Source organism: Micromonospora sp. NPDC000442 (assembly GCF_042898635.1).
In the GTDB taxonomy this organism is placed as follows: Bacteria; Actinomycetota; Actinomycetes; order Mycobacteriales; family Micromonosporaceae; genus Micromonospora.
The window spans coordinates 1-56,969 of sequence record NZ_JBIAYZ010000028.1; the positions used below are offsets into that span (position 1 = coordinate 1).

General features: G+C 69.5%; 38 protein-coding genes and 1 pseudogene. 19 read left to right on the forward strand and 20 right to left on the reverse strand.

Going from position 1 to position 56,969, the window contains the following annotated elements; all coding sequences use genetic code 11:
- Nucleotides 1-128: 128 nt before the first annotated feature.
- Nucleotides 129-500, reverse strand: coding sequence for a hypothetical protein (locus ACFY2A_RS28050; protein ID WP_387175997.1), 372 nt, complete (start codon nt 498-500; stop codon nt 129-131).
- A gap of 76 nt (nt 501-576) precedes the next feature.
- Here ACFY2A_RS28050 and ACFY2A_RS28055 point away from each other — a divergent pair, with 76 nt between their 5' ends.
- Nucleotides 577-5,865 (forward strand): HEAT repeat domain-containing protein, encoded by a 5,289-nt coding sequence (locus ACFY2A_RS28055; protein WP_387175999.1) that lies wholly within the window; start codon nt 577-579, stop codon nt 5,863-5,865.
- Between the two features lie 205 nt (nt 5,866-6,070).
- Here ACFY2A_RS28055 and ACFY2A_RS28060 read toward each other — a convergent pair whose 3' ends face one another.
- A complete protein-coding gene (locus ACFY2A_RS28060; protein WP_363919355.1) occupies nt 6,071-6,604 on the reverse strand; it encodes a phosphopantetheine-binding protein in 534 nt (177 codons plus the stop codon).
- Between the two features lie 255 nt (nt 6,605-6,859).
- Between ACFY2A_RS28060 and ACFY2A_RS28065 the strand changes: the two genes are divergently transcribed.
- Nucleotides 6,860-7,168, forward strand: a complete 309-nt coding sequence (locus ACFY2A_RS28065) for a phosphopantetheine-binding protein (RefSeq protein ID WP_387176002.1) — start codon at nt 6,860-6,862, stop codon at nt 7,166-7,168.
- Nucleotides 7,169-7,614: 446 nt separating this feature from the next.
- Nucleotides 7,615-10,593 (forward strand): BTAD domain-containing putative transcriptional regulator, encoded by a 2,979-nt coding sequence (locus ACFY2A_RS28070; protein WP_387176004.1) that lies wholly within the window; start codon nt 7,615-7,617, stop codon nt 10,591-10,593.
- A gap of 6 nt (nt 10,594-10,599) precedes the next feature.
- On the opposite strand, the gene ACFY2A_RS28075 is transcribed toward ACFY2A_RS28070, so the two are convergent.
- Nucleotides 10,600-12,051: an AMP-binding protein gene (locus tag ACFY2A_RS28075; RefSeq protein ID WP_387176006.1), complete on the reverse strand. Its 1,452-nt coding sequence runs from the start codon at nt 12,049-12,051 to the stop codon at nt 10,600-10,602.
- Nucleotides 12,052-12,408: 357 nt separating this feature from the next.
- Between ACFY2A_RS28075 and ACFY2A_RS28080 the strand changes: the two genes are divergently transcribed.
- From ACFY2A_RS28080 to ACFY2A_RS28090, 3 genes are all read left to right on the forward strand, one after another.
- A complete protein-coding gene (locus ACFY2A_RS28080; RefSeq protein WP_387176009.1) occupies nt 12,409-14,187 on the forward strand; it encodes a condensation domain-containing protein in 1,779 nt (592 codons plus the stop codon).
- 53 nt (nt 14,188-14,240) lie between these two features.
- Nucleotides 14,241-15,212, forward strand: coding sequence for a TauD/TfdA family dioxygenase (locus ACFY2A_RS28085; RefSeq protein ID WP_387176064.1), 972 nt, complete (start codon nt 14,241-14,243; stop codon nt 15,210-15,212).
- A 364-nt stretch (nt 15,213-15,576) separates the two neighbouring features.
- Nucleotides 15,577-16,344 carry a thioesterase II family protein gene (locus ACFY2A_RS28090; RefSeq protein WP_387176011.1) on the forward strand — a complete coding sequence of 256 codons (768 nt, stop codon included), beginning with the start codon at nt 15,577-15,579 and terminating at the stop codon, nt 16,342-16,344.
- Nucleotides 16,345-16,485: 141 nt separating this feature from the next.
- On the opposite strand, the gene ACFY2A_RS28095 is transcribed toward ACFY2A_RS28090, so the two are convergent.
- Both ACFY2A_RS28095 and ACFY2A_RS28100 read right to left on the reverse strand, forming a co-directional pair.
- The gene (locus ACFY2A_RS28095; RefSeq protein ID WP_387176013.1) at nt 16,486-17,100 is read right to left on the reverse strand and encodes a LuxR C-terminal-related transcriptional regulator; all 615 of its coding nucleotides are present in this window, start codon (nt 17,098-17,100) and stop codon (nt 16,486-16,488) included.
- 20 nt (nt 17,101-17,120) lie between these two features.
- Entirely contained in the window at nt 17,121-17,723 is a 603-nt protein-coding gene (locus ACFY2A_RS28100; RefSeq protein WP_363919369.1) for a LuxR C-terminal-related transcriptional regulator, read from the reverse strand.
- A gap of 559 nt (nt 17,724-18,282) precedes the next feature.
- On the opposite strand from ACFY2A_RS28100, the gene ACFY2A_RS28105 reads away from it, so the two are divergent.
- The 7 genes from ACFY2A_RS28105 to ACFY2A_RS28135 are packed head-to-tail and all read left to right on the forward strand — an operon-like array spanning nt 18,283 to nt 24,273.
- A complete protein-coding gene (locus tag ACFY2A_RS28105) occupies nt 18,283-19,269 on the forward strand; it encodes a class I SAM-dependent methyltransferase (RefSeq protein ID WP_387176015.1) in 987 nt (328 codons plus the stop codon).
- Nucleotides 19,266-20,081, forward strand: coding sequence for a 2-keto-4-pentenoate hydratase (locus ACFY2A_RS28110; RefSeq protein WP_387176017.1), 816 nt, complete (start codon nt 19,266-19,268; stop codon nt 20,079-20,081). Before ACFY2A_RS28105 ends, ACFY2A_RS28110 begins: the two co-directional genes overlap by 4 nt.
- A gap of 31 nt (nt 20,082-20,112) precedes the next feature.
- Nucleotides 20,113-21,009 (forward strand): acetaldehyde dehydrogenase (acetylating), encoded by an 897-nt coding sequence (locus ACFY2A_RS28115; RefSeq protein WP_387176019.1) that lies wholly within the window; start codon nt 20,113-20,115, stop codon nt 21,007-21,009.
- Complete coding sequence (gene dmpG, locus ACFY2A_RS28120; RefSeq protein ID WP_387176021.1) at nt 21,006-22,070, forward strand: 4-hydroxy-2-oxovalerate aldolase; 1,065 nt, start codon at nt 21,006-21,008, stop codon at nt 22,068-22,070. Before ACFY2A_RS28115 ends, dmpG begins: the two co-directional genes overlap by 4 nt.
- Complete coding sequence (locus tag ACFY2A_RS28125) at nt 22,063-22,290, forward strand: acyl carrier protein (RefSeq protein WP_363919379.1); 228 nt, start codon at nt 22,063-22,065, stop codon at nt 22,288-22,290. Before dmpG ends, ACFY2A_RS28125 begins: the two co-directional genes overlap by 8 nt.
- Nucleotides 22,283-23,344, forward strand: coding sequence for a histidinol-phosphate transaminase (locus ACFY2A_RS28130; RefSeq protein ID WP_387176023.1), 1,062 nt, complete (start codon nt 22,283-22,285; stop codon nt 23,342-23,344). The genes ACFY2A_RS28125 and ACFY2A_RS28130 overlap by 8 nt, the downstream gene beginning before the upstream one ends.
- Nucleotides 23,344-24,273, forward strand: coding sequence for an LnmK family bifunctional acyltransferase/decarboxylase (locus ACFY2A_RS28135; protein WP_387176025.1), 930 nt, complete (start codon nt 23,344-23,346; stop codon nt 24,271-24,273). The genes ACFY2A_RS28130 and ACFY2A_RS28135 overlap by 1 nt, the downstream gene beginning before the upstream one ends.
- 564 nt (nt 24,274-24,837) lie before the next feature.
- Here ACFY2A_RS28135 and ACFY2A_RS28140 read toward each other — a convergent pair.
- The 8 genes and pseudogenes from ACFY2A_RS28140 to ACFY2A_RS28175 all read right to left on the reverse strand — a co-directional run bounded on the left by ACFY2A_RS28140 (nt 24,838) and on the right by ACFY2A_RS28175 (nt 45,227).
- Nucleotides 24,838-26,124 (reverse strand): MFS transporter, encoded by a 1,287-nt coding sequence (locus tag ACFY2A_RS28140; RefSeq protein WP_387176028.1) that lies wholly within the window; start codon nt 26,122-26,124, stop codon nt 24,838-24,840.
- A 5-nt stretch (nt 26,125-26,129) separates the two neighbouring features.
- On the reverse strand, nt 26,130-33,287 hold the full coding sequence (locus ACFY2A_RS28145; protein WP_387176030.1) for an amino acid adenylation domain-containing protein: 7,158 nt from the start codon (nt 33,285-33,287) through the stop codon (nt 26,130-26,132).
- Nucleotides 33,284-39,748, reverse strand: a complete 6,465-nt coding sequence (locus ACFY2A_RS28150) for an amino acid adenylation domain-containing protein (protein ID WP_387176032.1) — start codon at nt 39,746-39,748, stop codon at nt 33,284-33,286. The genes ACFY2A_RS28145 and ACFY2A_RS28150 overlap by 4 nt, the downstream gene beginning before the upstream one ends.
- Nucleotides 39,745-40,755, reverse strand: a complete 1,011-nt coding sequence (gene sbnB / locus ACFY2A_RS28155) for a 2,3-diaminopropionate biosynthesis protein SbnB (RefSeq protein ID WP_387176034.1) — start codon at nt 40,753-40,755, stop codon at nt 39,745-39,747. Before sbnB ends, ACFY2A_RS28150 begins: the two co-directional genes overlap by 4 nt.
- On the reverse strand, nt 40,749-41,759 hold the full coding sequence (gene sbnA, locus ACFY2A_RS28160; protein WP_363919393.1) for a 2,3-diaminopropionate biosynthesis protein SbnA: 1,011 nt from the start codon (nt 41,757-41,759) through the stop codon (nt 40,749-40,751). Before sbnA ends, sbnB begins: the two co-directional genes overlap by 7 nt.
- 113 nt (nt 41,760-41,872) lie before the next feature.
- Nucleotides 41,873-42,814: pseudogene (locus tag ACFY2A_RS28165) on the reverse strand (threonine/serine dehydratase); the annotation flags it as partial.
- Nucleotides 42,811-44,283 (reverse strand): amino acid adenylation domain-containing protein, encoded by a 1,473-nt coding sequence (locus ACFY2A_RS28170; RefSeq protein ID WP_387176036.1) that lies wholly within the window; start codon nt 44,281-44,283, stop codon nt 42,811-42,813. The gene ACFY2A_RS28170 and the pseudogene ACFY2A_RS28165, both read right to left, overlap by 4 nt.
- Nucleotides 44,280-45,227 (reverse strand): ornithine carbamoyltransferase, encoded by a 948-nt coding sequence (locus ACFY2A_RS28175; RefSeq protein WP_387176038.1) that lies wholly within the window; start codon nt 45,225-45,227, stop codon nt 44,280-44,282. Before ACFY2A_RS28175 ends, ACFY2A_RS28170 begins: the two co-directional genes overlap by 4 nt.
- 178 nt (nt 45,228-45,405) lie before the next feature.
- Between ACFY2A_RS28175 and ACFY2A_RS28180 the strand changes: the two genes are divergently transcribed.
- The 3 genes from ACFY2A_RS28180 to ACFY2A_RS28190 all read left to right on the forward strand — a co-directional run bounded on the left by ACFY2A_RS28180 (nt 45,406) and on the right by ACFY2A_RS28190 (nt 48,102).
- On the forward strand, nt 45,406-45,603 hold the full coding sequence (locus ACFY2A_RS28180; protein ID WP_387176041.1) for an MbtH family protein: 198 nt from the start codon (nt 45,406-45,408) through the stop codon (nt 45,601-45,603).
- 180 nt (nt 45,604-45,783) lie between these two features.
- Complete coding sequence (gene ectB, locus ACFY2A_RS28185) at nt 45,784-47,037, forward strand: diaminobutyrate--2-oxoglutarate transaminase (protein ID WP_387176066.1); 1,254 nt, start codon at nt 45,784-45,786, stop codon at nt 47,035-47,037.
- Between the two features lie 369 nt (nt 47,038-47,406).
- Nucleotides 47,407-48,102: a proteasome protein gene (locus tag ACFY2A_RS28190; protein WP_387176043.1), complete on the forward strand. Its 696-nt coding sequence runs from the start codon at nt 47,407-47,409 to the stop codon at nt 48,100-48,102.
- Between the two features lie 118 nt (nt 48,103-48,220).
- Here ACFY2A_RS28190 and ACFY2A_RS28195 read toward each other — a convergent pair whose 3' ends face one another.
- Nucleotides 48,221-49,039, reverse strand: a complete 819-nt coding sequence (locus ACFY2A_RS28195; RefSeq protein ID WP_387176045.1) for an MOSC domain-containing protein — start codon at nt 49,037-49,039, stop codon at nt 48,221-48,223.
- Nucleotides 49,040-49,954: 915 nt separating this feature from the next.
- On the opposite strand from ACFY2A_RS28195, the gene ACFY2A_RS28200 reads away from it, so the two are divergent.
- The 3 genes from ACFY2A_RS28200 to ACFY2A_RS28210 all read left to right on the forward strand — a co-directional run bounded on the left by ACFY2A_RS28200 (nt 49,955) and on the right by ACFY2A_RS28210 (nt 53,014).
- On the forward strand, nt 49,955-50,554 hold the full coding sequence (locus ACFY2A_RS28200) for a nitroreductase/quinone reductase family protein (protein WP_387176047.1): 600 nt from the start codon (nt 49,955-49,957) through the stop codon (nt 50,552-50,554).
- Nucleotides 50,555-50,807: 253 nt separating this feature from the next.
- Nucleotides 50,808-52,019 carry a hypothetical protein gene (locus tag ACFY2A_RS28205; protein ID WP_387176049.1) on the forward strand — a complete coding sequence of 404 codons (1,212 nt, stop codon included), beginning with the start codon at nt 50,808-50,810 and terminating at the stop codon, nt 52,017-52,019.
- 251 nt (nt 52,020-52,270) lie between these two features.
- A complete protein-coding gene (locus tag ACFY2A_RS28210) occupies nt 52,271-53,014 on the forward strand; it encodes an MBL fold metallo-hydrolase (protein ID WP_387176051.1) in 744 nt (247 codons plus the stop codon).
- Nucleotides 53,015-53,201: 187 nt separating this feature from the next.
- On the opposite strand, the gene ACFY2A_RS28215 is transcribed toward ACFY2A_RS28210, so the two are convergent.
- From ACFY2A_RS28215 to ACFY2A_RS28240, 6 genes are all read right to left on the reverse strand, one after another.
- Nucleotides 53,202-53,663: an SRPBCC family protein gene (locus ACFY2A_RS28215; protein ID WP_387176053.1), complete on the reverse strand. Its 462-nt coding sequence runs from the start codon at nt 53,661-53,663 to the stop codon at nt 53,202-53,204.
- A 127-nt stretch (nt 53,664-53,790) separates the two neighbouring features.
- Nucleotides 53,791-54,048 carry a hypothetical protein gene (locus ACFY2A_RS28220; protein WP_387176055.1) on the reverse strand — a complete coding sequence of 86 codons (258 nt, stop codon included), beginning with the start codon at nt 54,046-54,048 and terminating at the stop codon, nt 53,791-53,793.
- 198 nt (nt 54,049-54,246) lie between these two features.
- Entirely contained in the window at nt 54,247-54,543 is a 297-nt protein-coding gene (locus tag ACFY2A_RS28225) for a UPF0158 family protein (protein ID WP_387176057.1), read from the reverse strand.
- Between the two features lie 151 nt (nt 54,544-54,694).
- Nucleotides 54,695-55,282: a GIY-YIG nuclease family protein gene (locus tag ACFY2A_RS28230; RefSeq protein WP_387176059.1), complete on the reverse strand. Its 588-nt coding sequence runs from the start codon at nt 55,280-55,282 to the stop codon at nt 54,695-54,697.
- A gap of 190 nt (nt 55,283-55,472) precedes the next feature.
- Nucleotides 55,473-56,057 carry a sulfotransferase family protein gene (locus ACFY2A_RS28235; protein WP_387176061.1) on the reverse strand — a complete coding sequence of 195 codons (585 nt, stop codon included), beginning with the start codon at nt 56,055-56,057 and terminating at the stop codon, nt 55,473-55,475.
- Between the two features lie 310 nt (nt 56,058-56,367).
- Nucleotides 56,368-56,703: a hypothetical protein gene (locus ACFY2A_RS28240; protein WP_363919419.1), complete on the reverse strand. Its 336-nt coding sequence runs from the start codon at nt 56,701-56,703 to the stop codon at nt 56,368-56,370.
- Between the last annotated feature and the right edge of the window lie 266 nt (nt 56,704-56,969).

Sequence of the window (56,969 nt, forward strand, 5' to 3'; positions counted from 1 at the left end):
CCGGCATCGCCCACCTCCACAACATCATCCTCACCGGATGACACCAACATCGTTACCCGGCAACGCCTCCACCGAGTTACGAGACGTCCTTTAGTGCCTCACATACCCGTGTGGTTAGGACACGGCTCTTACTCCAGGTCCACGACCTGCTCCAGGGCTGCGCGGATCGTCTCGTCGGACACCGTGTCACCGGCAATTTCCACCTCGGCCACGATGCGGCCGTCCACTCGCTTACGCAGTATCAGGAAACGACGCCGGTCACGGTTGAGCCAGGCATGGAACAACGCCACGACGCTGCCCAGTGCCCCTCCTCCCCCGACCAGGATCGTGAGGTACTGCTCCCATCCCTTGGTGCCCGGGACGTCGGAGCCCTCGTCGTGTGCGATCAGGCCCTGTTCGAGCAGATCCGCGCGCAGGTCGTCGGCCGCGCTGAGTGCCGCTTCGTGGTCGTCCGCCACACCGGTCAGGCCGGGACTCACCACGATCGTCAAAGGACCCACCTCGCACTCCTCCTCGGAAATACCGGCGAGCCGTACAGTAGACCACTGGTTGCGTTGTGGGCAGTCGGGAGCGAGCGTGTACAAAGCCCTGCTCATCTGCAATTCAGACTATGGCCGGCCCGGGACGCTGCCGTTCCTTCGTGGTCCTGAGAAGGACGGGAACCTCCTCGCCGCCGCCCTGGCGGATCCCGAGATGGGCATGTTCACCGACGCGACCGTCCGGCCGGAGCAGAACCTGACCTCGGCACAGATGCAGCGCACCATTAACGAATTCTTCAGGTCCGCGAGTCCCGAGGACACCGTGCTGTTCTACTTCAGCGGGCATGGCCGCAGCGAGTTGCAGAAGCTCTACCTGTGCGGCGTCGACACCGAACGGGATCTCATCCCGGGCACGGCCGTCGGAAACGACACCATCAATGCGATCTTGCAGCACTGCGTGGCCCGGACGAAAATTCTCATCCTCGACTGCTGCCACGGCGGCGCGTTCAAGGGCGACAACCTGGCCGAGCAGTTCGCCGGCCGAGGCCGGTTCGTGCTCACCGCTGCCGCCGCCACCGAGCTGGCCAAGGACGCCGAGCTTGACGGCCAGCCCAGTCCGTTCACCGCAGCCCTCGTGGACGGGCTGTTGGGCGGTGCGTCCGTCGACAACGACGGCAACATCACGCTGGCGACGCTCTACGACTACCTGCACGCCATGCTCACCAATCCGCGGCCGGGCCAGAAGTTCGACGGGTACGGCCGAATCGCGATCGCCCGCCGGTCCGTCCCGGCCGCGGAACCGGTCCCGCCGCCGGCAGCGGAGGCTGATCCGCAGCCGACCGATCCGACCGAACAGGCCCTGTCGCTGCTGGAACGGCCAACTTCCGGGACGGCCGTGAACACCCAACAGCTGGCCCAGTTCCGCGCGAACCTGCGACCCGACATCGCCGTGGAGATGCCGCCTGCCCTCAACACCACCGAGTTCCTGCATCGGGCCCATCTGATGCTCAACGGGCGGCTGACCTACGCGGGGGCGCTGCTGTTCGGCGAGGATCCGACGGCCGTGGTGCCGACCGCCATGGTGACCTGCGTACATTTCAAGGGCTCGAACCGGGACGAGTGGTACGTACGAGAGGAGTTGCGTCGGACGGTACCGGAGCAGATCGTTCAGGCGCGGAACTTCGTTGCCCAGCGGACCGCGCAGGGTGAGACGTTCACCGGGGACTCGATGACACCCGTGCCGGTCAACGACTACCCGATGATCGCCGTACGGGAAGTCATCGCGAACGCCCTCGCGCACCGCGACTACGAGCACCGGGGCATGTGCGTGCACGTACGGGTATTCGACGACCGAGTGGAGATCGTGAACCCGGGTTCCTGGCACGGGCCGCAACTGCCCGACGGCGAAGCGGTTCCGATCAGCCACCTACGCTCGGAGTCCGACCGCCGTAACTTCCACTTCGCGCGGGTGCTGACCTGGATGCGACTGGTGGAGGGCGAGGGCTCGGGCATTCCCCGCGCGGTCGGCGAATGCCAGCGCATCGGCGCTCCTGAACCGACAGTTGTGCAGACCGGCGACTGCGTCATGGTGACGATCTATCCCCGGGCCCGGAGAGCCACCACGAGGGTGTACGTCTCGTCGACCTTCCGGGATCTGGCCGAGTGTCGCCGCGCGGTTCACGCCGCCGCGCGGCGGCTGAACGTCGAAGACGTCGCGATGGAGTCCTACGTCGCGGAGAGCCGGCCGCCGCTTGAGACGTCCCTGCGGGCCCTTGCCCGCAGCGATCTCTACATCGGGCTGTTCGCGTGGCGGTACGGCTATGTGCCGGAGGGGCACGACCAGTCGATAAGCGAATTGGAGTATCGGGAGGCGCAACGACTGGGCAAACCGTGTCTGATCTTCCTGCTCGCTGACGACGCACCGTGGCCGGCCTCCATGGTCGACCGTGGCGAGGCGGGCCAGCGGATCGAGGCGCTGCGCACCGAGCTTCAGGAGCGCCATCTCGTCGAGTTCTTCCGCGGCCCGGAGGATCTCACGGCCCTGGTGACCGCGGCGCTGGCAAACGTCCTCGCAGGCAAACAGCCGGCCGAGACCGACGACACGGCCATCGCCGAGAGCGTGCAGGGTTACTTCCTGCGGCTACGCCAGCGCTACGGTGGGCTCGACCTGGAGGCGTTGTCCCCACCAGGGTACGACGGCTACCGACGGGTCGATCTCGGATCGATGTTCGTCGAGCCGGCTGCCCGCGAAGAGGTCGGGCCCGGCTCGGACGCGCCGGCCACGCCCCTGTTCGAACTGTTGACCGATCCGGGTCGTCGAACAGTGACGCTGCTCGGCGCCCCGGGCGCGGGCAAGTCGACAGTGGCGCGGTATCTGGCACTGTCCCTGACGGAACCGCGTCCGGAGCCCCGACTGGCGCCGCTGCGCGGGCACATTCCGCTGCTGGTTCAGCTCCGCTCCTACCTGGCGCCGGCTGGCGACGGTCGGCGGGAGGGCATTCTCGACCACCTCGACCACCTGCACCGCGCCGAGGGCCTCGGCCTGCCGCGCTCCGTGCTGCGCGCCCTGCTGGACGCCGGGCGGCCCATGATCTTCATCTTCGATGGGCTGGACGAGTTGTTCGACCCCCGCCAGCGTGAGGCGGTGACGGGTCTCATCGCGGCGTTCGCCAGTAAGTATCCGTCGGTGCGGGTCGTGGTCACGACGCGGCCGATCGAGTACAGCCAGCGGATCCTGACCGAGGCCGGCTTCCACCACCTCACCCTGGAGACTTTGCACGACGCTCAGATCGACGAGCTGCTGTCCAAGTGGTATGCAGCGGACACTCCGGACGACCCGGGTAGGGCACGGCCGCACTGGCAACGTCTCCGCTCGACGATCCGCGATACCCCGGCCATCCGGGCGCTGGCCGGTAACCCGTTGCTGCTGACCACTCTGCTCGCGCTGAGTCGACGCCGGCCGGAGCTGCCGAGGAACCGGTGGCAGCTCTACGACCACCTCACGGACCTGCTTCTCGACCGCTGGGACCAGCACCGCCATCTGAGCCCGACCCAGCACGCCGCAGGCTTCGTCGACATCACCGACAAAAAGCACATGTTGGGACGCCTGGCGTACCTGATGCAGTCACGGGGCACCGCGCGTCTCGGGCGGAACGAGCTCGGCCGGGCCTTCGAGTCCTACCTGGAGGAGCGGTACGACCTGCCACGTGAACGGTCCCGCCAGGTCGCCGGCGAACTCCTCGACGAGTTCCGGGTGCGCGACTTCATGCTCGTCCGGTACGACGACAGCCAGTATGGCTTCGCGCATCTCGCCATCCTGGAATGGTTCTGCGCGGTAGACATCGTCCGACAGCACCACCAGGGGTCAACGGAGTCGTTGCCGGCCCTGTTCGCCGCGCACTGGGCCGACCCGTCGTGGTGGGAGGTGCTCCAGCTCGTCGCGGGAGCGGTGCCCCCGGCGCAGGCCGGGCGGCTGATCCAACTCCTCACGACCGAGGTCAACCGGCCCTGGCCGGCCGAACGGTTCACCGAGCCGCCGTGGAATCTCGTGCTGGCCGTACAGTGCCTCGCCCAGCTGAGCATCGGACCGGCGGCGGCACATTCGGCGTACGCGCTCCTGCACCAGCTCGTCCTGCTCATCGAACACGGGGTTTCCACCGACGACGCAGCCACCGCCGCACTGGTCGAGGCGCAGGTGCTGCCGGTGGTCAGGACGATGGGCGCTGACTGGCCGGGCCGAGAGACCTACCCGCGCTGGTACCGGCGACGCGGGTTCGAGCTGACCCGGGATACCGCGTTTGCCGAGGTCGCCGCGCGGCTCGCCGTGCCGCTCGGCACCCCGCGCGACGGCATCCAGGAGCTGCTCGACCAACTGGCCGGCGACGGGGATCACCAGGCCCAGCTCGCGCTGGTCGTCGGACTGGCCGAGACCGCGATGTCGGCGGCTCGGCTGCCGGCCGAGCGGGACCGCTGGACGGCCGGTCGAGCCCGGCTGATCGGGTATGCCGTCAACAGCGCCGACCGGGCGGTGCGACGTGCCGCACTCGACGCGCTCGTCAGCGGGTACGACATCGACGACGCCCTCGTGAATCTGCTGCATCACCGGGTCCGCAGCGACGAGGACACCGCGGTACGCGTACTGGCGGCGCGGGCTCTCGGCCACCACGACGCCGGGGACGTCCGCGACATCCTCGGCGAGAGACTCGCCGAGGACTCCGCGCCTGCGGTGGTGGAGGCGGCGGCCACCACGCTGCTGAACCAGGCCGACAACGCTCCCCTGGTCCGGCGGCAGTTGCTCGGCCGGCTTCGCGAGGACGAGTCCGGCGCGGTGCGCAGCACCGCCGTCCGCCTACTGAGCCGGCACTTTCCGGACCCGGAGCTGATGCTCGAACTGGTGCGCCACGACCCCGACCCGGACACCCGCCTCGCCGCGCTCGAATCACTCGTACAGATCACCGACAACGACGCGACCGTGCTCCACGTAGCGCGTCACGATCAGGCGCCAGCGGTACGGCTCGCCGCCGTCCACGCTCTCGCGAACCGCAGCCGGGACTCTCTCGCGGACGTCGCCGACGGCCTGATCCGAGACGCGGACCCGACTGTGCGACGGGCCGTCGTCCGTACTCTCGTCCGGGCCGGCACCCGCGACGACCTCGCGCTCGACCGCATCCGCGAGGATCCGGACCCGCAGGTGATCCGCGAAGCGGCCACCGGGCTCTTCGGCTGGCAGTCCCCCGCGCGCACTGAGGTCGTCACGGCGCTGCTGCGTCGCGGCGGCCACGACGCTGACCCCGCTGTCCGAGCCGCAGCCGTCGAACTGCTCGCCAGATCGCCACTGCCAGCCGCGCAGTTGAGGGAGTTACTTCTCGACCGAATCAACGACCCGGATCCCGCCGTCCTCGTGTCCGCCGCCGACGCGCTGCTCGCGGCGAACTACGGGTCGGAGGTCGCACCGCTCCTCCGAAGTCGCGCCGACAGCGACGACCCGACCATCCGGCTCGCCGTGGTCGAGCTGCTCAGCCGCCAGGCCAAGGGCGACAGCGCCACCCTCGCCCTGCTGGTGGATCGCGCGAGGAACGACCCGGACATCGCCGTCCGCCGCGCCGCCGTGGCAGGTCTCGCGCATGACGGGCCGCACGGCCCCCAGGTCGTCGACCTGCTCCGCGACCTCTTCACCGACGACGATCCCGGCGTACGTCGCACAGCGGCCTGGGCACTGGCGCAGCACCACCCCACCGAGGGGTTTCGCGACCTGCTCGTGGACCAGGCCGCCCACCATCCCGAGCCGGGTCTCCGGCGGCTCGCCGAGCAGACCCTCGCCTGGTTGCCCGGCACCGAGATCGACGAGCTACCCGACCGCACACCGACCCGCCCCGGTCCCCCGTAGACGCCTTCGTCGGTACGCCGACCCGATCGGCTCGCGGTGAATCGGGTTGTCGGCTCCGGCCGATGCAGGTCGTCACCAGACGGATATGTCACTGAGACATGATCATGTCTCAGTGACATATCGCTTCATCGAATGGTGCCTCCCGTCGACCCGCAGGGCACCCCGTAACCGCTCAACTGCGGGCGTCTCGCTGCGGCTCGCCCACTCACTGCTGCTGCAGTACCCGGGGTTCACTCAGAAGGCCGGCAACGCCGCGGATGTTGTAGGTGCTCATGAAGTCGTAGACGTCCAGCGCCTCGCCGAACTCGTCCTCGATCTTCGCAAGGACCTCGACCGCCACAATCGAGTCGCCGCCGAGGTCCAGAAAGTCGTCGTGCACGCCGATCCACTTGAGGTTCATGGTGCCGGCCCAGATCGACAGGAGACGCTCTTCGACGCCGTCGACAGGGCCTTCGAACAGGGTGCACGTGCCGGCGATGACGGCGGACCGGACGTATTCGGTGTCGAGCGTGTCGCCGGCGAGCGGCATGGCGTCGACGAGTAGCACACCGTCCAATCCACAGCCTGCACCGAGCCGGTCCCACACGTAGCCTCGAAGCTCCGGCCCGCTCACGTACTGGGAAAACTCGACGACGCCGATCGTGGCTTCCCGATCATCGTGGCGGATCGTCGTCGCCCGGGCATCACGCACGGCCGGATGCCCCAGCAGGGTGGATGCGAGCTCTGCCAAGCCAACCATGAACCGCTCCTTCAGTAACGGCGGCAATCCGAGCCGTCGGCACGAACTGACAACAGTCGCCAATGTGCCACGGAAGCCCGACTGGTCGCAGAGAAGAATCGGCAGAATTTCCGGAAGTGGTTGACTGCGGCTGCTTCTTACCGCCCACCCTTGCCCGCGCCGGTCGATCGAACCACAATTCTCCCCGAGGGTGGCGAGCCTGCGACCGTTCGCTATTCGACGCCACATTTTCGCCGGCCCAGGAGGTAATGGACGATGAACGAGATCAGCTACGCACAGTCGTCGCTCGTCGAAGAGGACATGCCAAGCACCACTGCGGAGCGGGCCATCGCCGACGTGTGGGCCGAGGTACTGAATCTCGACGAGGTTGGACGGCACGACAACTTCTTCGACCTCGGCGGTCATTCGGTGCTCGCGACGCAGGCCGTGGCCAGGTTGTGCGTCGCGCTGGACCGGCAGCTGCCGGAGCGAGCACTGTTCGACTGGCCGACCGTCGCGACCCTGGCCTCGGCCCTGCCCGGTTATCCCGTCGCCGAACAGGTTGCACCCATCAAGCGCCGGTGAGTTGACGGGTCCGGCGGGATCCGGGGCCGAAGGAGCGCCGCTACCGCACTGAGCGCGTACCGCAGGTGCGCGCCGGCGCCCCGGTCGCGCGGTCGGATCACCGTCGCCGTTCACGTCGAGTGCGGCAACCTTGGTGCGGCCGGTCCGGGTGACGACGGCGGTGTGCCCGCGGGTCGGACAAACCGATCAAGCCGGAACCACACGACATGCCGGATCCTCACGACATCGAGCAACCAAACTATCGTTCAGAATTCACCGGGGTTTGGCTCGCGCACGCCAGCAGTAAGACGATCTGGAACCCGCCAAAACCGCCTACCGACGAATTGAGGTTACTCGCGCTATCCCTGCTCGGCGGCCCGCGCGAGTCCGCCCGGTTGCCACCCGAACGACTTCCGGAACAAACGTGATTGATGATCGTCGTTCCGTGATACCGTATGCTGGCCGACATGGTGCGAGTCGAGTTCCGGGTTCTCGGAACATTGGAAGCCGTGGTCGATGGTTCCCCCGTGCCGATAACCTCCCCGCGGCAACGCATAGTGCTGGCCAATTTGCTGATGGCCGCCAACCATGTCGTGACCGTGGAAAAGCTGATCGGCGCAGTTTGGGACGATTCCCCGCCGCCCAGCGCGCGTGGACAGATCCAGATCTGCATCTCCGCGTTGCGCCGGGCTCTCGGCAGTCCGGAGATCATCGACACCAACCCCCTCGGGTACTCCATCCGGGTGACCCGCCAGCAGCTGGACTACCTCCTGTTCGACGACGCCCTCGCCCGGGGTCGGTCCGCCGCAGCCAAAGGTCAGCTGGACGAGGCGTTGACGCACCTGGACCGCGCGATCGACATCTGGTCCGGACCGGCGCTGGGCGGAGTGCCCGGCCGGGCCGCGGAAGTCGTCTCCCACCGTCTGGAGGAGCGGCGGATCATGGCGCTGGAGGACCGCGCCGAGATCCGTCTGGGCCTGGGCGGTCATCGGGAGCTGGTCGAGGAGCTGGTCGCGTTGACCACGGAGTACCCCCTGCGGGAACGCCTGTGGGGGTTCCGGATGCTCGCTCTGTATCGGTCCGGACGGCAGGCTGAAGCGCTGGCGACGTACCGGACGGCCCGCACCAACCTCGTGGGTGAACTGGGCATCGAGCCGAGCCAGTATCTGCGCAAACTGGAACGCGCGATCCTCAGCCAGGACAGCAGCATCAGCGGTGAGTCGGACGACAGCAGAACCGAGACCGCCACCAGCGTGCACCGTCCGCAGGAGTTGCCCGCCGATCTGCCGGACTTCGTCGGCCACGCCGCGCTGATCGACACCCTGACCGCCACGCTGACAAGTGAGGACACCAGACAGGTACCGATCGCGGTGATCACCGGCGCGCCGGGCTGCGGCAAGACCTCGCTGGCCCTGCACGTCGCACACCTGTTGCGCGCCAAGTTCGTCAACGGCAGCCTCTACGCCTGCCTGTACGGGAGCACCGCAGCGCCACGCTCGACCGACGCCGTACTCAGCGATCTCCTGCACGGACTCGGCGTTGCCCCGGCGGCGATCCCGGTCGCGCCCGGGCAGCGGATCAACCTGTTACGGAGCCAGTTGGCGACGCGACGGGTGTTGATCGTGCTGGACGACGTCGGCAACGAGGACCAGATCGCCGATCTGCTCCCCGGCGTGCCAGGCCCGGCGGTGCTGATCACCAGCCGTCGCCGGCTCGCCGGCATCCCGGGCGCTCGGGCCGTCGATGTCGACATGATGTCGGCCGACGAGAGCCTTACCCTGCTCGGCCAGATCTGCGGGGAGCAGCGGGTCGCCGCGGCGCCCGAGGCCGCGGCGGAGCTGACCGAGATGTGCGGCGGCCTGCCCCTGGCCGTGCGTATCGCCGGGGTCCGACTGGCTGCGCACCCGCACTGGGCGGTCGGCACCCTGCTGGACCGCCTGCGCGACGAGCGGTCTCGGCTGGACGAACTTTCCCACGGTGAGGTCGCGGTCCGCTCGCTGCTCGCTGACGTGTACGAGTCCCTCACCGTACCGACGCAGACTCTGTTCTGGCTGCTCAGTGCGCTGGAGATACACGAGTTCAGCGCCTGGACCGCGGCGGCTCTGCTGGACTGCGATTCGAAGCAGGCGACGGCACTCCTCGACGAGCTCGTGGACGTCCGGCTGCTGGAGGCCCATCTCTCCGCGCTCACCAAGCAACCCCGCTACCGATTTCACGAACTGGTGCGGGTGTTTGCGAGCGAGCACCGGCTGACGCAGGACGACAGGGAGGCGTGCATTGCGGCGGTCACCCGGTCGCTCGGCGCCCTGCTCGCCTTCGCCGAGGAGGCTCATCATCGGATCTACGGGGGGCGGTTCGCGGTTCTGCACGGCACGGCACCTCGATGGGCCGGCGCACGTGCCGAGTTCGACCGCTTCCTCGGCGATGCGACAGCCTGGTTCGACGAGGAGCGCATCACGCTTGAGGTGGCGATCCGCCAGGCGGCAGAGTTGGGGCTGGACGAGCTGTGCTGGGAGCTGGCCACCGTGTCGGTAGCCATGTATGAGAGGCGGGGCCTGTTCGTCGAGTGGCGCACGACGCACACCATCGCGCTGGAGGCCACCAGCAGGGCCGGCAATCGCCGGGGTGAGGCCGCCGTGTTGGCGTCGCTCGGCTCGCTGGGCGTCGCCCAGCACGCCGAGGACGACGGCGAGAACCTGCTGCACGCGATGAGCTTGTTCGACGCGGTCGGCGACCAGGCCGGGTCGGCATTGACGCTGCGCAACCTTGCGCACCTGGACCGGATCCAGGGCCGGCCCGACCGGGCGGTGCTGCGTTACGAGCAGGCGCTGGCGAGGTTCCGGACAGTGGGCGACCTTGGCGCACAGGCCCATGTACTGAGTGGACTCGCTCGCAGCCACCTGGATCTCGGTTCGCCGGAACGGGCCGAGATCCTGGCGAAGGAGTCGCTCGCGCTGGGTGAACAACTCGGTAACCGGCGTCTCCAGGCCCAGGCGTTGTACCGCCTCGGGGAGGTGTTTGCCGACTCAGGGCAGTCGCTGGCCGCGAAGGCCGTCTTCCAATCGGCACTGGACCTGGCTCGGACCCAGGACGACCGCATCGGCCAGTCCTACGCCCTCAACGGTCTCGGCGGGGCCATGTTGGAGCAGAACGAGTTCACCGCGGCTGAGATTCATTTCAGCGAGGCGGTCGAGATCTGCCGGATCACGCAGGAGCGGAATGTTCATGCACACGCCCTGTTCGGCCTCGGCCGGGTGTACATGGGCCGGGGCGAGTTCGATACCGCGGAACACTTCTTCGTGCAGGCCGCGAACGCCTTCGCGATGCAGGAGAACAACCCGTGGCACTCGCGTTCCATCGACGAGTTGGGCGCGCTGCGCCGCGCCGCCGGCCGGCTTACGGCGCAGAGCAACAAGGATGGGCCGGCCGGCGAGGTGAAGACCTGACCCGGGTCAGCCCCGCTGGCCGGCCAGCCGCCAACGTTCGAGCTTCCCGGCGGCCGAGCGTGGCACCTGGTCGACGAACGTCACCCGCGTCGGCACCTTGTAGTTGACCAGACCGGCCCGGCAGTGCGCCATGAGCTCACCGGTACTGACCGAGGCTCCCGGCTTGCAGACGATGTAGGCTCCGACCGTCGAGCCGAGCACCTCATCCTCGGCCGCCACCACCACGGCGTCCAGCACCGCGGGGTGTTCCAGCAACTGAGCTTCGACCTCGTTGGGGTAGACCTTCTCACCGCCCACGTTGATCACATCGTGCCGTCGGGGGGCGAGGAACAGGTAGCCGTCCTCGTCGAGCCATCCGAAGTCGCCGACGCTTGCGAAACCGTCAGCCGTCGTTTCCAGCACCTGGCTGCCCAGGTACGCGTCTCCTCTGGAGACCCGACCGGCGCGCATGAACACCTTGCCGGTCTGTCCCGGGCCCAGCCGGTTTCCGGCGTCGTCCCTGATGCTGATCTTCGTGAAGAACCCCCGGCCCACCGTTCCGGGCCGCTGTTGCCACTCGTCCCCACGCACCAGGGTGCCGCCGATGTTCTCGGTCGAGCTGTACACCTCGTACAGATGTTGTGGCCCGACCAACTCGATCCACCGCTTCTTGGTGAAGGAGTCGCACGAGGCGGCCGTGTGCATCACCGTACGCACGCTGCTGAAGGACGCCGGGTCTGGCTGGAGAAGCAGCAGGATGGTGCGCATGTGTGCCGGGGTGAGCTGGATCCATTCCACCGCGTAGCGCTCGACCAGTTCCACCGTCCAGGCCGGCAGGAAGTACGGCGGCAGAATTGTGGTGTTGCCGTCGAGGAGCCCGTCCAGCAGCGTGGTGAACGGGGCCGCATGGTGCAGCGGGCCGAGGATCAGTTGCCGCTGACCGGATCGCCAGCCGGCGCGACGGCGCAGCGGCAACGGCACCTGGTGCGGATCGTAGACGAGTGGTCCGGGCCGAATCGCGATCTTCGGCCGGCCGGAGCTGCCGCCGGTGGGCAGCAGGTAGGCGATCCGGCTGGCCGTCGACGCCGGCGACCCCGCCGGCCGGCCCGCGTCGACCACAAAGTCGGTGTCGATGAGCTGAGCCCGGCCGTACGTCTGACCGATGAAGTTGAGGAGCTTCTCCCGCTCGGGTGCGGGCGAGGCCGGGTTCAGCGGCAGCAGGGGCAGCTCCGCGGAGAGCACGGCCACGATGTCGACCACCGACTGGATCGTGTTGTTCGCCTCGATCGCGACCACGCCGGGACCGGTCCCCCGGGCGGCGGCGTCCAGGAGTGCGTCCGCCCGCCGGCCGCTCCGCTCGGCCAACTCCCGCCACGTCAGTACCTGCTCGACGGAGTTCTCGTCGAAGCCGATGACCGCAGGCCGATCGGCTGACAACTCCGCGATATCGGTGATCCGCTGACGGATCGATACGCTCATTCGGGCCTCCCACAATCGAGTGCGTCGTCATCCACCCGGCGGTCGGCGACCTGCCACGGGCCGGCCGAGTGGACGAAACGCAGACCCACACGGCAGACCTGGCCAGCGCACACATGATGGACGCAGGTCGATGATGGCCCGCCCGGGCTGGCGCACGCAGAGAACAACCGGCAGAACAACGCACACGACCCGACCGCGAGTCGCTGCCGGTCCTTCTCTACTGCGGGGCGCGGACCGCTCAATAACCTGGCGCACATGGTCTCACCAGGGCACATCGACAGTGCCGCGCCGAGCACCCGGACGACGCGGACCCACCAGGCAACCGGAACCCGCGCCGCCCGGCGCCGGGGGCGATCGGTGAGCCTGGTCCCGCGGCCATCGGTGACCGTGCGGTTCAGCGGAACGCGATCGGCCGAGGGGCCGCTCAACATCGGCCAGTACAACATTCTGCAGTGGCTGCGTCGTGAGTCGGAGCAGTTCTTCGCGGCCGTCGCGGGGGAGCTCGACGTGCCGGCCGCAACTGCGGTCGATGACGTCGCCCAGGCACTCGCAGTCCTGGTCGAGCGGCACGAGGGACTACGTACGACCTACGTCGACGGCACCGAACCGCAGCAGTTCGTGCACGCCACCGGTGAGCTTGTCGTAGAGGTTTACGCGATCGAGACCGCCGACCCACAACTCGTCGACCGGGCCAGCCTGGCCAGGGACCTCACCCGGCGGTTGCGTGCCGCAGGCGCGTACCGCATCGGCGAACTGCCGGTCCGGGTCGCCCTCGCGGTGTCACCGGGTGACGCGTCCACCAGCTCCGCAGGAGTGGTCCAGGCCGCGGTGATCGGCTGCTCGCATCTCGCGGTCGACTATCAGGCAATGGAGATCATCAAGCGGGAGTTCGCGGACCTGATCCGCGATCGCGATGCGCGGCCGGCCGGCGGACCACCGATCCAGCCGTTGGACCTGGCCGCCCTGGAACGCACGCCCAAGGCCCTGCAGCACGAGGAAACGGTTCTGAGCTACTGGAAAGACCGCTTCTCCCGCATGCCGCAGTGCCTGTATCCGGTCCCGCGGGTCGCCGCCGGCAACGGGTCGGTCGCCGTCGAGATGACCTCCACCGCAGCCGGGATGGCGTTGCGAGCGGTGACGGCGCGCACCAGGACGAGTCGGGCCAGCGTCGTGCTGGCCGCGATCGGCGCGGTGCTCTCGCACCGGACCGGCGTCCGGGAACTCGTGCTCCCCACCCTGTCCGCCAATCGCTTCGAGCCGCACCTTCGGCAGCACGTCGGCAGCCTCGCGCAGCTCGCGTCGATCACGCTCACGATCAGTGACACCACCTTCGACCGGCTGGTCCGGCAGGCGTGGGCCGCTGTGGTCGACGCGAGCCGGCACGGCCGTTACGACGTGGACCGGCAGAGTGCCATCGCACGCCGGATCGAACACGAGCGCGGCATCGCATTCGATTGCGAACCGCTGTTCAACAACCTTGTCATCGAGTCCGGTCGGGCGACCGGCCGGGCCACCGCACCGGTACCCACGCCGGACGAACTGGTCGCCGCGCGACGCACGACGCAGCTGCGGCGGCAGCCGATGCCGGCCGGGACCACGCTGATCCGCTTCGACCTGTACGGGACCGACGGACAGTTGCGTCTCGGCTGTTGGAGCAGCGACACCGGCCGCATCCCCGACGACGAGGTCGAATCGCTGCTCCTGGCGGTCGAGAACCTGTTGATCGCGGCCGGCTCCGCTGACCTCGGTGCCCGAGGGATCCGCGACTCGATCCCGCTCAGCCCGGTACAGCGGGGCGCCGGCTGGCTGCTCGTGGACGGCTGCTGGATCGAGGTGGCCGAAGTGCAACGGCTGCTCGACGACAGCCTGCCGTCGACCGGTGCCAGAGTCTTCGCAACCGTGGACGGTCTCCCGTTGGTCGCTCATCTGGCGCGGACCGAGGCCATCGGCACACCCGAACAGGCCCACGCCGCTTGCCTGGCAGCGGTGAAGGCGTATCCGACGGCGATGGCGCCGCGGCGTTACGTCATCTGCGAACGCGTCCCGGACAACCCCGACGACCCGGCCGCGTGGACCGACGTGTGCGGCGAGGGATCCGGCCGAATGGTCGGAACCGTCGACAACGGGCCCTGCTGATTCCACCCGACCACCATTTGCAACGAAGGGAGCCGACGGTGACCACGAGCAACATCACGCCCGCGCGCCTCACGCCCGCGGTACCAGCCGAGGAGTCGGCACTGCCCGCGGTGCTGACCGCGCCCCCCGGTGGCGTACCGGCCGAGAGTCACCTCGCCGGGATCCGGGACTCGGTGCGTCGGCAGCTGCGCACCCACGGCGCGGTCCTGCTGCGCGGCTTCGACATCGGCAACGTCAGTGGGTTCGAACGAGTCGTCCGGGCGGTGTCCGGCGCGCCGCTGTCCTACGCCGAGCGGTCGTCACCGCGGAGCACCATCGAGGGCCAGGTCTACACCTCGACGGACTACCCACCGACCGAGGAGATCTTCCTGCACAACGAGAACTCGTACCAGGCGACCTGGCCGTTGACGTTGTTCTTCTACTGCATCACCCCGCCCGAAACGCAGGGTGCCACGCCGCTCGCCGACACCCGCCGGATCCTACGGTCGATCGATCCGGCCGTGCTTGAGGAGTTCACCCGGCGCGGCTGGACCGTGGTACGCAACTTCACCGAGGGCTTCGGGGTGCCGTGGCAACAGGCGTTCAACACCACCGACCGGGCCGAGGTCGAGCGCTACTGCGCACGTAGCGGTGTGGAGGCCCAGTGGGTCGGGCGCAACGGCTTACGTACGACGGCCCGCCGACAGGCGGTGCACCAGCATCCGGTGACCGGCGAAACCGTCTGGTTCAACCACCTCACGTTCTTCCACGTGACCACGCTGCCCGAGGAGGACTGCGAGGGGCTGCGGGAGATGTTCGACGAGGCGGACCTGCCCACCAACACGTACTACGGCGATGGCGGGCCGATCCCCGACGAGGTCGTGGCGCACCTGCGCGACTGTTACCGAGCCGCCCAGCGCCGATTCGACTGGGAGCGTGACGACGTGCTGGTCGTCGACAACATGCTTGCGGCTCACGGCCGTGAGCCGTTCACCGGGCCACGCAAGATCGCCGTGGCGATGGCCGAACCATTCCCGGCTTCGTGAGGACGGGTGGCACATAACCGACGGGGGACACCTTCGCGGCGGCCCTCCGTCGGCCTGCCCGGGAGAGACTGATCAGCCCCACGGCGTGTCGCCGGCGAAAGCGACCACCGAAGTCGGCGGTGTGACGATCAGGCGCGGACCGGAAACCATTGAAACTCGCAACTCAGTACCCCTTGTCTGCTTCGGCTCTTGTGCCGGCTGCCGCCGACAGGAACGAAGCTATGGCCGGCCGTTTTCGGCTCCCCATCACGACGCTTTTCTCGCCGGCCGCTGCCGACCCGATCGGCGATAGCGGTATGGAGGCGCCCGGGACGACGGTTGAGCAAGAATTGCCTACTCTCCGTCAACGAAGGCGACCCTCCTCATGGCCTCATGGTTGGACCAGCGGACCGATCCGCATGCCGGCACCGCCCCCCTGATCTGCATACCCAGCGCCGGTAACGGCGACTTTCAGTTCGATCGGTGGCCCGACACCGTCGGCCCGTGGTGCGTTGTCCGCCCACCGGCCGTGGGCGGCCTGGGCGGCGAAGCAGCGGGGACGCGCGCCGCGGCCCCGCTATCGTCAGGGCTGCCGGAGCGTGCTGCGGAGCTCGTGACGGACCTCAGGCACCGGGGGGTCGAGAAGTTCGCGTTGTTCGGCCACGACAGTGCGGCGCTGCTCGGCTATCAGGTCGCGGTCGAGCTGGACCGGCGCGGCGCGCCGGCACCGCTGCGCCTGTTCGTGTCGGGCTGTCCCGCTCCCCGGTACCTCAACCGTGCGGACGAGGCGCACGACGAACCGACCGACGACGAACTGACCGAGCGCGTGCTGGCGACCACAGTCGCCATGGGCGGCAACCCGCTGCCATCGATCGTCGCAACCGGCGTACGTGCACTCCGGGCCGAACTGGCCGCGTTGCGGGCCTATCGAATGCCCCAGCCGGGGCCGCTGCGCTGCCCGCTGACCGCGATCCGGTGGCGGGACCAGGGCATCGAGACGGAGGTCGTGGCCGGCTGGTCGGCGTACGGGGAGACCGATCTGGTGCAGTTGCCCGGATCCGGGTTGAGCTATGCGACCGACCCGGCCGAGCTGTTGCGGGTAATCGGCGACCGGATGCCGGCCGGTGACATCCGTCGGCCGGCCGAGAGGTGACGGCGGCCGGCCCGAGGCCACGAATCGCCTCACCCGCGCGTTCTCCGCTGGCCTACGCCCGACCAGGGGAACGACCAGCCGCACCCGAGTGACCCGAGTCGTCCGCGGCTGCACACCGATGTGCAGCCGCGGACGGCGGACTCAGATCAACCCGGCCGCTACCCCGCAGGCCACGGCGTGGGCTCGGTTGCGAACCTGCAACCGAGCCATCATGTCGTAGATGACGTTCTTCACCGTGTGGTTGGAACACAGCAGTGACCGGGCGATCATCGCGTTGTCCTGCCCCTCGGCCATCAACGCGAGCACCCTCGTCTGCCGGGGCGTCAGCGGTGACCGGCCGGCCGCCCGGGACGTTCCGGTCTGGTCCGGCGTACCGGCGCCGCCGAGTACCCCGACCAGCACCTCGTGCGGCAACCGGACCTCCCCGTCCCGGGCGGCCTGCACCGCGGCGGCCAGTCGGCTCGGTGTGACGTCGGCGAACCGGAGCATCACCAGAGTCCCCGAACGTAGTACGCGTACCACGTCCGTCGGTGAGAAGCGGTCCGCGATCAGCAGTGTCCGCTGCGCCGTGGACCGTGGCCGCGGCGGGCACGCCGTGAGTGCCTCCTGCACCGTGTCGACAGCCGTGACGATGACGGTGTCCGGTGATCCGTACGGGTCGGGCACCGGTGTGACGCCGGCCTGCCGCAGCGCGGCCAGCACCTCGGCCCGGATGGTCGCGTTCGGGGCCACCACATGTGCAGTCAATGCCATCATGATCTTCTCCTGTTCGCCGTTCACAACATCCCGGCCCGCAGGGCGAAGGCCACCGCGTGGGCTCGGTTGCGCAGCCGGAACCGCCGCGTGATGTCGTGCACGACACTCGTCACGGTGCGGGTCGAGTAGCACAGCTCCTTCGCGATCTCACCGGTCTCCCGGCCCTCGGCGATCAGCCGCAGCACCGCGCGCTCGCGGTCGCTGATGTTCGACGCCAGGGTGCCGGCGGGAACGGCCGGCGCGGCGAGCAACCGGTCGAGCATGTCCGGCGAGACCGTGCAGTCTCCCTCACCGGCGGCCAGCACGGTGCGGGTGAGCCGCTCCGCGGTCGCCTCCCGGCGCCGGAGCAGGCCGCGCGCACCGGCCGCGATGGCCCGCAGCGCGTCAGCCGGCTCCACCTCGGGCACTACGAGCACCACCTCGGGCCGGTCGGCCCCGGTGCGGACGGCCCGCACCGAATCCAGCGCGTCCTGGCCCAGATGGTCGACCACCAGGACCGTGACCGCCGCCTTCTCTCGCGTCGTCACCACGGCGATGTCCGGGCACCCGAGCATCGCGCTCGTCACGCCCGCCTCCAGCACGGGGTCGGTCGCCATGACGTTGACCCACATCGGTTCGCCCATCACGCCTCCTTCGTCGTCACGCCGGGGGCGTGGCGTGGCGTCGGAATGTCCTGGTCGGATGTTTCCGCGACGAGCTAACTGGTCGCTGTCGACTCGCTGTCGACCCGCTGTCGGCCGCCGACGCAGGCCGATAGCGCAGTATCGACTCGCCATCGTCGCGCAGCGCCGGTCGTCCAGCCCGGTACGGCGACGGGCCGGCTGCGACGGCGGCCGACCCGGTGGCGGCCGGGTCCGCACCCCGTCGCCCCGACAGCCAGCCTGGCCGCCGGGCGACTCGCCGCCCGCCACCGGATCGACCACCGCAGGGCGGAAAGAAGCAACGACAGTCGGCGTCTTCCCGTATCTCTGCCGATTCTTCTCTGCAGTCGTTCCGTGTTTCCGTGGCACATTGACAACCGTTGTGGATCCGTGCCGAGAACGTCGATTGCCGCCGTTACGGAAGGAGCGGTCGAGGGATGCCCGGCAGTCCAACGTTGGCCTCCTACCTGGACGGACACGCACCGAAAAAGCAAGGGTCGATACCGAAAAATCGCCGAATCGGCAGGACGTGGGTGAACAAGTGATCAGTTCTGACGTCAGTGACATCGCCGCGGATCTTGCTGCGAACGCCACTTTTCTGGAGATCGCCGAGAATCTGGGGCTTTCGCCGCTTCTCGATCGTGGAACGCCGTTCACGCTGGCCGAGGCAACGACCGCGACCGGCGTTCCCGAAACTCGCGCTCTGCTCTTCCTGCGCGCCATGGCCGCCGCCGGGCTACTGGAGCGCGACGCCGAGACCGGGCCGTTCACGCCCTGTGCTCAGCTCGCGGACCGGCGGCACGAGGCGGGTTACCTCTCCTGGTCGCTCAATGCGAACCGTCCGTACATCGATCACGCGGAGCGGTTCCTGCGTGAGCCGGACGCGGCCGGCCGGCAACACCAGCGCGACGGCCGGCGGGTGGCGGTCTCGTCCCGCTGGATCGGCTCGCGCGGCTTCTATCCCGGCGTGTTGTCCGAGATCATCAACCGCAAGCCCGGGCGCATCGTCGATCTCGGTGCCGGCGCGGGCGCGCTGCTGATCCGGCTGCTGACCGAGCTGCCCACCAGCACCGGCGTGGCCCTGGACCTCAGCTCGGGGGCCTGTGAGGAGGCCGAACGCGCCGGCCGCCGCGCCCAGGTGGACGACCGGCTCACGGTGGTCAACCGGTCCGTCGAGACGCTCGTCGACGACCCCGGTCCACTCGACGGCGCGGACATCATCCATGCCGGCTTCGTCATGCACGACGTCGCTCAGCATCCCGAGGTCTTCGCGGGTGTGCTGCGCGCCTGCCGCGAGCGCCTCGCCGACGGTGGCTGCCTGGTGGTCACCGACGCGGTGCCGTACGTGGACACGCCGGGCGAGCGGGCCTTCAGCGCCCTGTTCAGCTATCTGCACGAGAGCTCGATGGGCGTCCGGCTGCCGACCGAGGACCGGTGGTGCGAACTCTTCCGGCAGGCCGACTTCTCCGCGGTGACCAGCACCCCGCTGGGGATGCCGGGCAGCCGCCTCTTCGTGGCCACGCGATGAGCCGGAACGGCGCAGCAGCGGCCCTGGCGGAGCCCGACGCCGAGCGCATGGCCACGGCCCTGTACGAGGCGCGGAGGAACCGCGTCCCGATCGCTCCGTTCACCGACGCCTGCCCCACGCTCGACGCGGCGGGCGGATACGCCGTCCAGCGCCGGCTGACCGAACTGTTGATCGCCGACGGCGAGCGTGTGATCGGCTACAAGGCCGGGCTCACCTCCGCCTCGATGCAGGAGATGTTCGGGGTCCACGCCCCGGACTACGGCCCGGTGTTCGCCTCGACCGTCCGCACCGACGGTGCCTGCTTCGCTCGTGACGAGTTCATCTCGCCGAAGGTGGAAGCCGAGATCGTCTTTCGTCTGGCGAGCCCGTTGACCGGTCCCGGCGTCACCGTGGAGCAGGCCCACGCGGCGATCGGAGAGGTCGTCGCCGGTCTCGAGATCGTCGACTCCCGGATCAGGGATTGGCGCATCCGGCTGGGCGACACGATCGCCGACCTCGCCTCGAACGGCGCGGCAGTGCTGGGACGCTCGATCCCGGCCAGCGCGGAGCTGGACTACCGGCTCGTGCGGATGGCCTTCCGCCGCAACGGGGAGCTGGTCGCGTCCGGTCGGGGCGCCGACGCCCTGGGCAATCCGGTGGCGGTGGTGGCGCTGCTGGCGAATCTGCTGGGCGAGAGCGGCATCACGCTGGAGGCCGGGCAGTTGATCATGACCGGCGCCCTGCACGCCGCGGTCCCGTTGAGCCCCGGTGACACCTACACCGCCGAATTCGATCATCTGGGCTCGGTCACTCTGCAAGTAGCGAACACGTAGTCCCGACGCGGGTAGGAAGGCGATCCCCTCGATGAATGCAAGACGACGACTGTCAGTTGGGGTGCTCGGCGCCGGGCTCATCGGCGTCGACCTGGCGGTGAAAGTCGAGCGGTCCGCTGCACTGGACCTCCGCCTCGTCGCTGGCCGGACGGCCGACAGCCCGGGCCTCAAGCGGGCCGCTCGGCTGGGGCTGCCGGTCGCGAGCCGGGGCCTGGCGTCCCTGGCCGACCTCGACGAACCGCTCGACGTGGTCTTCGACGCCACAAACGCCGGATCGCACGCCGAACACGCCGAGGCGCTGGCGCCGCTCGGCACGCTGCTGATCGACCTGACGCCCAGCCGGATCGGGCGCATGGTCGTCCCCACCGTCAACGGCGCGGAGGCCGCCGCGCACCGCGACCTCAACATGGTGAGCTGCGGCGGGCAGGCCTCGGTGCCGATCGTCCGGGCGATCTCACGAGCCCACCGGATCGACTACGTGGAGGTGGTCGCCACCGCCGCGACGCTCAGCGTCGGCCGCGGAACCAGGCTGAACCTCGACGAGTACGTGGAGACCACGCAGGACGCGCTCCGCGAGTTCACCGGCGTCGAGGATGTGAAGGCCATCCTCAACGTCAGCCCGGCTCGTCCTCCGGCGACCTTCAGGGTGGCCATGTCCCTGATCGGCGAGGGGTTGACACACGATTCGGTGCACCCACTCGTGGCGTCCGCCGCCGCCGACGTCCGTGCCTTCGCCACCGGCTATGCCGTGACGAGCTGCATCGTGAACGACAGCAAGGCGTTCGTCGCCGTGGAGGTGACCTCCGCAGGCGACCAGATACCCGCCTACGCGGGCAACCTCGACATCATCAACTCGGCTGCGATCCGGGTCGCCGAGCGTTGTGCGGTGGAACGTCGATCGATCGAGGCCATGGAGGTGGCGTCATGAGCCAGCAAGCCACGGAAAGTTCACCGAGACAGCCGATCCTGATCCATGACCCGACGTTGCGCGACGGACACCACGCCGTCCGCCACCAGCTCGGGCGGGAGCAGCTTCGGGCGTACGCTGCCGCCGCCGACGCCGCCGGGGTACCCGTCGTCGAGGTGGGGCACGGCAACGGCCTGGGTGCCTCGTCCCTGCAAGCCGGCCGAGCCCTCCTCAGCGACGAGGCGATGCTGTCGGTGGTCCGGGAGGCGTTGACCACCACGAAGCTCGGCGTCTTCATGCTGCCCGGCTGGGGCACGACCGAGAGCATCCGGCTGGCCGTCTCGTACGACGTCGACCTCGTCCGGATCGGCACCCACTGCACCGAGAGCGACCTGGCCGAGCGACACCTCGGGCTGCTGCGCGACGCGGGCGTCGACGCACACGGCGTGCTGCTGATGAGCCACATGGCGAGTCCCGAGCGCCTGGCCGAGGAGTGTGCGCGGCTCGTCGAGTTCGGTGCGACCGGCGTCGGCATCCTCGACTCCTCCGGCTACTACCTGCCGAACGATGTGAGCACACGGATCGCGGCCATCCGGTCCGCCGTCAGCGTGCCGGTGATGTTCCACGGGCACAACAATCTCGGCATGGCGGTGGCGAACTCGATCGCCGCCGCCGAGGCGGGCGCCACCATCCTGGATGCCTGCGCCCGGGGGTTCGGCGCGGGCGCCGGCAACACGCAGCTGGAAGTTCTCGTGCCCGTGCTCGAACGGCTGGGCTACGACACCGGCATCGATTTCTATCGACTGCTGGACGCGGCGGACATCGCCGAGCGGGAGCTGATGCCCGCACCACCCACAATCGATTCGATTGGCGTGGTGAGTGGTCTCGCCGGGGTGTTCTCCGGATTCAAGAACCGGGTGTTGGACGTCGCCACCCGCGAGGGTGTCGATCCGCGCGACGTCTTCTTCGAACTCGGCCGCCTGCAGGCCGTGGCCGGGCAGGAGGACCTCATCGAGGACGTGGCGCTCGCCTTGCGTGCCGGGTCCACGGGCCAGCTTGAACGGACGGCGAGCCATGTTTGACCAACTCAAGACCATCCTGGTCGAGGACCTCCAGATGCCGACCGAGGAGGTCGTCGCCACGGCCGATCGCGCCGAGGTGGGCCTCGACTCCCTCGCCGTGGTCGAGCTGTCGGCCCTGCTCAGCACGCGACTGGACATCGAGGTCTCCGACTACGAGCTGCTGGAACTCGCGACGGTCGGCGACATCGCCGATCTGGTCGCGGAGCGCTGTCGTGCGTGAGGCCACGGGGCCGACCGCGGGAGCGCCCCGTGGCGTCACGCGGCCGCTGTCGCGCAACGAGTCATCGCACCGCCCGTTGCCGGACATCACCGCCACGGTCGCGGCGAGCAGCCGGGACGTCCACCGCTATCCCGACCCGGCGTGTGCCGACCTGACCCTGGCGCTCGCCCACCGGCACGGTGTCGAGCTGGATCGGGTGGCGGTGGGCGCCGGGTCCTGTGCGTTGCTCCAGGCGGTGTTCCTGCTCGCCGGGCCGGGTGCGACGGCCGTCTACGCCTGGCGGTCCTTCGAGTACTACCCGATCCTCGCCGGCCACCTGGGGATCCACTCGGAGCGGGTGCCGCTGACCGACGACGTGCACGACCTCACCGCCATGGCCGATCGCATCACCGCCACGACCCGGCTGGTCGTCATCTGCAACCCCAACAACCCCACCGGTACGCTGCTCGGCCCGGACCGGCTGCGCGCGTTCCTCGACCGCGTCCCGCCGACCTGCCTGGTGGCCCTCGACGAGGCGTACTTCGAGTACGTCGACGAGCCGGTGGGGACCGGCGGCCTCGCGCTGTGCGACACGTACCCCAACCTGGTGGTCCTGCGCACGTTCTCGAAGGCGTACGGCCTGGCGGGGCTCCGGGTCGGCTACCTCATCGGCGCTGCGCGCATCGTCGCGTCGCTGCGCGAGATGACGCTGCCCTACGCGGTGAGCGGGCCGGCCCAGCACGCGGCAGTCGCCGCCCTCAACCTTGAGGATGTGCTCCTGACCCGGGTCCGGGAGACGATCGCCGAGCGTACCCGGGTGCGGGCTGCCCTGTTGGCCGACGGCTTCGCGGTTCCGGCCAGCCAGGCCAACTTCCTCTGGCTCGGGCTCGGCGAGAACGCCGGCCCGTTCGGCCGTTGGTGTGCCCGGGCTGGCATCGAGCTGCGGGTCTTCGACGGTGAGGGCGTCCGGGTGTCGATCGGTTCGCCCGCGGACAACGACGCGTTCCTCGCGGCGGGACACCAGTGGCGCGTCCGCAACGCACCGGAACTACTCACGACTGGAGCGCTGAGATGATGCCCGAGAACACAGCCCTTCACCGGAAGGTGATCGTCGCGCCAGGAATGTGCAGCGGTGGCTCTCTGATCTTCGGGCGGATCGGTGACTGGACGTGGGAATCGGTGGCCGAGGCCTGCCGCACCAACGTGCACGCCGCCCGCACCGCCGAGGGCCAACCGACCTACCTCTCGTTCTACTACTACCGGGTGCGGGGCGGGAAGGTCGTTCATCCGCACGGCTTGGCCTTCGGCGACGAACTCGAGGTGACGTCGAGGGTCTTCCAGTTCGGCGGCGGCTCGGTTCTCACGTTGCATCGGCTCGCGCCCGCCGGCTCCGGCCTCGGCACCGCGTTCCTCGATCCGGCGGAGGTCTACGAGACGCCGGACCCGGAGTGCATGTACGCGGAAACGCTCAACCGGTGGATCGCGCGTGGCAGTCCGGACAGCAACCGGGTCCTCTCCGAAACCGTCCCCCACGACTTCGACAACGCCGAGCTGCCGCGACTTCCCAACCAGTTCTCGCCACGTACGCTCGTCGGCCGCGCCCGCGGTGCGGGCAGCTTCCTCACCCCGGCGCCGCCGGGATTCGCCGTCGCCGGGGACGAGCTGTCCTTCGAGTACGCACTGGACGCCGTACGGGACATCAACGGCGCCGGGCTGGTCTACTTCGCCTCGTACTTCTCGATCTTCGACACGGCGCTGTTGCGTCTGTGGCGCAGGCTCGGCCGCACCGAGCGGCAGTTCCTCCAGCGGCGGGTGATCGATCAGAAGGTGGGCTTCTTCGGCAACGCCGACCTGGGCTCGCTCTTCACCGTCACCGCGCGGAGGTGGCAGAACGTCGCCGACCCGCTCTCCGAGATCGCCGACCTGGAACTCCGCGACTCCGCCACCGGTCGGCTGCTGGCCGTCGCGGCGATCGAGACGGAGACCCCGCCCACGCCGGCCTGAGGACCGCGTCGACGCGACAGGCTGCGAGCCCGGCCTGCACCCCACCGGCCACCTGATGGGCGCGGTTGCGAACCTGCAACCGCGCCCATCATTTCGTGGCTGACGCGCGTCACCGGGTGGGCACAACAGTCCTTCAACCGCAGGGCCGCGACAGTTCGTCACCGGGTGGTCGCGACAGTTCGTCACCGGGTGCGCGTGAACACCGCCCTGACCGGGCGGCCGTCGCGTTACCCCCGGGCTGTCGGCCGTCGACGAGAGGCCGTCCTCCGTCGGCGAACACTGCGGTCAGCACCTCGGGCGGCAACCGGGATCCCCTCGTCCCGGGCGCACAACGCGGCGAGCGCCAGGTCGAGTGGCCCACCCAGGTCGAACACATCCATGGTCCCGGCAGTCGGCTACCGGGACCGTGACCGCGGCGCTGTCCCCGCGTCGTCAGCACGGTGATGTCCGGGCCGACATCGGCCCGGACATCACACTCGCTGCGCATATCGGGTGGACCGTCCCACTAGGGGCGCTGCTGCCCGCCCGGGCCCGGGCCCGGTGCCGGCACCGGGCCCGGGCGGGCTACCGAGCAGCTGCCGTCGCGGGCTCGGGCTGCGGGCTGGTCAGCGCCACGGGATTGAAATGCCGCAACGCCACCACGAGGTTGACCGCCGCAAGTGTGGACAGGGCCGCGAGGACGAGCAGGGTCGTGGTCACGCCGAAGCGGCCGATCGCCATCCCGCCGGCGAGGAAGCCCAGCGGGCCGGCGATGTTGCTGATGGTCATGACCGCCTGGATCACCTTCGCTCGGATGTCGACCGCGAACCGGGTGGCCAGGATGCTGAAGAACGGGGCGTTGGACAACGGAAGTGCCGCACCGGACACCGCGAGCGCGGCGACCAGGACCGGCACCGGCACGTCGAACAGCAACACCCACCAGGGCAGGACGAGCTGGAAGGCGGCCAGCCCGAAGACCATCGTCGGGGACAACCGGCTGCCGATCAGATAGCTGACCGCCGCCCCGGCGATCGCGCCGGCACCGAAGCCGGAGAGCAGCAGCCCACCGACCCTGGCATCGCCGGCGAAGCGGGCGAACGCCAGCAGCGGCAGCGCGAGCATCAGGACCCGCATGAGGAAGCCGAAGCTGATGGTCGTGACCATCACCCGTCGCAGGAAGTCGTCCCGGAGCAGTGCGCGTACCCCGGCCAGGACTCCTGCGTGGTCCGGAGTCTGCCGCTCCTGCGGTGCCGGCGTCGCCGGCTCCGTCCGCCGCGTGCGCGGCACGAACCACCACAGCAGCAGGCCCGACACCGCCGAGGTCACGGCGTCGAACAAGAGCACCTTGTCCGCGCCGAGCGTCGCGATCAGCACGCCCGCTATGGCCGGGCCGGCCAACGCGGCGATGTTGAAGCACCCTTCCAGCACACTGTTCGCCCGCATCAGCGCCTTCGGGTCCGGACCGGCGAGTTCGGTGGCCAGGTCGCGTTGCGCGGCGAAGTAGGGCACTCCGAGCACGCCGATCACCGCGACGATCGTCAGGAGCAGGGGAAAGCTGAGCAGACCCACTGCGGCCAGCGCAGGTATCGACCCGATGGCCGCGAACTGCGCGAAGTCGATGACCACCATGGTTCGGCGTGCGCCGTACCGTTGGATGACCTCGCCGCCCACGAAGCCGAGCAGCGCCATGGGGAGCACCGACACGGCGAAGACCAGACCCGCCCGCGGTGCCGAGCCGGTGCTCTCCAGCACCAGCCACGGCAGCGCGAGCGTCGTCATCTGGGTCCCGACGGCGGACCCGGCGCCGGCGGCATACACCGCCGCGAGGGCCCGTCTGGTGGTGCCCGGTGCGGGAGACGGCGCGGTCGACATACCGTTCACCGTCGCCCGGCCGGCTTGTCGATCAGCCCCGTCACGATGGCGGCGAGGTCCGCTATGTATTCCTTCATGACCGAGAAGTGCTCACCCTTCGCCCGGTGCACCCCCAGCCCGGCGGTCCGTTCGCGCCACCGCTGGAGGTAGTCGCTGTAGGTCTGGCCGGAGCTGACGACCTCGTGCTCGCCCTGCGCCAGTTCGTCGCTGACGATGAGATCCAGGTGACCGGCGTACGGGCGGTCCCGGTAGGACAGCACCATCTCCATCACCTCCTCCCACATCCGCGCGGCGGGCAGCCACATCGTTCCCGCGCCGCGCTCGGGGAGCGTGATCCCGTCGTTGCCGACGATGTCGTCCACGATGTGTTCGAGCAGGGCCAGCGTCTCCTGCCGGAGCACCGAGGTGTCCTCGTCCGGCGGCGCCGCGTCGAGCCGCTCCAGGTTCGTCACACACTGCTTGATCAGCGCGTACTCCGACCAGAGGTGCTCCTTCTGCCAGGCGTCCTGCCCCGGGTCGAGCAGGATGAAGGTGACCTCCTCGCCTTCGGCCATCAACCGGCTGGCCATCTCGCTGCTCACCCCGCTGCCGCCACACCAGCTGAAGATCCGGTACGGCCCCTGCGGGACCGCCTCCCGCAACTCCGCGAGGTAGCGGGTCGCCATCTCCTCGGTGGACGGCACCGAGCCGGTCGACGGGTCGGGGCCCGGCCATTCGAAGGCGACCACCGGCAGATTCGGATCCAGGTGCTCGGCCAGCCTCCGGTACCAGTGCGCGCTGCCGCCGCCGGGGTGCACACACACAAGTGGCGGCTGGTCGCCGGTCCGACGCAGCCAGAGCAGCGCTGTGGCCGGCTGCCGCTCGCCGTCGATCGACGCGGCGAGCGCCGCGAGCGTGCGGTGCTCGACGAAGGTTCGCGCGGTCGTCTCGATGCCATGCCGGTCCCGCAGCATCGCGATCGCCCGCAAGGTCAGCAGCGAGTGCCCGCCGAGGTCGAAGAAGTCGTCGTCGCGGCCGACCCGGGGCAGGCGGAAGACCGCGGTCCAGACCTCGGCGACCGCCACTTCCGTGGGCGTACGGGGCGCGCTGTATTCCCGTACCGACGTTGCCGCCGCCGGCCGGGGCAGCGCGGCCCGGTCGAGTTTGCCGTTGTTGTTCAACGGGAGCCGGTCCAGGCGGACCCAGGCCGTCGGGACCAGGAAGCCGGGCACCCTGCTTCGCATCACGTCACCGAGCCGGGCCGGGTCGGCCGGGCCGTCCTCGTCGAGCACGACGTACCCGACGAGTTGCTTGACCCCGTCCACGCCCTGGTACGCCGCCGCCGCGGCGGCCCGCACCGTGGGCAGCTCGGCGATCGCGGCCTCCACCTCGCCCAGCTCGACGCGGTGCCCGCGGATCTTCACCTGGTGGTCGCGCCGCCCGATGAAGTGGATGGTGCCGTCCGGGTCCTGGCGGACCATGTCCCCGGTGCGGTAGAGCCGGTTTCCCGGCGCGCTTCCGGACGGGTCCGGTACGAAGCGTTCGGCGGTCAGGTCCGGACGGCTCTGGTAGCCACGCGCGACGCCCGAACCACCCAGCAGCAGCTCACCCGGCACGCCGAACGGGACCGGGTCGAGGTTCTCGTCGACGACGTGCACGTAGGTGTGATGGATCGGCTTCCCGACCGGGATGACGTCGGTGAGCGCCGGCAGGGAAATCCGTGGGTGGACGGTGGCGAACGTGGTGGTCTCGGTCGGGCCGTACCCGTTGCTGACCAGCACGCCGTGTTCCATCGCCTTACGCACCTGCTGCGGCGGCAGCACCTCGCCACCGACCACCACTTCCCGTACCCCGGCCAACGCCTGCGGCCGAACGTCCATCATGGTGTTGAACAGGCCGGTGGGCAGGCACAGCACGGTCACCCCGTGCCGGCGCAGGATCTCGTCGAGCTCGTCCGCGGTCGGCGTTTCCGGGGCGACGACCAGCCGGGCCCCGTTGCACAGCGCACCCCAGACCTCGAACGTCGAGGCATCGAAGGCGAGCGTGCAGATCTGGAGCATGACCTGCTCGGCGTCCAGGTGCGCGTACTCCTGGCCGTGCACCAGCCGTACGACGCCGCGGTGCGGGACCAGCACACCCTTCGGGCGGCCGGTGGACCCCGAGGTGTACGTGATGTAGGCGAGGTTCTCCGGTGACAGCGTCACCTGTGGTGCGGTGGTCGGCCAACTGCCGTTCGACCACCATTCGGAGTCCAGACTCAGCGTGGTCAACCCGGCACGAGCCGCGAAACGGTGCGCGTGGGTCGGCCCGCTCACCAGGATCCGGGCGCCGGAATCGTCGAGGAGGTACTCGATGCGGCTGTCCGGATACTTGGGGTCGAGCGGCAGGTAGCAGCCGCCGGCCTTGAGGATGCCGAGCAACGCGACCACCGTGTCGATCCCACGGTCCATGCAGACCGCGACGGGAGTCTCCACGCCGACGCCGTGCTCACGAAGCGCCCACGCCAGTTGGTTGGCCCGGGCGTCGAGCTCGCGGTAGGTCAGGCGCGACTCGCCGCACTCGAGTGCGACGGCGTCCGGCCGGGCGTGTGCCTGGGTCATGAACAGGTCGGTGACGCACGCCTCGGGCAGGGCGGGCCAGTCCTGCTGCGGCTCGGTGAACCGGTGCGCCGGGGTCGAGCTGAGGTCCACCGGGTTCGCGCCGTCGTCGGCGATCATCGCGGTGAGCAGTTCGAGGAAGGTCTCTCCCAGCGCGGTCAGTCGCTCCTCCGTGGCCCAACCGGCCCGGCACTCCAGTCGTAGCTCGCCCGGGAAGGTCAACGTGACCAGGGTGAACTCGTTGGGGCTGTCGTCGACAACCGTGCCGAACACGTCCTGCTGCGCGTCGAGCACGTGGAAGTCGAGGTAGGAGAAGATGCTGCTGATCAGCGGCGTACCGGAGCCCCAGGCACGCTGCATGGCGGGGATCGGATAGCGCCGGTGCGGCCAGACGGCAAGCTCCTCGGCGAACACGGCGCGCACGAGGTCGCGCCACCGGGGCGTACGCAGGTCCACCGCGAACGGCACCGTGTTGAGGTACATGCCCATGACCTCGTCGCCGCGCAGCAGTTCGGGCCGGCCGTTGACGACCAGACCACTGAAGAACCGCCGCTGGCCGGTGATGACGCCGATCATCGCGAGGTGTGCGGTGTGCAGCACGGCCTTGAGCGAGGTCTGCGTCCGCGCGGCCAGCTCACGCAGCCCCGGTTCGAGATGCCGCCAGGACATCCGCAGCTCCGGCACCGCGCCGTGGCCGGCCGGGGCGGTGTCCGCCGGCAACGCGATCCGGTCGTAGTCGCCGACGCGGCTCCGCCAGAACTGCTCGTCCGGCCCGGCCGACAGCGAGCGCCGTTCCAACCTGACGAAGTCCGCGTAGCGCCCGGGAGGCGGAGGCTTCAACGCATCGGTGTCCGCGTCCCGGATCGCCCGGTAGGTGTCCCGCAGTTCGGCGATGAGGGAGTGGTGGCTCCAGCCGTCCAGGATGGCGTGGCACTCCGTGTGGGTCAGCACCCACGTCCGCTCCCCGGTGCGGTGCACGTGCCAGCGCAGTTGCGGGGCGTGATCGATGGGCAGCATCGCCAGCTTCATCGACTCCCGGTACCGCTCCAGGATGTCCTGCTGCTCGGCTTCCGGGAGCCCGCGCAGATCGTCGAAGCCCACCTCGACCCGCGCCTCGGCGTGGACGAGTTGCATCGGCTCGGTGTAGCCGGACGGGTGGAACGTGGTGCGCAGGATCTCGTGCCGGTCGACCAGCCATTGTGCGGCCTGGTTCAACGCGGTCAGCGAGAACGGACCGTCGTCGGCGATGTCGAAGCTGGTGACGTTCTGGTACGCCGGGTGCGAGCCGTTGACAAGCATTTCGTACACCATGCCGGCCTGCACCTGGCCCATCGGGTAGGCGTCCACCAGGCCGTCGGGGAGCCGGTCGCGGTCGGCCGGGTCGAGTTGTTCGAACGGGCGAACCGGCGGCTCGTCCGCACCGGCCGCCGGCCGGTCGGCGAGCGTCGCCAGCTGCGCCGCGGTCTGGTGGGTGAAGATGTCCTGCACCGACAGGTGCAGCCCGCCGCGGCGCAGGGTCCCGATCGCGCGGATGGCCCGGATCGAGTCACCGCCGACGTCGAAGAACCGGTCGAGCACACCGATCCGTTCGACGCCCAGCGCCGCCGCGAGTGCCTCGGCGACGACGCCTTCGGCCTCGGTGCGGGGGGCGACGTACGCGCCGGCCGCCCAGGCGCGGCCAGGTGTCGGGGCCGGCAACGCGCGCCGGTCGGTCTTTCCGCTGGTGGTCAGGGGCAGCGCGGCGAGCAGCTGCCAGTGGCTCGGGATCATCGCCTCGGGCAGGCGACCGCGCAGGAACGACGCCACGTCGCTCACCTCGACGCCGGCCTCCGTGTCGCGGGCGACGAGGTAGCCGACGAGTTGGCCGTCGTGCACCGCGACGGCGACCGCGGACACCGCCGGGTGCTCGGCCGCCACCGCCTCGATCTCGCCGAGTTCGACCCGGTGTCCGCGGATCTTCACCTGGTCGTCGAGTCGGCCGAGGTAGTCGATCCGGCCGTCCGGCAGGTACCTCGCGAGGTCACCGGTGCGGTACAGCCGCCCTCCTGCGCCGGACTCCTCGAACGGGTCGGGGACGAACCGCTGCGCCGTGAGCCCCGGGCGGCTGAGGTAGCCACGGGCCAGTTGCACGCCGCCCAGCAGCAGCTCACCCGGCACTCCGATCGGGACCGGCCGCAGGTTCTCGTCGACGATGTAGGTGCGCGTGTTGGCGATCGGCCGTCCGATGGTGACCGGCGTCCCGGGCGCGCAGCGCACCGCGGTGACGTCGACGGCCGCCTCGGTCGGCCCGTAGAGGTTGTGCAACTCGCAGCCGATCCGCTCGTGGACGGCGGCGACCAGGTCGGCGGGGAGCGCCTCGCCGCTACAGATCATCCGTCGCACCGACGGCAACGGCCCGAACGACTCGGCCAGGAACACCCGCAACATCGACGGTACGAAATGCAGGGTGGTGACCTGCTCGGTGGCGATCAGCTCGGCCAGGTAGTGCGGGTCGCGGTGACCGTCGGGTCGGGCGATCACCAGCGTGGCCCCGGTGATCAGCGGCCAGAAGAACTCCCACACCGAGACGTCGAAGCTGTACGGGGTCTTCTGCAGCACCCGGTCGGAGGCGTCCAGCCGGTACGCGTCCTGCATCCAGTGCAACCGGTTGACGATCGCGCGGTGGGTGACCACGACGCCCTTGGGCCGGCCGGTCGAACCGGACGTGTAGATCACGTACGCCGGGTGGTCCGGCCCCGCCGGAACCGTGCCCGTCGGTGCCGGCCCGGTGTCGGGGACGACCGGTTCGGTGTCGGTGAGCACGATCGTGACACCGGCGTCGGCACACATGTAGTCCCGGCGTTCGGCCGGGTGGTCCGGGTCCAACGGCAGGTAGGCGCCGCCGGCCTTCTGGATCGCCAGCAGGGCCACCACCAGCTCGATGCTCCGGCGGCGGCACACGCCGACGATCGACTCCGGCCCGACGCCCGCGTCGAGAAGGTACCGCGCCAGTCGGTCGGCGCGCCGGTCCAGCTCGGCGTAGGAGACGTCCTCGCCCTCGAAGCGGAGGGCAACGGCGTCCGGGGTGCGGGCCACCTGCCGCGCGAACAGCTCCGGCAGGGTGCCGGTCGGGTACGCCACCTCGGTCTCGTTCCACGTCCGCACCAGCTGCCGCTCGGCCGGTGGCGGCTCGACCAGCCGGCTGATCGGTGCGTCCGGGGTGGCCGCGATGGCGCCGATGAGGGTGGTGAAGTGGGTCGCGAACCGCTCGACGGTGTCCCGGTCGAACAGCGCGGTGGCGTAGTTCAGGAAGCCGGTGAGGGTGCCGTCGGGCTGGTCGACGACCACCAGGGTCAGGTCGAACTTGGCGTCGCTCTCACCGACCGGCAGCTCCTCGGCGCGCAGTTCACCGACGCGGCGGGCCGTGGAGTCCCCGCTGGCCCACAGGAACATGGTCGAGAACAGCGGGGTCCGGGACGCGTCGCGCACCGGGGCCAGCTCGTCCACCAGCCGTTCGAACGGAAGTTCCTGGTGGGCGTAGGCGCCGAGCGCCATCTCCTTGACCCGCCGGAGCACCTCGCGGAAGGACGGGTCGCCTGACAGGTCGGTGCGCAGCACCAGCGTGTTGAGGAACAGCCCGATCAGGTCCTGCACCTCGGCCCGGTCGCGACAGGCCACCGGGGTGCCGATCGTGATGTCGTTGCTCCGACCGAACCGACCGAGCACGATCGCGTACACGGCCATCAGCACCATGAACGGCGTCGCGCCGGCCTGGCGGGCGAGCTCGTGCAGGGCTCGGGCGTCCGGCGCGGACACCGCGAACGGGACCAGGTCGCAGGCGCTGTCCCGGACCTGTGGGCGCGGCCGGTCGAGCGGCAGTTCCACCGGGGTGGCGCCGGCCAACGCCTGCCGCCAGTAGTCGAGCTGGCGGTCCAGCGCGGCACCGGACATCGCACCGCGCTGCCACGCGGCGAAGTCCGCGTACTGCACCGGCAGTGGTGCCAACGGGGACGGTCCGCCGGTCAGCGCGGCGGTGTACAACCGGTCGAGCTCACGCCACAGCACCTGCTCGGACCAGCCGTCGAAAGCGATGTGGTGCAGGGTCACGACCAGCGCATGCTCCTCGTCGCCCAGCCGCGCGAGGGTTCCGGTCAGCACCGGCCCGGTCGCCAGGTCGACGGGTGCCCGGTCGTGGGTCATCCAGCCGGCGATCCGCTCGTCCTGCGCGGCGGGGTCGAGGCCACGCAGGTCCACCTCGTGCAGCGTGGCCGGCTGCGGCGGGTCGATCACCTGGCCCGGCTCGCCGTCGACCACCACATAGCGGGTGCGCAGCACCTCGTGCCTCGCCACGATCCCGTCCAGCGCCGCCCGCAGCGCGGCGGACTCCAGCGGCCCGAACAGTCGGAGGCCGGCGCTGGCCAGATACTCCGTGCCGCCCGGCCGGACCTGGTCGAGAATCCACAGCCGGCGCTGCGCGAACGACAACGCGGGCGGCGTCTCGCGTGATACCCGGGTGATCCCCTCGTCCGGCGCGGCGGTCTTGGCACCTACGAGCCTGCGCCGAAGCAACTCCGCGCGCAGACCGGCTCGATCGATTGTCTCAGTCACAGGGCACCATCCTGGGAAAGCAGTTCGCTCATCTGGGCGTCGGTCAGCTCGTCGAGTTCGGCCGTGATCAGGTCGGTCACCACCACCGCCAGCTCCGCCACGGTGGTCGCCTCGAACAGGCAGCGCAGCGGAACCTCCACGGCGAGGGCCGCCCGCAGCCGGGCCAGGACCCGGGTGGCCAGTAGCGAGTGCCCACCGAGTCCGAAGAAGTCGTCGTCGACGCCGATCCGGTCGACGCCGAGGATGTCGGACCAGATCCCGGCGATGGTCTCCTCCGCCGGGTCCCGCGGTGCCACATATCCGCGGGCACCGTCGAGCTGGGACGGTTTCGGATCCGGCAGCGCGGCCCGGTCGACCTTCTTGCTCGGCGACAGCGGCAGGGCCGCAACGGTGACCCAGGCCGACGGGATCATGTACGAGGGCAGTGACTCCCGTAGGTACGCCCGCAACTCGTCGAGGTCGGGGCCGGTGTCGTGGGACCACTCCAGGTAGGCGACGAGTCGCTTGTCGCCGGGCCCGATGTCCTTCGCGACGACGGCGGCGGCGGGCACCGCGGGGTGCTTGGCCAACACGGCTTCGATCTCGGCGAGTTCGATCCGGAAACCGCGGATCTTCACCTGGGTGTCGAGGCGGCCGAGGAAATCGACGTTGCCGTCCGGCCGGAGCCGGACCAGGTCTCCGGTGCGGTAGAGGCGCGCTCCCGGTTCGGTGGCGAACGGGTCGGGCACGAACCGCTCCGCGGTCAGCTCGGGCCGGTCGTGATAGCCGCGCGCCAGGCGCACGCCGCCGAGGTACAGCTCGCCGGGGACCCCGACGGGAAGCGGACGCTGCTCCGCGTCGAGCACGTACACCTGGGTTCCGGCGGCCGCGCGGCCGATGTGCAGGGTGGCCGTGCTGCGCTCGTCGGCGAGGTCACCGGAGACCGGGTTGAGCATGCAGGTGACGGTGGCCTCGGTCGGCCCGTAGGTGCAGAGGAAGCGGCCGGGCAGGCCGGTCGCCGCCCAGCGTTGGGCGTCGGCGACGGTCACCACGTCCGAGCTGACGTTGACGAGCTTCAGCCCGGTGAGCTGGTCCACGCCGGCATCCATCATCTCCCGGTAGTACGCCGGAGTGATCTCCATGATCGTGACGCCGTACTGCGCCAGCTTGGCCGGCAGTTCGCTCGGCGCCCAGAAGACCGGGTCGCTCACCACGATCGTGGCGCCGGTGGCCAGGGTGGCGCCGATCTGGTCCATGGAGACGTCGAAGGTGAGCGCCGAGAGCAGCACGACCCGCTCGCCGGGGCGGATGCCGTAGTAGTCGGCGATCACCCGGCAGTGGTGCGCGTACGCCCGGTGCGAGATCATCACGCCCTTGGGGCGGCCGGTCGACCCGGACGTGTAGATGATGTACGCGAGGTTGTCCGGAACGGTGGCCGGTGCCGGGTCGGCCGACGGCCGGCCGCTCGCCCGGTCCCCGTCGTCGACGACCAGCACCGGACGGTCGTGCCCGGCGAACCGGTCGGCGAACTTGCCGGTGGTCACCACCAGGTACGCTCCGGCGTCGTCGAGCATGTAGCGCAGCCGCTCCGGCGGATGTTCCGGGTCGAACGGCGCGTACACCCCGCCGGCCTTGAGCACCGCCAGCAGCACCACCACCGGCGCGATGCCGCGCTGAAGGCACGAGCCGACGACGACCTCCGGTCCGACACCCATCGAACGGAGCTGGTGCGCCAGCTCGTTGACCCGTGCGTTCAGCTCGGCGTAGCCGAGCCGCTCGGTACCGAACACCACTGCGGTCGCGTCCGGGGTCCGGGCCGCCCACTGCTCGAACAGCTCCGGAACCGAGAGGTGCCGTTCGCCGGGCGGGTCGAGCAGGTCCAGCTTGTCCGCGTCGGGGTCCGGCCACCGGTGCACGATCGTGTGGCGTTCCTCGGCCGACAGCAGATCCAGCTCGCCGATCCGGGCCTGCGGATCGGCGACCACGCCGCCCAGCAGGCGTAGGTACTGGCCGGCGAGGCGTTCGACCGTCGAGCGGTCGAACAGCGCGGTGGCGTACTCGAACCAGCACTCCAGCCGCCCGTCCGGCTGCTCCATCACCGACAGGGTGAGGTCGAACTTGGCCACCGACAGGCCGCTGTCCAGGCCGGCCGCGGCGCACCCGGCGAGGGTGGACGGCGAGTTACCGGCACCGGTGTGCTGTACCTCGAACATGATCTGGAACAGCGGATTGCGGGACAGGTCGCGGTCCGGTTGCAGGGCGTCGACGAGGTGTTCGAACGGCACCTCCTGGTTGGCGAACGCCTCCAGGGCGGTCCCGCGGACCCGGTCGACCAGGTCGAGGAAGGTCGGGTTTCCGCCCAGGTCGGCCCGGACCACGAGGTTGTTGACGAAGAAACCGATCAGGTCCTCGCTCTCCGGCCGTGTCCGGCCGGCGACCGGGGTGCCGATCGCGATGTCGGTGCGGCCGGTGTGGCGGCTCAGCAGCACGTCGAACGCGGCCAGCAGCACCATGAACAACGTGGCACCGGTCTGGTTGCCCAGCTCGCGTACCGCCGCTCCGGTGTCCTGCGGTATGTCGACGATGAACAGTTCACCGCGCAGGTCTCGCCCGGGCTGGCGGGGCCGGTCGGGGGTCAGTTCGACCGGCACGAGCCCGGCGAGCCGGGTTCGCCAGTACTCGATCTGGTTGCCGATGGTGCCGTCGGCCTGGCGGTCGCGTTGCCAGGCGGCGAAGTCGGCGTACTGCACCGGAAGCGGCTGCGTCGACCACGGGGTACCGGCGAGTCCTGCCGCGTACGCCTCGTTCAGCTCGCGCAGGAAGATGCCCAGCGACCAGTTGTCGAAGGCGATGTGGTGCAGGGTGATCGCGACCAGGTGTTCGTCGGCCGCCGTGTGTACGACCGTGACCCGCAGCGGACGCTCGTGGGTGAGGTCGAACGGCCGGGCGCTCGCCGCTTCGACGATCGTCCTGGCGCGCTGCGCGGCATCCGGGGTGCCGGTCAGGTCCACCACGTCGAAGGGCACCGGGCCGGGGGGATCCACGACTTGCAGCGGGACACCGCTGTCCCCGACGTAGCGGGTGCGCAGCACCTCGTGCCGGGCGCTGACCTCCTCCACCGCGCGGCGCAGCGTCGCGGTGTCGAGCGTTCCGGTGAGGTGGTACACCATCGGGATCAGGTATTCCGCGCTGCCCGGTTCGAGCTGGTCCAGGAACCACAGTCGCTGCTGGCCGAACGAGGTCGGCAGGGCGCTGTCGCGGGGTACGGGCACGATCTGCGGCTCGCTGTCGGGTGTCGTACCCGCGTCGATCGCCGCGGCGACCCGCTCCACGGTCCGTCCTTCGAACAGGGTGGCCACCGTCAGCTCCAGCCCGAACCGGCGGCGCAACCGGTGCGCGAGCCGGATCGCCAGCAGCGAATGCCCACCCAGCGCGAAGAAGTCGTCCGCCACGCCGACCCGCTCGGCCCCGGTCAGCTCGCCCATGAGCGTGGCGACGGCCCGCTCGGTCTCCGTTCGGGGGGCGACGTGACCGGGCGCTACGTCATCGGGTACGACGTGATCCGGGTCGTCGCCGGGCGGCCGGCTGCCGGGGGTCGGCAGCGCCGACCGGTCGACCTTTCCGTTGGGCAGCGACGGCAGCTCGGCCAGCGCGATGATGCTGGCGGGAACCATCGCGGCGGGCAGCCGGGTGCCGAGGAATCCGGACAACTCGTCGGGCTCCACCGTCGTCCCGGCGACCGGCACCACGTAGCCCGCGAGCTCCAGATCACCGGTGACGGACCGATAGGAGGTGACCACGGCCGCCGCGACCGACGGATGCGCCCGGAGGGCGGCCTCCACCTCGCCGGGTTCGACGCGTACCCCTCGCACCTTGACCTGCGCGTCCAGGCGACCGACGAACTCCAGGATTCCGTCGGCACGCCACCTGGCGAGGTCTCCGGTGCGGTACCACCGCTGACCGGGCCGGGTGGCCAGGGGGTTCGGGGTGAACCGCTCGGCGGTGAGGTCGCCGCGCCCGGCGTAACCGCGGGCGAGGCCGACACCGCCGATGCACAGTTCACCGGGTACGCCGATGGGTGCGAGCCGGTCGGCGGAGTCCACCACGTACAGGTCGACGCCGGGCAGCGCGGCACCGATCGGGACCGTACCGTCGGTCTCGCCACGCTCGTAGCGCCACGCGGTCACGTCGATCGAGGACTCGGTCGGGCCGTAGGTGTTGTACAGGTCCACCTCCCGCACGCCGAGCAGTCGTTCGCACAGTTCGGTCGGCAGCGGCTCGCCGGCGGAGCACACCAGCCGCAGTGCGTCGCAGGCGGCCAGCTCCGGCTCCTCGACCACGGTGCGCAGCACGGACGGGACGAGTTGCACCACGGTGATCCGGTACGCCGCGAGGGCACCGACCATCACGGCGGTGTCGCGGTGCGCGTCCTGCGGCGCCATCACCACGCAGCCGCCGGACACCAGCGGCGCCAGGAACTCCCACATCGAGGCGTCGAACCCGATGGTCGTCTTCTGCAGTACGCGGTCGGTACCGCTGAGCCCGAACTGGTCCACCGCCCACAGCACCCGGTTCCGGATCCCGCCGTGGCTGATCACGACGCCCTTGGGGCGACCGGTGGATCCGGACGTGTACATGACGTAGGCGGCGTTCGCGGCGTCGAGCGCCACCGGTGGCGGTGGCGTGGCCTGGGTGATGGCGTCCCACTGCTCGTCGAGCACCACCACCGGGGTGCGCTGCGGAATCCGCTGTCGCAGCGCCGTGTCGGTGAGCACCAGTTCGACGCCCGCGTTGTCGATCATGAATTCGAGCCGCTCGTCGGGCAGGTCGGGTGCGAGCGGGACGTAGACCGCACCGGCGGTGAGCGAACCGAGCAGTGCGACCACGAGATCGGCACCGCGGTGCAGGGCGACGCCGACGGCTGTTTCCGCACCGACTCCCCGGGTGTGCAGGAAGCTGGCCAGGCTGTCCGCCCTGGACCTCAGCTCGGCGTAGGTCAGCTCGACGTCACCACAGACCACGGCCACCGCGTCCGGCGTGGCCTCGGCCTGCGCCCGGAACAGGTCCGGCAGCAGCGCGTCGGTCGCCTCGCGCGGCGCGGGGTTCCAGCCGAGCACCTGCTGCTGTTCCACGGCCGTCACCGTCGGCACGTCGCGCAGCGGTGTGTCCGGCGCCGCCGCCAGGTTCTCCAGGAGCGACAGGTAGTTGTCGGCCATCCGCTGGATGCGGGCCCGGTCGAAGAGCGCGGCCGGATAGGTGATCCGGGCGACCCAGGATCCGTCCGGCTCCTCGGTCATCTGTAGCGACATGTCGAAGGTGGCACTGCGTACGGGGGTCGGCACCCAGTCGACCTCGATGCCGGGCAGACGCAGCGGCTCCCCCTGGCCGTTCAGGACCGCGAACCCGACCTGGAAGAGCGGGTTGCGGGACAGGCCGCGGTCCGGCGCCAGTTCGGCGGCCAGGCGTTGCAGGGGCACGTCCTTGTGCTCGAAGGCGTCCAGGGCCGTTTCGCGGACCCGGCCGAGCAGTTCGACGAAGGTGGGATCCCCGGACAGATCGGTCCGCAGCACCACCGTCTGCGCGAGCGAGCCGATCACCGGCTCCAGCTCGACCCGGTTCCGCCCGCTTGTCGACACGCCGACACCGAAGTCGAGCTGGTCCGCGTAACGGCTGATCAAGAGCTGGTAGGCGGCCAGGAACACCATGAACGGGGTCGCCCGGGCGGCGCGTCCCACGGCGGTGACTCGGGCCACCAACGGTGCCGGCACGGTGAACGCCACCACCTCGCCGGCCGGCTCCCATACGGCGGGGCGCTGCCGGTCGGTGGGCAGTTCCAGTGGCGGCAGTCCGGCCAGTCGCTCGCGCCAGTAGTCCAAATGCCGGACGAACGCCGCGTCGTTCGCGTCCCAACGGCTCCGCTGCCAGTCGGCGAAGTCGGCGTACTGGAGCTCAAGCGGCTCAAGCGGCGACCTCTCGCTGGCGGCGTGGGCCGCGTAGAGCACGCCCAGTTCCCTGGCCAGGACGCCCAGCGACGGGCCGTCGAAGGCTATGTGATGCACCACGATCATCAGGATCGTGTCCGTGGGGGAAAGCTCGACGAGGGTCAGCCGCCAGGGCGCGGATTCGCGCAGGTCGATCGGCGTCGTCACCGCTGCGTCGCCGATTTCCCATACCCGTCGGTCCTGTTCGGCCGCTGGGTACCCGCTCAGGTCCACCACCGTGATGTCGACCGGCGCCGGCTCGTCGATGATCTGCACCGGTTGTCCGTCGACGGTGGCGTAGCGGGTACGCAAGATTTCGTGCCGGCCGGCGATCTCAGTGAAGGCCGCGGTCAGCGCTTCCCGGTCCAGTGGCCCGCGTAGCCGGAATCCCCAGTGCAACAGGTACTCCTGGGTGCCGGACCGGACCTGGTCGAGGAACCACAGCTGCTCCTGCTCGAACGACAGGCGGAGCTGGTTGCCGGTTTCGAGGATGTCAGTCATGCGCACACCTGCTGCTTCGTCGGTAGGAAGTCATCCAATGTGGTGCCCAGGCTGCGGGCCGACGCCGCACGCCGGACCAGGTCGGCCACCGCCAGATCCAGGCAGCCGAGACCGAACGGGGAGAACACCGTCACGGTGTCGTCGCTCCTGACGTACCGCTCACCGGCCACCAGGACCTCGCCCAGCGAGGCGGCGATGAAGTCGCGGTGTCCGGCTTCCTGCTGCGCCAGATCCAACGACGTCGCGGCCCGGCACACGTGGTCCGCGTCATCGACGATGTTCACGCTGGAACGGATCGAGTCGGTGGTGAGGTCACGCAACGACAGGTGCAGCACCAGCGTTCCCGGGCGGCAGTGCTCGGTACCCAGGTGCGGGGCGCTCGCCGTCGTCGCCAGGCACACCAGTTTGTGGCGGGCCATGGCGTCGGCCGCGTTCTCGGCCACGTCGATCTTCAACGTCGGCCAGACCGACCGCGCCTCGGCGGCGAAGGACTGCGCCCGTTCGGCGCTGAGGTCGTACAAGGTCACCGTGTCCAGCGCCGGCAGCACGGTTCGCAGATACCTCAGCACTTCGAAATTGATCGGACCGCAGCCGACAAGCGTCACCGCGGATTCCGGGCTGGAGGAGGAGAGCGTGAACGCCGCCAGGGCGGCGCTCGCCGCCGTACGTCCAGCGGAGATCGCCGATGCTTCGAGGATCGCCTCCGGTACGCCGGTGTGTACCGAATTCAGGATCATCACGGCCGATGCCCGGTGCATCCCCCGGCTGAGGTTGCCAGGGAAGGAGGACACCCACTTCATCCCGCAGGTCGGCGTCTCACCGCCCAGATAGGCCGGCAGCGCGATGATCCGCTCGCGCTCACCGTCCGGAAAGCGGAGGAAAACGGACTGCGGCACCCGCGTACGGCCCAACGCGTGGGACCGGTACGCCGCCTCCACCGCGGACACCACGTCGCGCTCGCCCCCGTCGAGGACGGCACGGACCTCACCTGCCCCGAGGATCAACATGGCGCCACCTGCATGTCGGGCTTGTTCCACAGGTGCGACACGTCACCGAAGTACGTCATGACCCAGTCGTCGTCGTAGATGGTGTCCAGGTACCGCTCACCGCGGTCGGGAAAGACCATCGCGCAGGTGGCCCCGGGCCGGATCTGATCGCGCATCTGCTCCAGGCCCGCCACGACGGCGCCCGAGGAGCCACCGACGAGAATCGCCTCGCGGGCGGCCAGCCGACGGCAGGCCACGATCGCGTCGAGGTCGTCGACCCGGACCACGATGTCGGCCAGGTCGCTGCGGTACAGCTTCGGACGCACCGATGCGCCGTGGCCGGGAATCATCCGCCAACCGACCGCCGGGCCGAATATCGCACTGCCCAGCGCGTCCACCGCCACGATGGTCACCGGCAGCTGGTGCGTCCGGATGTATTCGGCGCACCCCCGCAGGGTGCCGCAGGAACTCGTGGCGCAGAACAGGTAGTCGATTTCCGGCAGGGCCCGCACGATCTCTCGTACGGTCGTGTGGTGTGCCTGTGGGTTGAGGGGGTTCGAGTACTGGTCCGGGCAGTACGCGTGATCGATCGTCGCGACGAGTTCACGCACCCGACGGATACGCACGGGCAGGTACTCTCCGGTGGCCGGATCGACGTCGGTGACCACCTCGACCTGCGCGCCGAGTGCGCGCATGATGGCGATGTTGTCTTTGTTGGTGCGTGGATCGACCACACAGATGAAGCGGATTCCGTAGTATCCGCACACCTGCGCGAGGCCGATTCCGAGATTGCCGGAACTGGACTCGATCACCACTGATCGTCCTGGCACGAGCCGCCCGTCGCGTATGCGTTCTCGCAGCATCTCCAGCGCCGAGCGGTCCTTGATACTGCCGCCTGGATTGTGCGACTCCAACTTTGCGAACGTCCTGAACGGACTCTCGGGGTCGAGCTTCACCAGCTCGACGATCGGTGTCGCTCCGATGGTCGCCAGCACTCCTGACCCGGTGGGGGTTTGTTCGGTCATAGAGCCGCTCCTCGAATTGCATCCGCCGCGATGCGCCTACTACGAGATTCCTCCGCAGCACCGAGACAGCGCAGGGAAGAACATGCAGACTCACCGGTTGACGCCGGCAGCAGTTCTGCCGGAGGTTCTTCTGTTTCTGTCGTGCTGCTGCCGGTGCCGGCGGTGCCGTTTCCACCGGAAACGATCACCACCGCGCGACCGGCAGATCCGCGCCGTAGCGCGCCGGCCAGCGCTACCGCACCGCTTGGTTCCGCGCTGACACCGGCGCGGCGGAGAACCCCCAGCGCGTGGGTGATCGCGTCGTCGGTCACGCCGATCAGGTCGTCGACCCGGTGCCGAATGATCGGCCAGGGAACCGCGCCGGGCCGTTGCCCGCGCAGGCCGTCGGCGATCGTCATGGACGGTGGCAGCTCGGTCGGCGCGTCCCGGGCAACCGAAACGGCGTACCGACGTGCGGACGTCGGCTCCACCCCGACGACCCGCACCCGCCGGGACAACGCCGACGCGGCCAGGCACACGCCGGCCAGCAGGCCACCACCGCCGGTCGGTACGAAGATCGTCGTCACGCCCGGCACCTGCTCCAACACTTCGAGCCCGACGGTGCCGGCACCGGCCACCACCAGTTCGTCGTCGGAGGACGGCACGAAGACGGCACCGGTCGCCGCAGCGATGTCCGCGGCCCGACGGTCCCGTTCGACCACGCCACCGGCCACCCGAACCACGCTGGCGCCGAGTGCCCGGATCGCCTGGGTCTTGCCGTCGCTGGCCCCGGCGGCCATCACGATCGTCACCCTGATGCCCAACGCGGCACCGAGCATGGCGACGGCGATGCCGTGGTTACCGGACGAACCAGCCACCACCTCGTCCGCGTACCGCGCGAGCATCGCGTTCGCCGCGCCCCGGATCTTGAACGAGCCGCCGCGCTGGCGGTGCTCGGCCTTGAGCAGCACCCGCGAGTCCAGCGCCAGCACCGGGGTGCGATCCACCAGGCCCGTGATCCGGCCGGCGGCCATACGCACGTCCGCGAGGGTGGGCCCGACGCCTGTCGTCCTCATGGCCCGTCCACGGTGACCGCCCTGCGGTCGGTCTTGCCGCTGACCGTCGTGGGTAGGCGGTCGATCCGGGCGAACCGCCGGGGAATCATGTAGTGGGGCAGCGTCATCGCGAGATGCGCACGCAGCGCTGCGTCCGTCACCTCCGCCGACTCGGCCGCGACGTGCGCGATGAGGAAGACCCGGCCGCCGGCATCGGTACCCGCGGTGACCACCGCACCGGTGACGGCGGGGTGGGCCAGCAGCGCGCCCTCGATCTCGGCCGGGTCGATCCGGTAGCCCCGGACCTTGATCTGCCGGTCGATGCGCCCGAGGTACACGAGGTCACCGCCGGGCAACCGACGCGCCAGGTCGCCGGTGCGATACATGCGCGCGCCGGGCGCGCCGTGCGGGTCCGGCGCGAACCGGTCCGCGGTCAACGCCGGCCGGCCGCAGTAGCCGCGCGCGACCCCACAGCCACCGATCCACACCTCGCCGACGCCCCCGTCGGGCACGGCGTGCAGCTCGTCGTCGAGCAGGTGCACGCTGACACCGTCGATCGGTGTCCCGATCAGGTCGACCGTCGTGTCCGGGACCGGCGGCACGTCGAAACGGGTCGAGGTCATCGTGGTCTCGGTCGGGCCGTACTGGTTGATCATCCGTCCGGGCACGAAGTCCCGGCCGCCGGCGACGAGGAACGGCCGCAGCGACTCACCGCTGGACACGGTCAACCGCAGGTCGGGCAGATCGCTGCGCCGCAGCGACGTCAGGAAGGTCGGGGTGGCCGAGAGAATCGTGTTCACCCCCCACGTGCGGAGGGCCGCGACGAACTCACCGGCGCGCAGCAGGGTGGAGCGCGGCACCAGGACCACCTGCCCGCCGGCGACGAGCGGGGCGAACGTGTCCCGGATCGAGGCGTCGTACCCGAACGGCGCGAGTTGCAGCACCACGGTGTCCGGACCGAGTCGGTAGTCGTCGACGATGAACCGTAGATAGTTGGTGACGCCGCGGTGCTCCAGCAGGACCGCGTTCGGCGGCCCGGACGAGCCGGAGGTGTGACTGACGTAGGCGAGCGATCGGGGCGACACCGGTCGCAGGGTCGCCGGCGCGTCAGGCGCGTCGACGAACACGGTGGGGCCGTCGATGGGAAGCTCGAGCTGCCCGGCCCGGGACGGCGTGGTGACCAGGAACCGGGCCTGGGCGGTGCGCACCATCGCGGCCAGCCGCTGATCGGGCAACTCGGTGTTGAGGGTGAGGAAGGCACCGCCGGCCCGGAGCACGGCCGCCATCGCGATGACGGCCTCCGGGCCTCGGTCGACCATGACCGCGCAGACCTGCTCCGGTCCGACGCCCCGGGCCACCAGCGCCCGGGCCAGCCGGTCGGTCCGGGCGGCGAAGTCCTCGTAGCACAGGGCGGTGTCCGGGGTGACGATCGCCGGTGCGTCGGGCCGGGTCGTGGCGTGGGTCAGGATGTCGTCGAGAAAGGTGGTCACAGGCCCGCTCCGCCGCTCGGCCGGTCGGCGGCGCACCACTCCAGGACCGCCCGGGCGCTGTGGTACTTGTTCTCGGCCTGGGCGAAGGCGATGCTGTCGGGTCCGTCGAGTACCGCGGCGGTCACCTCCTCGCCCCGGTGCGCCGGCAGGTCGTGCATGAATATCGCGCCCGGGCAGGCGGCCATCAGCTCCTCGTTGACCTGGAACGGGGCGAACTCGGTACGCCAGTCGGGCGTCGGCTTCGTCGAACCCGTCGTCTGCCAACGGGTGGTGTAGACGACGTCGACCGGCGGCAGGCCGGACACGTCGTGCCGCTGCTCGACGCGCGCGCCGCTACGCCGGGCGGACACCGCCGCCTGATCGAGATACCGCTGCTCCACGCCGTACCCGGGCGGGGTGCGCAGGTGCAGCTCGGCGCCGGGGTACCGGGACAGCGCGAGCGTCAGCGCCGAGGCGGTGTTGTTCCCCTCCCCCACGTACAACACCCGTACGCCCTCGGCCCGACCGAAGTGCCGGACGATCGTGGTGAGATCGGCGAGGGCCTGCGTCGGGTGTTCGACCGCGCTCATCGCGTTGATCACCGACATGCGCTTCTGGGCGGCGTACGCGCGCAGCTCGGCCTCCGGCCCGACGGTACGGGCGACCAGGACGTCGAGCATGCCGGACAGCACCGCGCCGGTGTCCTCCACCGACTCGCCGGTGGCCAGTTGCAGGTCGTTCGGGCCGTACGTGATCAGGCTGGCGCCGAGTCGCAGCGCGCCGGCGGAGAACGCCGTCCGGGTACGGGTGGACGTCTTACGGAACAGCACGCCGACGACCGCCCCGGACAGGGGCCGGTCGGTTCCCGCGGAACCACGCGAGTACTCGGCGCCGCGCTGGACGATCCAGCGCAGTTGGTCGTCGGAGAGGTCGTCGATGGAGATCAGATGGCGTCGCTCGGTCATGCCGAGCCCCCTTCCAGGTGGCGATCGGCCGTGACACCAGAGCCTGCGCGAGGTGCGAACTGTCGAACAGGGACGGAGCCGCACGACGCGTCTGCGTCTTCGTCTCTATGGACGGTGTGGCCGGGCCCGGCAATATCGGGCTCAGCTATTCGGATCACCCGACCATGCCGGAGGGGCCATGACTGACGACGGTGTCTACCGCGTCGTGCGCAACGACGAGGAGCAGTACTCGATCTGGTGGGCCGACCGGGATCTGCCGCTCGGCTGGACCGCCGAAGGGACGTCCGGGTCGAAGCAGGAGTGCCTGGATCACATCGGGAAGGTGTGGTCGGACATGCGGCCGCGAAGCCTGCGGGAGCAGATGGCCCAGGCCTGACGGCCGAAGTTCGTACCGCACCTCCACCGCCCCGCCGCCCCGTCGAACACGGTGCGCGGCGGGGCGGCAGCACAACGTCCCCGCCGCCGAGGGCCGGCAGCTCAGCGCCGTGGACGCAGAAATCGACATCGACACGACTCTGAAACCGTGGTGGACGGGCAGCTCCAACTTCGAGGAGAAATGATGATCGCCCCGACAATTGAGTCCGAGGTCCGTAGTTACTGCCGAAGCTGGCCGATCGTGTTCGACCACGGGCGAGGCAGCCGAATGTTCGCCGACGACGGCCGCGCCTACCTTGACTTCTTCGCCGGCGCCGGCGCCCTCAACTACGGCCACAACCATCCGATCCTCAAGCGAGCCCTCCTCGATTACCTGGAACGGGACGGGGTCACGCACAGCCTCGACATGCTGACCGCCGCCAAACAGGACTTCCTCACCGAATTCGCGTCGCAGGTGCTCGTCCCCCGTGGCCTGGACTACCGCGTGCAGTTCACCGGGCCCACCGGTACGAACAGCGTCGAGGCCGCCCTCAAACTCGCCCGCAAAGTGACCGGACGCCACACCGTCGTCGCCTTCACCGGCGCCTTCCACGGCATGTCACTCGGCTCACTGGCCCTCACCGGTAACGCCACCCTGCGCGCCGGCGCCGGCGTCCCACTCGGAAACACCTGGCGCATCCCGTACGACGGCTTCGCCGGTGGTCAGGTGTCCGGGCTCACCCTGCTCGACACCATGCTCGCCGACAGCAGCAGCGGCATGGACCTACCGGCCGCCGTCATCGTGGAGACCGTGCAGGGCGAGGGCGGGATCAACCCGGCCCGCACGATCTGGCTCGCCGACCTCGCCGAGCTGTGCGCCCGCCGCAACGTGCTGCTGATCGTCGACGACATCCAGATGGGCTGCGGCCGCACCGGCCCGTTCTTCAGCTTCGAGCACGCCGGAATCACCCCCGACATCGTCTGCCTCTCCAAGTCCATAAGCGGATACGGCCTGCCGATGTCCCTCACTCTCTTCCGCCCCGAACTCGACGTGTGGCAACCCGGCGAACACAACGGAACCTTCCGTGGCAACAACTTCGCCTTCGTCACCGCGGCCGCCGCGCTGAAAGAATTCTGGGTCGACAGCAAACTGGAAAAGCAGACAGCGGAACGGGAGATCCTGCTAGAAGATTGGCTCGCGGAGCTCGCCGATCGGCACCAGGCGCACATCGCGACCTCGCGTGGCCGGGGCCTGGTGTGGGGTCTGGCCTTCCGGGAGCCGCACATTGCCCGACGAGTCGCCCAGGAGGCGTTCTCCCGTGGGCTGCTGGTGGAGAGGTCCGGGTCCACCGACGAGGTGCTGAAGCTCATGCCGCCCCTGACCCTGACAGACGACGAGCTGGCCGAGGGCCTCGGCATCCTGGAGCAGGCGGTGGCGGCAGCGGTCGCCGGCTGAGTCACACCCGACCGGACCGGGCGCCGCACGAGGTCATCCCCTCTGGCGGCGCTCATTCCGGTTCCTCGCCTGAGTGTTCGACCTCCCCGCTCCGGCGCCCCCGACCCTCCGGGCCCACTGCGCCCGGTGTGCCCTTGCCGAACCCAAGATCCGGGCAACTTCCCATCCTGGCAGCACCCGACCTCGCGCTTGTAAGTTCTGGCACGTGGGCGCCCGGTTGGCCTAGCTGCCGTCCGAGAGTCCCTCCTGCCCGGGCCGAAGGGGACTCTCGTCCGGGGCAGCGAACGGGCCGCCACCTGTCGGGGTGTAGGCAGGCGGGATGCGGGGTACCTCGCGCCCAACCCCGTACCCCCGGCCCAGGAGGCCCCCATGACCGTCGTACTCGCCGTTGTCTGCAGCGACGGGGTGGTGATCGGCGCGGACTCCCAGATCACCGATGGCGACCGCGGTCTGAGCTTCCCCGCCCAGAAGCTGCACCCACTGGGCTCCTGCGCCGCCTGGGGCGGCAGCGGCGCGCGGGGAGTACTCAACGACCTGCGCCCCCTCCTTAGTGACTCGGCCACCGCCATCCTCGAGGCACCCGACATCGGCGACGAGTTGCAGGAGCGCGTCCTGCCCGTCTTCAGAAAGCACTACGAGAACTACATCCCGGACGTGCCCGGCGAGGACGACGGCGGCGGGGTGTCGGCGTACCTCCTCGCGGCCGGCTACAGCCAGGGCGGGCCGTGGATCGTGGAGATCAACCCCAACGGGCTGATCGGCCGTTACGAGGACGTGGGCTTCCACGCCATCGGCTCCGGCGCGCCCATGGCTCAGCAGGCCGGCGCGCTGCTGTCCCACTTCCGGATGACCACGCGCACCGTCGAGTACGGCGTGGTGGGCGTGGTGCGGGTGCTGGAGGCGCTGGAGCGGACCTCGCCGTCGGTCGGCGGGCCGTTCAGCGTCGCGTGCATCCGCGAGGAGGGCGCCCACCACCTCGACGAGAAGGAGATCGCCAAGGCGCTGAAGGACTCCCAGCGCTGGTGCGACCTCGAACAGGAAGCGCTCGACCGGCTGTTCGACTGACGCCCGCGGGTGACGGCGACGACCGGCATGGTGACGGCCGCCGGGTGTCCACCGTTACAGGGGGGCGAGTTTCCGGCTCGGGCGGATCGCCGGCACCCCGCACGTTCGGGGTGCCGGGTCAGGCGGCGATCATGATGCGGTCGCCAATCCGCAGTGGGCCCTCGCGTTGGACAGCACCGTAGGCGCCGACGCAGGTCAGTTTGCCAAGGTCGAAGACCGGCACTCGGTTGAGCCGTGCGGCTGTGCGTAGCACGGCTGGGTCGTCGGGCAGGTCGGCGCCTTGGGCGAGGGTGGGCACCGCGCAGCGCGGGGTGGGTGCGACGATGCGGATCTCGGCGTGGGCGGCGACGGTCATGGTCTGGTCTTGCCAGGTGTTCTCTGCGAAGGGTGCGGGGTCGTCCAGGCGCACCACGATGTTCGGGCGGAACCGTCGCGGGTCCATCCGGCCGCCGGGGTGCCGCCGGGCCAAGGCGTCCAGGGTGGCGGTGGTGATCACGTGGACGGCGGCGAAGTCGACGAAGGTGTTGCCGGGGGTGCCGGCCGCGAGGCTGCTGTGGGTCATCGTTCCGGCGCCGCGCTCGGTCGGCGGGGTCAGCCGTTCCATGCTCGCGTCTTGCGGGAGGGTGTCGGTCAGCCGTACGGGTCGTCCCAGGGCTCGCGACAGTGCGGAGTTGGCGGTGGGTGCGCCGGTGTGGATCTGCTCGCCGTCGGGGCCGGTGACGACCACGCAGCCGTCCGGCTCGTAACGGGCGGCCATCGAGAGCAGGGCGCGCCACCTGCGAGGGTTCTTCGCGCTGGCGAGCAGGCCGGTCTCCTCGTCGATCAGGGCACAGCGGCGGTCACCCACGACGCCCGAGGCGTCCAGGCGCGCCTCGATGAGGTCCTCGCCACCCATGGACTTGACCGGGTACCGACCCAGCCACACCACTTCCCCCATGACTACCCCCAAAATCCGCGCTGCCCAAGATATCCGCGATCGGCCCCGTAGCGAGGTGGGCGATTCATGCACCGCCGTGAGCTCCGCCCGGTGCAACCGACGGATCTCCGCCCAGTCCTCCACGCTCAGCACCTCCCGATGCTTCCGGAAGGGGTCAAAATTCAGCCGGAACCACGGGGTCAGTTTTCAGGCGGAGCCGACAAAACGGAATAGAGCCGTGAGGAATGCATGCCCACTGGTGTGCTGCGCACCTTGCCCGGCGATCGGCACGCGGATAGCTTCCGAGAGGGAAATCCGAAAGCGAACAAGACGCGCTGCTCGACCGCCTCGACCCCACCTGGACCACACGACCGCAGCCCATCCAGTGATCCCGCCCTGCCATCGGCAGCAGGCCGCCGGGCCGACCATCAGCGGAGCCGCCCGCGGAGCAGCGACCTCGACAGTCACCTGGGCAAACCGGGAGGCCCGGTTAGTCTGCCGCAACAGCCGAAACGACGCCATGATCCTGACTCAAGAGATCAACCCAGCCAGACATCCTGGTATCTCCCGTTGGTCGTCAGAACGAGGCCAATCCTGCCATCCTCGCTGCCTGCCGCCGGCCGTGAGGTTTGCGCTGGCTTCTGGCGGACGGCTACCTGGTGATCGTCGACAACGCGCCCCGGCTGTTGCCGGACAGCGCCCAGGACCGGCACGTGCTCTTGTACCCTCGCCCGGGCAGTGCGCCACTGGGCCAGCCCACTCGGTCGACCGCAGGGGCAGGTCACCCCGTTCAGGGTCCTGCTGCTGTGCGACCGCAACGAACAGGCAGTGCAATTGCGGCACGACATTACGCAGGCACTCCGCAACGGGTGCTGAGCGACTCAAACTGCTCGCACTCCCGTCATCGGCTGCTTGCCGCCATGAACGGACGTCGACATGATCGGGTGGGCAGGCCGGCTGTCGGCCGACCGTTCGGCGCTACCGGCCTGCCGCTGGTTGCCGTTCGTGCGTGACAGCGGCCAATACGATGAAGGAGTGACCGAGTCCTCGCGCCCAGCGAAGAAGCCGTGGCTGCCGCCCCGTTGGTTCATTCGGCTGTTCTGGTCGGCTCACCGGGGCGTGTTCCGGCGATCCGGCGGCCGGGTCGGACTGTCGCGTCCACGCGGCAACCGGTACGGAATGCTGCGCCTGACCACCGTCGGGCGTCGCACCGGCCAGCAGCGCAGCGTGATCCTCGGGTACTTCGAGGACGACGGAAATCTGGTCTCGCTGGCCATGAACGGGTGGGGAAAGCCCGAGCCGGCCTGGTGGCTCAATCTGCAGGCGCACCCGGACGCAACCGTCGACCTGGTCGACGGACCGCGGCCGGTGCGTGGTCGTGCTGCGACGGGCGACGAACGGTCGCGGCTGTGGGCCCGCTGGCGTGAGATCGACAAGAACCTGGATGGCTACGCGGCGCGGCGGTCATCCGAAACCGCGGTGGTCGTCCTGGTACCCCGGCCCGGCACGCCTGAGGCATCGCGGGGCACCTCCTGATCGACTCGCTTTGTTGGATGGGCTGATCGATCACGCGTTCCGTCGCAGCGCGATGGGTCGGGGGGTCCAAAGATGATCTCGGATGTTGACCCATAGGTTGCCAGTGGCCGCCGGACTGGTCTCCCTGACGAGCGGTAGCTGCAAGGTAAGCCGCTGATTGCGTGGCATGTCGCCCTGGTGACTGCATCAACCCGGCGTGGTAGCCCATCGTGTTCCCGGCGGCCCTTGTGAAGGCTGACGGAGGAGGGACACCGTGACGGTACAGGTCGGATCGCTCGTCTACCGGGCAAGGAACCTGCCCCAGCATGCCGCTGCGGTGGGGGCTGTGTCAGCCGGGATACCGGCCATGCTGTTCGGCAGCTCGACGAAGCTGTGGAAGTTCGTCGACGCCGATGCGGTGGCCAAGGCGCTGGCAGTGCTGCAACAAGCGAACTGGGCCGGAGGATCGGCTGCGGTGCCGAGCGCAGTCGCGCTGAGCTACGTTGCCCCGTCCGGCGGGGAAAAGGCCGGCACCGTGCGCATCGGCCGGGGCCAGGCGGTCATCGAATACTCCACCCTGCTCGACCTACAGCAGACCGAGGTGTATCAGGCGCTGGTCCAGGGCGCGGCGTGGCTGGGCAGCCCCGGGTTCGCCGCGCTGGCCGCGGATACCGTGGCCGAACGTTGGCGGTTCTCCAGTTGGAGCGAGATAGGCACCGCGTTGAAGGGCTGGGTTCCGGGCACTCCCTACCCCCAGCAGTTGATGGCCTACCGTGTGGTCCGGCGTCCGGAGAGCGTGCTGACCTGGTATGACCCCGTCAACATGACGTTCGGCCGGTCTCAGTTCCGCAACTTCTTCGGCGCCTGTGGCCCCACCGCCAAATACCTCATCGGACGTATCCAGGACCTGGGTGGCCAAGTGGAGCTGGTGGCCGAGGAGAGCAGGCTGTGTGGCACCAACGGTGCTGCCGCGCTGGCCCAACTGGTCCAGGCCGACTATCCGGGCCCGGTACTGATCAACGTGGTGAACGACGCCATTCACGAGTTCGTCCTGGAACGGGCCACCGATGGTGCGACTGCCCTGTTCCAGGGATATATCGGCGCGTACGACGCGTTGTGGTGGGCCGAGCTCAACCAGGCCGAGGTCACTCTCAGTGGCAACGAGCTGAGCACGATGCAGAACCTGCGTACCACCTACGGCGGTGGCCGGGCGGTTCCGTTGCCCACCTTGCTGGCCAACCTGGGCACCTTCATGGAGGTCGACCAGCTGCGCAACGCTGGCATCGCCTGGCGGGCGCTGCCGTTCCTGCCGCAACAGAACCTCAACGACAACGGTCCGCCTTGCTTCGACGTCAGGGTGTGGCAGGTCACCCAGCCGCAGGCAGTGCTGAACGCGTTGCGAGGACGCCAGATCATCAACCAGCAGTTCACCTCATGGCTGAGCCTGGCGGTGCTCAAGGAGGCCGAGAACGTCGCCCCGCAGTAGAGGGACCGGATGTCAAGGTCGGTCGAGGACTGCGGTTCAGTCCCCACCGCACGTGGGCCGGGCATCGACGCTCCGATCGTCGGACAGCCTCTTCACGCAACCATCGCGAGTAGCTGAAGCGATCCAGGACGGACGCCGCCCGGGCACCCGCCAGCACTCCGAGCGGTTAGCGGCTAGTTGAGGATGTTCGAGCAGCGATATGCGCCAGTTCAACTGGAACAGTTGGCGAACCGGTCGATAGGGTCTTTCGGGTGCTGCTAAGGGTTCTCGGCGGGTGCGGTGCATGGCCAGAGGCGGGTCAGGCATGCAGCGGCTACCTCGTGGAGCACGACGGGTTCCGGCTGCTCGTCGATCTCGGCTATGCGACCGTGCCGCGCCTGCTGGAACACATCACCGCGGACCAGGCCGACGCGGTGTTCATCAGCCACGGACATCCCGATCATTGCGCCGACCTGAATCCGCTGCTGCGGGCGCGAGCGTTGCGTGATGATCCGTCGGTGCCGCTACCGGTGTACGCGCTGCCTGGCGCGCTGGATACGGTGTTAGCGCTGGACCGCCCCGGGATGCTGGATGCCGCCTACGTTCTGCATGAGATCACCGTCGGCAGCCGCCTCGACATCGGCCCGTTCCGGGCCCAGACCCAATTACTGCCGCACTGGGTGCCAAATGCCGGCGTACGGCTGGCTGCGGGCGACCGGGTTCTCGCGTACACCGGTGACACCGGCCCGAGCCCCGACGTGGTGGAACTGGCGCGCGACGCCGACCTGCTGCTGGCCGAGGCCACCTACGTCGATGAGGTGCCGGAGGACTCCCGGCGCTACCTGTCGAGTGCGCGCCAGGTAGGTCGGCAGGCCGCCGAAGCCGGCGCCAGACACCTACTACTGACCCACCTGTGGCCAGGCACGGATCCGACGGCTGCGCGATCCGCAGCCGGTCACTGGTACGACGGTGAGATCGGCGTCGCCACTGCTGACCTAGTCCGGGACCTGCCCTAGACCTCGGCGTCCTCTCAGCTTTAGAGACGTCCACGCCGGACAAACCCTCACTCCGGCGCAGTTCGCAAACGCACTCTCATCGGCCACGATCGAGTGCGCTGCGCCGGGCAGCGGCCAACGCGCGGATTGCGGCATGAGCGGGTGTCGCCGGACGCGTTCAGTCCGGATCCGCCATCTCGCGACGGGGCTACCGTTCAACGTGGGCGGCGAGGTTTGCCAGCGAGGACGTGAGCCCGGCCGCGTGATCCTCTGCGGAGATGCCAGAGGGCACGTCGTCGGCTCGGATGTCCACCCGCGTCCCATCGTCGGTTGCTTTGACCTCCCAGGTCATCGTCATGGTGCCCGCATAGTCGGGATCGTCGGCGACGAAGTTGACGGCGTGCACCACCCGGACACCGGGGACGATGTCAACGAAGCGCGCCTCGACGATGTCGGAGTCCGCGGTGGCCTTGCCCGACGAGGTCGAGGCGTCCGCGTAGGTAAGCACCATCCGGTACGACCCACCCGGCCGGGCATCGAACCGTTCGAACCTACCGCTCATCCCCGCGGGCGGAAGCCACGCGACGAGGGCGTCTGGATCGACGAGCGCAGCGTAGACACGATCGGGAGGGGCCGCGATCACCCGCGAGGCTCTGTCCGTGCGTGGCATAGCCCCATCATGGCGCATCGTCCAGGCCCCACCTCGGCAGGGCCGCACGCGGGCACCGGCCGACTTCAATGTCGCCCTCGGTGACAGCGGTTCGCGGCCAGATGAGTGAACCGGCACGGCTGCTTCGCTATTGACCGTACGATCGACGCAGCCGTCCGTTGATCAGGACGTTGAGCCGGAACCGCATGTGCCCGATCTTGCTGGCCGTCGGCTCCGGTCCCGGCGTCAGCAGCGTCCAGCGCAGCCGACTCTCATATCCATCCTGCTCGATATCGAACCGGATCCGTTCGTCGAGCCTGTCCGGCCAAAGAGAGGACCAGACCACGAGACTCGGTTCGAGGCTGTCCAGGACCTGTGGGTCGACCTCGTCATCAAGCAGGTCCAACCATTGCCGAGCCGCGGGATCGCGAGGCCGGATCAGCGATGCCCAGACAACTCGGGGAGGCGCCGGCTGGGACCGCATTCGGCTACCCAGCTCGATCACAGGCCCGAGCATATCGGCCCCACTGGTCCAGGGGAGCGCCCGCGTGGCGGGAGATCCGTGCGTTCGCTGTACAGGAGGCCGCTTGGCGCGAGTGCTGGCTCATGGGAGGTCGGGTTCTGGGTGCTCGGCGACGAACCGCTCGCCCGTCTCGTCGTCGATCAACGAGTTCTCGACCAGCCATTCCACCGCCCGCCGCTTGGCGCGCGTGTCGCGAAACGCGAGCCACGCCGGCAGTAGGTGCGGATACTCCTCATGCAACTCGTTGTTGAACCGGCGGAAGGCGCCCCTGCCCTGGATCGCTTGTACGAGCCTGCGGCTGGCCGCCGCGCCACTGATCCGTTCGGCCTCGTCTGAACTTCCTCGATGCGGCGCGCGCGGCTTTGGAATGACACGCATCGGAAGGTGAGCACCCTGCACGGGGACGACAGCCGCGCACTCTTCGATCCGACCGTACGCCAGTGTCGACCGGCTCCACTATCACCCACGGTGACGAACGCTTCGCGGCATGAGCGCGAAAGCCGCACCCGTCCGCATGTCGGCTAACCAGTTACGGCGTTTGCGGAGGATCGGCCGGGCGGCTGCTGGCGTTGTATGAGTTCTTGGCGGCGACAACGGCCGGCTGGATATGTTCGGGGTCGACGCCGTGGACGTTCAGCGGCGGGTGCATACGCCGGACAAGTTCGGTCTCGATGGTCGCCGGTTCCGGGTCCTGCGCCCAGGTCAAGCGCAGGTGTGTGTGCATCCACGTGGTCAGCCGCGCCTCATCCTCGGAGACCAGGACGACCCGGTCGGTCCAGGTCGTTCGGTATCTCTCGGACACCAGAAGCCCGGCCAGGGTACGGCGCAGCGTCGAGCTGCCCGAACGCCTCAGATGGTTGCGCAGGATCCGCCCTCGCAGGCTGGTCGCCCGTCCGAGGTACAGCAGCCGTAACGACGGGACGTTCTCATTCGGCAGCCCGGGAAGATCGGGCAGGACCGACGGGGCAGCCCACCAGGCGTAGACACCGCTGCCCCGACTGAGCCGCTTGACGGCAGCGTTGAGCTCGACCGGCACGCCGCAGAGCAGCCGCAGAGCCTCGTCGACGCGGACTTCGTCGGTGGGCACGTCGTCGTGTCGCCGTTCGGGAATGGTCATCGAGACCATCGTAGGTCCCGGGCAGATCGTGGCCGGGGCCGGAAGGACCGGCTGCCCCACGCAACGGCACCTGCACCACCCTGGCGGGACGCTGCCATGCGCTCGGTGCGGCATGAGAGTGCGTGTCTGCGCGACTTATGTCTTGTGTATATGAATGGGATCAGCGCAGCGAACGGCGACGGTCGACCGCTCACCGCTTGTTGAGATGCGGGAAAGGCTCGTCCGGCACCGCCAGATTCAATGCGCGGCATAGCGGCCTCCAGCCGTCGATGACTGTCCACTCCACGAGCCGTTCCGGTGGACACGACGCGCGGACGGACTGATTGTGCCGCTCATAGCAGGCAATGGCGTGACCTCTGTCCAGCACGCACTCCCACCCGCCGAAGTCCTCCTCCCATACACGGTTGAGAAGCGCTGTCACCGGCGGCGGCCCAATATCCTTCCCAGGCGCCGTCCAAGCGTGGATCGACGCTCGCACGCTGTCATACCACTCATCCGAAGGACGGACGGAGAGCAAGATCGGAGCGTCCGGCCATATGCGCGCGAAATCCTGCCACTGCCAGCAGCCCGGCCAATCGACGGTCGACCGCCACCCCTTGAGCACTGAGCGCCAATCGACCGGCGCGCCGTCATGGTGCTCATTCCAGACGTCAGCCAAGTCGGGATGCGCCCACATCTCTTGCATCTGTAAGCAGGGCCCGACACCGAGACGATCGAGCGCCGCAGCCAAGGAGGTCGTTCCTGTGCGACCCCAGCCAGCCCCGATCAAACGCATCCGACCATGCTTGCATGGCGGACGTGATTAGGGCAGTACGCTCACACCGGCACAATCGAACGCAGGGCATCAACGATCTTCGTCGCACTGGGTAGCGTCCGATTCGCGGCAAATCCGTGCGCTGCCCTTTCCCGGGTGACTCTGCCGCGGATTAGACACGGGAATGACCCGCGTCCTGTTCGGTGCACACCCCAGCGTCGAACGCCAGCAGGCACCACGACGCGTATCCCCGACGAGCCCACGGCATGGCCGCCGAAGAGGGACACATGTCGGGCCGCCCGTCGCGCCCGCTGCGCGGCAGATCCGCGTGCTATCCGCCGCCAGGTGTGGGAAGGTCCTCACCGCTGATCACCATGCAGCCGAACATCTCGCCGAGGACGGCCCGCTGGTGCTCAGCCAGCGGATTCGCGAACACCACCACCCGAACCTGCCTCGCCCGACACGCATCGGCGACTTCGCGGGCCTTGCCCGCGCTCACCAACGTCCGCCGCGAGAACGGAGCAGCCATCTTGTCCGCGCCACCGTGCGAGACACCCCGGCGCTGAACGAGCCGGCCCACGACCCGCGCACCGTACGCCTCCACCACAGCGGCCAAGAGGTCCAGTTTGGTATCCATCTCGGTGTCCTTCGCCGAGAACAGGCCCACGAGTAACACCTCGGCCCCCGGCAGCACTCGCGCTGACTCCGTTCGGCGTTGAATCACGCAGCGATCATGCCAACGCCGACCGCCGGGGCACTCATCAGCACGAGCGCGCGCAGCGGGCAGCCTGCGTGCGCCTCACGATGCGGACCACCTCTGCTGGCTGCCGAGCAAACTCGGCGGCAGATCCGTGCACCGCGAGGGCTGGTCACCGTCGTGGGTCACCGGGCCGGTCGCGGTCACCATCGCTGGGCGCAGCAGATGCCGAAGAA

Excerpts from the sequence above, each read along its gene's own strand:
- ACFY2A_RS28140 (WP_387176028.1), bottom strand. The coding sequence starts at position 26,124 with ATGTCGACCGCGCCGTCTCCCGCACCGGGCACCACCAGACGGGCCCTC.
- ACFY2A_RS28100 (WP_363919369.1), bottom strand. The coding sequence starts at position 17,723 with ATGGGCGAACCGATGTGGGTCAACGTCATGGCGACCGACCCCGTGCTG.
- ACFY2A_RS28065 (WP_387176002.1), top strand. The coding sequence starts at position 6,860 with ATGAACGAGATCAGCTACGCACAGTCGTCGCTCGTCGAAGAGGACATG.
- ACFY2A_RS28175 (WP_387176038.1), bottom strand. The coding sequence starts at position 45,227 with ATGACCGAGCGACGCCATCTGATCTCCATCGACGACCTCTCCGACGAC.
- ACFY2A_RS28235 (WP_387176061.1), bottom strand. The coding sequence starts at position 56,057 with ATGCGTTTGATCGGGGCTGGCTGGGGTCGCACAGGAACGACCTCCTTG.
- ACFY2A_RS28110 (WP_387176017.1), top strand. The coding sequence starts at position 19,266 with ATGAGCCGGAACGGCGCAGCAGCGGCCCTGGCGGAGCCCGACGCCGAG.
- ACFY2A_RS28180 (WP_387176041.1), top strand. The coding sequence starts at position 45,406 with ATGACTGACGACGGTGTCTACCGCGTCGTGCGCAACGACGAGGAGCAG.
- sbnB (WP_387176034.1), bottom strand. The coding sequence starts at position 40,755 with ATGTTGATCCTCGGGGCAGGTGAGGTCCGTGCCGTCCTCGACGGGGGC.
- dmpG (WP_387176021.1), top strand. The coding sequence starts at position 21,006 with ATGAGCCAGCAAGCCACGGAAAGTTCACCGAGACAGCCGATCCTGATC.
- ACFY2A_RS28135 (WP_387176025.1), top strand. The coding sequence starts at position 23,344 with ATGCCCGAGAACACAGCCCTTCACCGGAAGGTGATCGTCGCGCCAGGA.
- ACFY2A_RS28230 (WP_387176059.1), bottom strand. The coding sequence starts at position 55,282 with ATGACCATTCCCGAACGGCGACACGACGACGTGCCCACCGACGAAGTC.
- ACFY2A_RS28150 (WP_387176032.1), bottom strand. The coding sequence starts at position 39,748 with ATGACTGACATCCTCGAAACCGGCAACCAGCTCCGCCTGTCGTTCGAG.
- ACFY2A_RS28190 (WP_387176043.1), top strand. The coding sequence starts at position 47,407 with ATGACCGTCGTACTCGCCGTTGTCTGCAGCGACGGGGTGGTGATCGGC.
- ACFY2A_RS28095 (WP_387176013.1), bottom strand. The coding sequence starts at position 17,100 with ATGATGGCATTGACTGCACATGTGGTGGCCCCGAACGCGACCATCCGG.
- ectB (WP_387176066.1), top strand. The coding sequence starts at position 45,784 with ATGATGATCGCCCCGACAATTGAGTCCGAGGTCCGTAGTTACTGCCGA.
- ACFY2A_RS28125 (WP_363919379.1), top strand. The coding sequence starts at position 22,063 with ATGTTTGACCAACTCAAGACCATCCTGGTCGAGGACCTCCAGATGCCG.
- ACFY2A_RS28060 (WP_363919355.1), bottom strand. The coding sequence starts at position 6,604 with ATGGTTGGCTTGGCAGAGCTCGCATCCACCCTGCTGGGGCATCCGGCC.
- ACFY2A_RS28225 (WP_387176057.1), bottom strand. The coding sequence starts at position 54,543 with ATGCGTGTCATTCCAAAGCCGCGCGCGCCGCATCGAGGAAGTTCAGAC.
- sbnA (WP_363919393.1), bottom strand. The coding sequence starts at position 41,759 with ATGACCGAACAAACCCCCACCGGGTCAGGAGTGCTGGCGACCATCGGA.
- ACFY2A_RS28200 (WP_387176047.1), top strand. The coding sequence starts at position 49,955 with ATGATCGGGTGGGCAGGCCGGCTGTCGGCCGACCGTTCGGCGCTACCG.
- ACFY2A_RS28215 (WP_387176053.1), bottom strand. The coding sequence starts at position 53,663 with ATGCCACGCACGGACAGAGCCTCGCGGGTGATCGCGGCCCCTCCCGAT.
- ACFY2A_RS28075 (WP_387176006.1), bottom strand. The coding sequence starts at position 12,051 with ATGAGCGTATCGATCCGTCAGCGGATCACCGATATCGCGGAGTTGTCA.
- ACFY2A_RS28070 (WP_387176004.1), top strand. The coding sequence starts at position 7,615 with ATGGTGCGAGTCGAGTTCCGGGTTCTCGGAACATTGGAAGCCGTGGTC.
- ACFY2A_RS28115 (WP_387176019.1), top strand. The coding sequence starts at position 20,113 with ATGAATGCAAGACGACGACTGTCAGTTGGGGTGCTCGGCGCCGGGCTC.
- ACFY2A_RS28090 (WP_387176011.1), top strand. The coding sequence starts at position 15,577 with ATGGCCTCATGGTTGGACCAGCGGACCGATCCGCATGCCGGCACCGCC.
- ACFY2A_RS28195 (WP_387176045.1), bottom strand. The coding sequence starts at position 49,039 with ATGGGGGAAGTGGTGTGGCTGGGTCGGTACCCGGTCAAGTCCATGGGT.